The organism is Saccharibacillus alkalitolerans (assembly GCF_011090185.1).
In the GTDB taxonomy this organism is placed as follows: domain Bacteria; phylum Bacillota; class Bacilli; order Paenibacillales; family Paenibacillaceae; genus Saccharibacillus; species Saccharibacillus alkalitolerans.
The window spans coordinates 1-57,671 of the sequence record NZ_JAAFGS010000009.1 but is presented as its reverse complement, the minus strand read 5'-3'; the positions used below and the strand labels follow the sequence as shown (position 1 = coordinate 57,671).

At 58.0% G+C, this 57,671-nt stretch carries 48 protein-coding genes, 1 tRNA gene and 1 other annotated feature (1 of these 50 running past the window's edge); of the genes, 43 read left to right on the top strand and 6 right to left on the bottom strand.

The window, feature by feature from the left end; translation table 11 throughout:
* Positions 1 to 395 carry the 5' end (the start) of a bifunctional helix-turn-helix transcriptional regulator/GNAT family N-acetyltransferase gene (locus tag GYN08_RS19915; protein ID WP_166278175.1) on the bottom strand. Its footprint begins 583 nt before the window's first position, so 395 of the gene's 978 nt are visible here — the first part of the coding sequence; the start codon lies at positions 393 to 395; the stop codon falls past the left edge of the window.
* Positions 396 to 783: 388 nt separating this feature from the next.
* Between GYN08_RS19915 and GYN08_RS19910 the strand changes: the two genes are divergently transcribed.
* The 5 genes from GYN08_RS19910 (at position 784) to GYN08_RS19890 (ending at position 8,092) form a co-directional block, all read left to right on the top strand.
* Positions 784 to 1,749, top strand: coding sequence for an ABC transporter permease (locus tag GYN08_RS19910; RefSeq protein ID WP_166278172.1), 966 nt, complete (start codon positions 784 to 786; stop codon positions 1,747 to 1,749).
* Between the two features lie 24 nt (positions 1,750 to 1,773).
* The gene (locus GYN08_RS19905; protein WP_166278169.1) at positions 1,774 to 2,661 is read left to right on the top strand and encodes a carbohydrate ABC transporter permease; all 888 of its coding nucleotides are present in this window, start codon (positions 1,774 to 1,776) and stop codon (positions 2,659 to 2,661) included.
* Between the two features lie 121 nt (positions 2,662 to 2,782).
* Entirely contained in the window at positions 2,783 to 4,441 is a 1,659-nt protein-coding gene (locus GYN08_RS19900; protein ID WP_166278166.1) for an extracellular solute-binding protein, read from the top strand.
* Positions 4,442 to 4,631: 190 nt separating this feature from the next.
* Positions 4,632 to 6,527, top strand: coding sequence for a cache domain-containing sensor histidine kinase (locus tag GYN08_RS19895; protein ID WP_166278163.1), 1,896 nt, complete (start codon positions 4,632 to 4,634; stop codon positions 6,525 to 6,527).
* Complete coding sequence (locus tag GYN08_RS19890) at positions 6,524 to 8,092, top strand: response regulator (protein ID WP_166278160.1); 1,569 nt, start codon at positions 6,524 to 6,526, stop codon at positions 8,090 to 8,092. The genes GYN08_RS19895 and GYN08_RS19890 overlap by 4 nt, the downstream gene beginning before the upstream one ends.
* A 67-nt stretch (positions 8,093 to 8,159) precedes the next feature.
* On the opposite strand, the gene GYN08_RS19885 is transcribed toward GYN08_RS19890, so the two are convergent.
* On the bottom strand, positions 8,160 to 10,151 hold the full coding sequence (locus tag GYN08_RS19885; protein ID WP_166278157.1) for a methyl-accepting chemotaxis protein: 1,992 nt from the start codon (positions 10,149 to 10,151) through the stop codon (positions 8,160 to 8,162).
* Positions 10,152 to 10,502: 351 nt separating this feature from the next.
* Between GYN08_RS19885 and GYN08_RS23515 the strand changes: the two genes are divergently transcribed.
* Together GYN08_RS23515 and GYN08_RS19870 are read left to right on the top strand one after the other, a co-directional pair.
* The gene (locus GYN08_RS23515) at positions 10,503 to 11,909 is read left to right on the top strand and encodes a RidA family protein (RefSeq protein WP_206023846.1); all 1,407 of its coding nucleotides are present in this window, start codon (positions 10,503 to 10,505) and stop codon (positions 11,907 to 11,909) included.
* 177 nt (positions 11,910 to 12,086) lie between these two features.
* Positions 12,087 to 12,659 carry a copper amine oxidase N-terminal domain-containing protein gene (locus GYN08_RS19870; RefSeq protein WP_166278154.1) on the top strand — a complete coding sequence of 191 codons (573 nt, stop codon included), beginning with the start codon at positions 12,087 to 12,089 and terminating at the stop codon, positions 12,657 to 12,659.
* A 97-nt stretch (positions 12,660 to 12,756) separates the two neighbouring features.
* Here the strand turns inward: GYN08_RS19870 and GYN08_RS19865 are convergent, their stop codons facing one another.
* The 4 genes from GYN08_RS19865 to GYN08_RS19850 all read right to left on the bottom strand — a co-directional run bounded on the left by GYN08_RS19865 (position 12,757) and on the right by GYN08_RS19850 (position 16,920).
* Positions 12,757 to 13,878 (bottom strand): hypothetical protein, encoded by a 1,122-nt coding sequence (locus GYN08_RS19865; protein ID WP_166278151.1) that lies wholly within the window; start codon positions 13,876 to 13,878, stop codon positions 12,757 to 12,759.
* Positions 13,875 to 15,095 (bottom strand): tetratricopeptide repeat protein, encoded by a 1,221-nt coding sequence (locus GYN08_RS19860; RefSeq protein ID WP_166278149.1) that lies wholly within the window; start codon positions 15,093 to 15,095, stop codon positions 13,875 to 13,877. The genes GYN08_RS19865 and GYN08_RS19860 overlap by 4 nt, the downstream gene beginning before the upstream one ends.
* Before the next feature lie 33 nt (positions 15,096 to 15,128).
* Positions 15,129 to 16,520 (bottom strand): ATP-binding protein, encoded by a 1,392-nt coding sequence (locus tag GYN08_RS19855; RefSeq protein ID WP_166278146.1) that lies wholly within the window; start codon positions 16,518 to 16,520, stop codon positions 15,129 to 15,131.
* Positions 16,521 to 16,846: 326 nt separating this feature from the next.
* Positions 16,847 to 16,920: transfer RNA gene (locus GYN08_RS19850), tRNA-Arg, on the bottom strand.
* 227 nt (positions 16,921 to 17,147) lie between these two features.
* Between GYN08_RS19850 and GYN08_RS19845 the strand changes: the two genes are divergently transcribed.
* The 36 genes from GYN08_RS19845 to pheA all read left to right on the top strand — a co-directional run bounded on the left by GYN08_RS19845 (position 17,148) and on the right by pheA (position 57,153).
* Complete coding sequence (locus GYN08_RS19845) at positions 17,148 to 18,065, top strand: hypothetical protein (RefSeq protein WP_166278143.1); 918 nt, start codon at positions 17,148 to 17,150, stop codon at positions 18,063 to 18,065.
* A 175-nt stretch (positions 18,066 to 18,240) separates the two neighbouring features.
* On the top strand, positions 18,241 to 19,545 hold the full coding sequence (tig, locus tag GYN08_RS19840; protein WP_166278140.1) for a trigger factor: 1,305 nt from the start codon (positions 18,241 to 18,243) through the stop codon (positions 19,543 to 19,545).
* Positions 19,546 to 19,792: 247 nt separating this feature from the next.
* Complete coding sequence (gene clpP, locus GYN08_RS19835; protein WP_166278137.1) at positions 19,793 to 20,383, top strand: ATP-dependent Clp endopeptidase proteolytic subunit ClpP; 591 nt, start codon at positions 19,793 to 19,795, stop codon at positions 20,381 to 20,383.
* Between the two features lie 19 nt (positions 20,384 to 20,402).
* Positions 20,403 to 21,659: an ATP-dependent protease ATP-binding subunit ClpX gene (clpX, locus tag GYN08_RS19830; RefSeq protein WP_166278134.1), complete on the top strand. Its 1,257-nt coding sequence runs from the start codon at positions 20,403 to 20,405 to the stop codon at positions 21,657 to 21,659.
* 157 nt (positions 21,660 to 21,816) lie between these two features.
* Positions 21,817 to 22,959 (top strand): flavodoxin-dependent (E)-4-hydroxy-3-methylbut-2-enyl-diphosphate synthase, encoded by a 1,143-nt coding sequence (gene ispG, locus GYN08_RS19825; protein WP_166278131.1) that lies wholly within the window; start codon positions 21,817 to 21,819, stop codon positions 22,957 to 22,959.
* Between the two features lie 174 nt (positions 22,960 to 23,133).
* Positions 23,134 to 25,497, top strand: coding sequence for an endopeptidase La (gene lon, locus GYN08_RS19820; protein WP_166278128.1), 2,364 nt, complete (start codon positions 23,134 to 23,136; stop codon positions 25,495 to 25,497).
* A gap of 79 nt (positions 25,498 to 25,576) precedes the next feature.
* Entirely contained in the window at positions 25,577 to 26,248 is a 672-nt protein-coding gene (gene yihA / locus GYN08_RS19815) for a ribosome biogenesis GTP-binding protein YihA/YsxC (protein ID WP_166278126.1), read from the top strand.
* Between the two features lie 169 nt (positions 26,249 to 26,417).
* A complete protein-coding gene (locus GYN08_RS19810) occupies positions 26,418 to 27,005 on the top strand; it encodes a non-ribosomal peptide synthetase module (protein WP_166278123.1) in 588 nt (195 codons plus the stop codon).
* Positions 27,006 to 27,145: 140 nt separating this feature from the next.
* Positions 27,146 to 28,501, top strand: a complete 1,356-nt coding sequence (gene hemA / locus GYN08_RS19805) for a glutamyl-tRNA reductase (RefSeq protein WP_166278120.1) — start codon at positions 27,146 to 27,148, stop codon at positions 28,499 to 28,501.
* A gap of 13 nt (positions 28,502 to 28,514) precedes the next feature.
* Positions 28,515 to 29,342 carry a cytochrome c biogenesis protein CcsA gene (locus GYN08_RS19800; protein ID WP_166278117.1) on the top strand — a complete coding sequence of 276 codons (828 nt, stop codon included), beginning with the start codon at positions 28,515 to 28,517 and terminating at the stop codon, positions 29,340 to 29,342.
* A 7-nt stretch (positions 29,343 to 29,349) separates the two neighbouring features.
* A complete protein-coding gene (locus GYN08_RS19795) occupies positions 29,350 to 29,997 on the top strand; it encodes a precorrin-2 dehydrogenase/sirohydrochlorin ferrochelatase family protein (protein ID WP_166278114.1) in 648 nt (215 codons plus the stop codon).
* 5 nt (positions 29,998 to 30,002) lie between these two features.
* Complete coding sequence (gene hemC, locus GYN08_RS19790; protein WP_166278111.1) at positions 30,003 to 30,935, top strand: hydroxymethylbilane synthase; 933 nt, start codon at positions 30,003 to 30,005, stop codon at positions 30,933 to 30,935.
* 4 nt (positions 30,936 to 30,939) lie between these two features.
* Complete coding sequence (gene cobA, locus GYN08_RS19785) at positions 30,940 to 32,502, top strand: uroporphyrinogen-III C-methyltransferase (protein WP_166278108.1); 1,563 nt, start codon at positions 30,940 to 30,942, stop codon at positions 32,500 to 32,502.
* Positions 32,503 to 32,695: 193 nt separating this feature from the next.
* Positions 32,696 to 33,703, top strand: a complete 1,008-nt coding sequence (gene hemB / locus GYN08_RS19780; RefSeq protein ID WP_166278105.1) for a porphobilinogen synthase — start codon at positions 32,696 to 32,698, stop codon at positions 33,701 to 33,703.
* A gap of 179 nt (positions 33,704 to 33,882) precedes the next feature.
* Complete coding sequence (hemL, locus tag GYN08_RS19775) at positions 33,883 to 35,184, top strand: glutamate-1-semialdehyde 2,1-aminomutase (RefSeq protein ID WP_166278102.1); 1,302 nt, start codon at positions 33,883 to 33,885, stop codon at positions 35,182 to 35,184.
* Entirely contained in the window at positions 35,184 to 36,071 is an 888-nt protein-coding gene (locus tag GYN08_RS19770; protein ID WP_166278099.1) for an RluA family pseudouridine synthase, read from the top strand. The genes hemL and GYN08_RS19770 overlap by 1 nt, the downstream gene beginning before the upstream one ends.
* Before the next feature lie 481 nt (positions 36,072 to 36,552).
* Positions 36,553 to 39,222 (top strand): valine--tRNA ligase, encoded by a 2,670-nt coding sequence (locus GYN08_RS19765; RefSeq protein ID WP_166278096.1) that lies wholly within the window; start codon positions 36,553 to 36,555, stop codon positions 39,220 to 39,222.
* Positions 39,223 to 39,234: 12 nt separating this feature from the next.
* Positions 39,235 to 40,608 carry a bifunctional folylpolyglutamate synthase/dihydrofolate synthase gene (locus tag GYN08_RS19760; protein ID WP_166278093.1) on the top strand — a complete coding sequence of 458 codons (1,374 nt, stop codon included), beginning with the start codon at positions 39,235 to 39,237 and terminating at the stop codon, positions 40,606 to 40,608.
* Positions 40,609 to 40,616: 8 nt separating this feature from the next.
* Complete coding sequence (gene murC / locus GYN08_RS19755; RefSeq protein WP_166278090.1) at positions 40,617 to 41,996, top strand: UDP-N-acetylmuramate--L-alanine ligase; 1,380 nt, start codon at positions 40,617 to 40,619, stop codon at positions 41,994 to 41,996.
* 352 nt (positions 41,997 to 42,348) lie between these two features.
* Positions 42,349 to 42,969 carry a Maf family protein gene (locus GYN08_RS19750; protein ID WP_166278087.1) on the top strand — a complete coding sequence of 207 codons (621 nt, stop codon included), beginning with the start codon at positions 42,349 to 42,351 and terminating at the stop codon, positions 42,967 to 42,969.
* 102 nt (positions 42,970 to 43,071) lie between these two features.
* A complete protein-coding gene (gene radC / locus GYN08_RS19745) occupies positions 43,072 to 43,764 on the top strand; it encodes a RadC family protein (RefSeq protein WP_166278387.1) in 693 nt (230 codons plus the stop codon).
* Positions 43,765 to 43,880: 116 nt separating this feature from the next.
* Positions 43,881 to 44,912: a rod shape-determining protein gene (locus tag GYN08_RS19740; RefSeq protein WP_166278084.1), complete on the top strand. Its 1,032-nt coding sequence runs from the start codon at positions 43,881 to 43,883 to the stop codon at positions 44,910 to 44,912.
* A 43-nt stretch (positions 44,913 to 44,955) separates the two neighbouring features.
* Positions 44,956 to 45,861, top strand: coding sequence for a rod shape-determining protein MreC (mreC, locus tag GYN08_RS19735; RefSeq protein WP_166278081.1), 906 nt, complete (start codon positions 44,956 to 44,958; stop codon positions 45,859 to 45,861).
* Positions 45,858 to 46,388 (top strand): rod shape-determining protein MreD, encoded by a 531-nt coding sequence (mreD, locus tag GYN08_RS19730; RefSeq protein WP_166278078.1) that lies wholly within the window; start codon positions 45,858 to 45,860, stop codon positions 46,386 to 46,388. Before mreC ends, mreD begins: the two co-directional genes overlap by 4 nt.
* 84 nt (positions 46,389 to 46,472) lie before the next feature.
* Complete coding sequence (minC, locus tag GYN08_RS19725) at positions 46,473 to 47,159, top strand: septum site-determining protein MinC (RefSeq protein WP_166278073.1); 687 nt, start codon at positions 46,473 to 46,475, stop codon at positions 47,157 to 47,159.
* A 3-nt stretch (positions 47,160 to 47,162) separates the two neighbouring features.
* Positions 47,163 to 47,960, top strand: coding sequence for a septum site-determining protein MinD (gene minD, locus GYN08_RS19720; protein ID WP_166278070.1), 798 nt, complete (start codon positions 47,163 to 47,165; stop codon positions 47,958 to 47,960).
* A gap of 168 nt (positions 47,961 to 48,128) precedes the next feature.
* A complete protein-coding gene (locus tag GYN08_RS19715) occupies positions 48,129 to 49,367 on the top strand; it encodes an Rne/Rng family ribonuclease (protein ID WP_166278067.1) in 1,239 nt (412 codons plus the stop codon).
* A 65-nt stretch (positions 49,368 to 49,432) separates the two neighbouring features.
* Positions 49,433 to 49,517 (top strand) — a sequence feature (ribosomal protein L21 leader region).
* A 13-nt stretch (positions 49,518 to 49,530) separates the two neighbouring features.
* Complete coding sequence (gene rplU / locus GYN08_RS19710) at positions 49,531 to 49,842, top strand: 50S ribosomal protein L21 (RefSeq protein WP_166278064.1); 312 nt, start codon at positions 49,531 to 49,533, stop codon at positions 49,840 to 49,842.
* 14 nt (positions 49,843 to 49,856) lie between these two features.
* The gene (locus tag GYN08_RS19705; protein WP_166278061.1) at positions 49,857 to 50,189 is read left to right on the top strand and encodes a ribosomal-processing cysteine protease Prp; all 333 of its coding nucleotides are present in this window, start codon (positions 49,857 to 49,859) and stop codon (positions 50,187 to 50,189) included.
* Between the two features lie 22 nt (positions 50,190 to 50,211).
* On the top strand, positions 50,212 to 50,523 hold the full coding sequence (rpmA, locus tag GYN08_RS19700) for a 50S ribosomal protein L27 (RefSeq protein ID WP_018977229.1): 312 nt from the start codon (positions 50,212 to 50,214) through the stop codon (positions 50,521 to 50,523).
* A 462-nt stretch (positions 50,524 to 50,985) separates the two neighbouring features.
* Positions 50,986 to 51,540, top strand: coding sequence for a Spo0B domain-containing protein (locus GYN08_RS19695; RefSeq protein WP_166278058.1), 555 nt, complete (start codon positions 50,986 to 50,988; stop codon positions 51,538 to 51,540).
* Between the two features lie 108 nt (positions 51,541 to 51,648).
* Positions 51,649 to 52,959 (top strand): GTPase ObgE, encoded by a 1,311-nt coding sequence (obgE, locus tag GYN08_RS19690; protein WP_166278055.1) that lies wholly within the window; start codon positions 51,649 to 51,651, stop codon positions 52,957 to 52,959.
* A gap of 476 nt (positions 52,960 to 53,435) precedes the next feature.
* Entirely contained in the window at positions 53,436 to 53,873 is a 438-nt protein-coding gene (locus GYN08_RS19685) for an ACT domain-containing protein (protein WP_166278052.1), read from the top strand.
* 96 nt (positions 53,874 to 53,969) lie between these two features.
* Positions 53,970 to 55,262 carry a homoserine dehydrogenase gene (locus GYN08_RS19680; RefSeq protein ID WP_166278049.1) on the top strand — a complete coding sequence of 431 codons (1,293 nt, stop codon included), beginning with the start codon at positions 53,970 to 53,972 and terminating at the stop codon, positions 55,260 to 55,262.
* Between the two features lie 32 nt (positions 55,263 to 55,294).
* Positions 55,295 to 56,269: a homoserine kinase gene (gene thrB, locus GYN08_RS19675; protein WP_166278047.1), complete on the top strand. Its 975-nt coding sequence runs from the start codon at positions 55,295 to 55,297 to the stop codon at positions 56,267 to 56,269.
* On the top strand, positions 56,266 to 57,153 hold the full coding sequence (pheA, locus tag GYN08_RS19670) for a prephenate dehydratase (protein ID WP_166278044.1): 888 nt from the start codon (positions 56,266 to 56,268) through the stop codon (positions 57,151 to 57,153). Before thrB ends, pheA begins: the two co-directional genes overlap by 4 nt.
* Positions 57,154 to 57,671 lie beyond the last annotated feature (518 nt).

Below are 57,671 nucleotides of genomic sequence, written 5' to 3'. Positions count from 1 at the left end.
CGGGCCTGGTCCTCGTCGGACAAGACCGCCAAATATTCGGCGATGTCGTCGTCGACTCGGCGGTTAAGCAATTCGGCGATCTTTTCTCCCTGCGGGGTCAGCTTCAGGGCCCGTCTGCGGCCGTCCTTCTCGCTGCGGGGACGTTCGATGACCCCTCCCGATTCCAGGCGGCTCAGCAGCCGGCTGAGGTAACCGGGATCAAGGCCGAGGTGGCGGCTTAGGTGGGTGGCGGTCAGGCAGGGATCCCAAGATATTTCAAGAATGACCCGCGACTCCGTCAACGAGTACGAGCTGTGCAGCAGCCGTTCGCGAAGCACGCCGGCCTGCATGATATCGCTGTGGTTAAAAGCGCGAAGGGTTCTGATTCTTTGTTTCCAGATCAAAGAATCGGGCATCGGTTCACTTCCTTTCCCGGTCTCTGCGAGCCGGTCGTCGGTTGTAGAAATTAAGAGAATGAAGTGGGCTGGCTGCGTCGTGGCGATTCGGATTCCGTCCCGCGATTCTTTTTGATTATACCAAGAAAGAGAGGCCGGCATGAAATTTTCCATGTCGAGGAAATTGTCCCTCTCCGAAAATTTGCGCCCGGGTCGCGATTTTACGGGCAACACTCCGCCCGAAAATTTGCGCCCGGGTCGCGATTTTACGGGCAACACTCCGCCCGAAAAATTGCGACCGCGACACGAAATATGAAACCTTACCGGAATCCGGGAAGAAGGATACAATAAATTTAAGTAATGTAAGCACTTACAATACGGCGGAAGAGGAACTGAAGGGGGCCTGATTATGGAAAGAAAAATAACGGCGGAAGCTTCGGAGCTGCCGTCCGACCGGGACGGCAAAGCCCGGAAATGGTGGAGAAGGCTCCTCCAGCAGCGGCATCTGCAGACGATGGCGCTGCTCGGTATCGCCTGGATGTTCGTCTTCAACTACATTCCGATGTACGGAATCATTATCGCGTTCAAAGAATACAATATCGTCGACAGCATCGCCAATTCGCCGTGGGTAGGGCTGGAACATTTCCGGGCCTTTCTGCAGGACGACGAATTGGGCGACGTGATCCGCAATACGCTCGGCATCAGTCTGATCAAGCTGCTGATCGGGTTCCCGCTGCCGATCGTATTCGCCCTTTTCTTGAACGAGCTGCGCTCGGTGAAATTCAAGAAAACGGTGCAGACCATTTCCTATCTGCCGCACTTTCTGTCGTGGGTCATCCTGGGCGGCATTCTGGCGACCTGGCTGGCGGACGTCGGAATCGTCAACAACATTCTGATGGGACTCGGCCTGATCAGCGAGCCGATCTCCTATCTGGCGGAGCCGAAATATTTCTGGGGCATCGTGATCAGTTCGGACATTTGGAAAGAGCTCGGCTGGTCCGCGATCATTTACCTGGCGGCCATGGCCAGCGTATCGCCGGAACAGTACGAAGCGGCGACGATGGACGGAGCCGGACGGTTTCAAAAAATGTTTTACGTGACGCTGCCGAATATCCGTCCCACGATCGCGATTCTGTTCATTTTGGCGGTCAGCGGCGTACTGAATTCCAATTTCGACCAGATTCTCGTGCTGCGCAACTCGCTGAACGAAAGCGCGAGCAACGTAGTCGACATTTACGTCTATCAGACAGGCATTCAGCAGGGAAGGTTCTCGTATTCGACAGCGGTAGGATTGCTCAAATCCGTTATTGCGCTGATTCTGCTGCTGCTCGCCAACGGCATCACCAAAAAACTGAACAATACGTCGCTTTTCTAAACGGAAGGAAGGAGGAACCTCGGCATGTGGACGTTAAAACGGAAAACGAAAGGCGAAGCGCTGTTCGACTTTTTCAATACGGTCGGCATGGTGCTGATCTGCTTCGCGACGCTTTATCCGATCTGGTACGTGCTCGTCAATTCGTTCAACGACGGGACGGACGCGATGCGCGGAGGCATCTACTGGTGGCCCCGCGCGTTCAGCTTGGACAATTTCGGCGCCGTGTTCCGCAGCGAAGGCATCATGATGGCGATGGGAGTCACGGTCGCCAAAACGCTGATCGGCACGGTCGCCCACGTCTTTTTCACCGCCATGGTCGCTTATGCTTTCTCGCGCAGAGGATTGATCGGAGGCAAACTGTACATTCTGATCGGCACGATCACCCTGTTCTTCGGCGGAGGCTTAATCCCGACCTATCTGCTGATCCGGGACTTGCATCTGCTTGACAATTTCCTGGTCTATATCATCCCGGTGCTGTTCAGCTTTTTCGACCTGATCATCTTCATGACGTTTTTCCGGGACATTCCCGAAGGACTGGAAGAAGCGGCGAGAATCGACGGAGCGAACGACTGGTCCATTTTCCTTAAGATCGTGCTTCCCGTCTCGATGCCGGTGCTCGCCACGATCGCGCTCTTTCACGGCGTGTATCAGTGGAACGATTACTTCACGGGCATGATTTACATCAACAACACCGATCTGCAGCCGATTCAGACCTACCTGTACCGGGTCGTGGCCGAATCGAGCTCCAATCAGATGATGGCGGCCGTTCCCGGAGGCGTCACGCGTTCCGTCACTTCGCAGTCGATCAAGCTGGCGACGATGGTCGTGACGACCGCGCCGATCGTGTTCGTCTATCCGTTCCTGCAAAAATATTTCGTCAAAGGCATGATGATCGGTTCGATCAAAGGCTGAACGCTCCGACCTTCCGGCGCGTCCGGGCAGCGCAGGCTTCACGTTAGGGTTCACATAAAGCAGGGCAATCGGCAAAGGATACATGAACGCTTCATACTCGACACGGAAAAGGGGTAAACACATGAGACAAAAAGGCAAAAAGTTCTCTCTCCTGCTCGCGGCAATGCTGATGATCTTCAGCACGGCCTGCTCCTCGGGCGGACAAAGCAAGGAAGCGGCGGCGGAAAAGGACGAAGCCGCGCAGGCGGCGGTCGACCCGAGCCGGCCGGCCTGGAAAAACGACACTTCGCCGATCACCTTCGACTGGTACATCAACTTCGCCTGGTACACCGGAACGGACTGGGGCAAAGACCTGACCAGCCAATACGTGACCAAAAAGACCGGCGTCAATCTCAACTTCGTCGTGCCGGCCGGCAACGAAGCCGAGAAAATGAATACGATGATCGCGTCCGGCAAGCTTCCCGACTTCGTGACGATCGCCTGGAGCGACGACGCGGTCAAAAAGATGATCGAAGGCAAACTGGTGCTGCCGCTGAACGAATTGGCGGAAAAGTACGATCCGTACTTCGTTTCGAACGTCGCCGATCCGGCCAAGCTGTCGTGGTATACGCAGGAAGACGGCAACGTGTACGGATATCCGAACGCGTCGTCTTCGCCGGCGGATTTCGAAAAATACGGCGAAAACTACGTGTCGAACCAGACGTTCGTCGTGCGCAAAGACATGTACGAAGCGCTCGGCAAGCCGGACATGCGCACGCCGGAAGGTTTCCTGGCCGCGCTGAAAGCGGCGAAAGAGAAATTCCCGCAGGTGGAAGGGCAGCCGTTGATTCCGATCGGCCTGCACGAATTCACGGATAACGGCAACTACTCGCTCGAAAGCTATCTGCAAAATTACCTGGCGATTCCGCAGGAAAAAGACGGCAAGCTGTACGACCGCCAGACCGATCCGGAATACATCAAGTGGCTGAAAACGTTCCGCCAGGCCAATCAGGACGGGCTGCTCGCCAAAGACATCTTTATCGACAAACGGGCGCAGATGGAAGAAAAGATCGCCCAGGGCCGCTACTTCGCCATGATGTATCAGCGCAGCGACTTCAGCAACCCGCAGAACGCGCTGTTCGCCAAAGATCCGAATTCCGTTTATATCGCGGTGGACGGCCCGTCGAACGCCGCAAAGGATCAGCCGACCTTGTCGGGCCCGGTTATCTCCGGCTGGACGCTGACCTTGATCTCGAAAGACGTCAAGGACAAAGCGCGCGCCATCAGCTTCCTGGAATACCTGACGAGCGAGGAAGGCCAGCGCGACTTGTACATGGGCGAAGAAGGCGTCACCTATGACATGAAGGGCGACAAGCCGACCTTCAAACCGGAAGTGCTGGATTTGCTTAACAGCGACCGCGCGGCGTTCGACGCCAAATACGGCGCTTCGCACAAATACTGGATGATGATGGATACCAACGTGACCGACCAGTGGGCGCCGGAGGCGGTCGAGCCGTTCAAGCAAATGGCCGACTGGACGCGCGGCAAGACGGTCAGCGCTTCTCAGTTCGATCAGATCAACCCGACCGGCAACTCCAAGGAAGGCATCGCCAATACGAAGCTCGGCCAGCTGTGGGGCAAGACGCTGCCTAAGCTGCTTCTGGCTTCTTCCGAAGCCGAATTCGATCAGATCTGGAAAGATTACCAGCAGAAACGCCAATCGAGCGGCCTTGCGGAAGTGCAGGCGTACCAGCAGGCCGAATACGAGAAAAATTTGGAAAAGTTGAACGGCTCGAAGTAACGCGAGGACGCGCGAAGGGACGTCATTTTCCCGAACGAAGCGGTCCGAGTCGTTCCGAAAGTCCGGAGCCCCGGAGACGAATGCCGGGGCTTGCGGGCTGTTTTGGGCTTAAAGGGTTGTCATCGTCCCGTCCCGCTTTGTATGATGAGGAGACTTCTTTTTGAAAGCGGATACAAATGGAGGGGCGGAAGTGGGGAGAAGATGGAAAGAGGCGAATGACGCGGCCCGTCGATGGATACAGACCCGCTCGCTGCAAAGCCGGTTGGTGGCGGCTTACGCGCTGCTTATTTTGATTCCGAGCACGCTGCTGTCCGCTTATTTGTACGATGATATCCGGGACAGCTATATCGAAGATACCCGGGTCAAAAGCAATTACTTGCTGCAAAGCGAGAAGCAGGTTATCGCGAATCAGATCGAAACGATGGAACGGGCCGCGCAGCTGCCGCTGTCCGATCAGGACGTGCTGCGCTATTTGACGGAAGAGGGCGACCTGACGACAGCCGAACTGGTCGATTTCAACAATACGGCTTACGCCAACCTGGCGCGAATCCAACTGAACAATCCGGCGCTGCTGCATCTGCGGCTCTATACGGCCAACGAACGCAACTATGAGATTTGGCCGATCATTTTCAGGGAAAGCCGGGTACGGAAGCGGCCCTGGTTCGCGTTGACCAAGGGACTCGGCGAGCGCCAGGCCTGGCATTTTCAGACCGCTCCCGCTCTTCAGGATATCGGGGGCAGCGAAGAAGACCCGCCCAAGCTGTCTCTGCTGCGCGAAATCAACCTGCCGAAAAACGAACATATCGGCGTCGTGCAGGCGGACATGCGGCTCGACCAGTTTTCGCCGCGCACGTTCGGGGAGCTGCAGGAAGACGGTTCGCAGATGATGCTGGTTATTCGGGGGGGAGCCTATACACGGGAAGAAGGAGTGCTGCTGAATCGGGATTCTCCCGCGGTACGGGAAGCCGTATCCCGGCTGGGCGAGATCGGCGATCCCGGCGAAGTGCCGAATATCGCCGACGGCTATTTTCGCTACGAACAGGGAGGCTCGGTCTATCTGATGATGTACACGCCGCTGGAAAGGATGGACGCGTATCTGCTGAACGTCGTTTCGCTGGACAAAGTGCTGAAAGACCTGAGCCGGACGCGCAACATGCTGATTTATGCCAATATCGGCTTCATCCTCGTATTGGCGCTGCTAACCTACGCGATGAATTCTTTTATTCTGAAAAACCTCAAACGGCTGGCGGACGCCATGAAAAAGATCCGGCAGGGCGAGCTGCAGCCTTCTCTGCAAATCAGCGGAGGGGGAGAGATCGGCGACCTGGCGCATCACTTCAACAAGATGACCCAGACCATCAACGAACTGATCGCCGAAGCGGTACGCAAGCAGGCGTTGATGAAAGAAGCGGAGCTGCGCACGCTCTACAATCAGATCGATTCGCATTTTTTGTACAATACGCTGGAAAACATCAAAATGCTGGCCGAAATCGAAGACCAACGGAGAATTTCGGACTCGCTGACGTCGCTCGGCGGCATGATGCGCTATAACTTCAAATGGACCGGCGAATACGTCAAGCTGAAGGACGAGCTGCGCCATATCGAGAACTATATCGAAGTAATGAACATCCGCTTCGACGAACCCATTACGCTGTACTGCGATCTTCCGAAAGCTTTTATGGAGCTGGAAATTTTGAAAATGTCGCTGCAGCCGGTGGTGGAAAATGCGGTCAAGCATGCCTGGCAAAACTTCGGGGAGAACGATCGCCGGGAGTTCCGGATCGAAGTCCGCGAAGCGGAGAAGTCGAAAATTCGGATCGCGATGACGGATAACGGAGCGGGAATGGACGAACGCCGGCTGGCCGAACTGAATGCGGAGATTCGGGAAACCGGAAACGAGGGACCCGGCTCGGCTTATACGGGAGTCAAGCTGGGGGGAATCGGACTGCGCAACGTTCATCAGCGTATCCGGTTGTTTTACGGGGACGAGTACGGTCTGTTCCTGGAAAGCGGGGAAGGCGCGTATACGAGCGTCATATTGACGATTCCCAAAGTGCTGCTTACCGGAGGGGGATGGGAAGAATGAGACAACTGCTGATCGTGGACGACGAAAAAAACATCCGCCAGGGGCTGCAGGTCATGATCGCCCGCGAGTTCGGCGAGGCCTGCAAGATCCGACTGGCCGCCAACGGCCGGGAAGCGTTGGAGCTGCATGAACGGCAGCCTGCGGACGTCATCATTACGGATATCCGGATGCCGGTGATGGACGGCATGGAGCTGCTGGAGCGGCTGCGCGGACAGCGAAGAGCCGCCGAAGGTCCCGTCGTGCTCGTGCTGAGCGGCTACGACGAGTTCGAATATGCCAAGACGGCGATCCGCTTTCAGGTTCGGGATTATCTGCTGAAGCCGATCCGGCGCGAGGATCTGTTCGAGGCGCTGGAGCGCGCTTTGGAAGAGCTTAAGCGCAGAGACAGCGACTCGGAACGGATCGACGCCGTGCAGGATTACAAAGAGAGGCTTCGTCTTGCGCGGCTGGGGCAGCTGCTCGAAGCGGAAGGAGCGGAAGCGGATCGGATTCTCGGAGAATGGTCTTCCGGCGAGTCCGGAGTGTCCCTGCCGTATTCCCTTGCCGTCGTGGCTTACCGCTACGACCATGGAGGAAGCATGAGCCGGGAGGAATTGGCGGCCGTCGTCGAGCGGCTGGGCGGCCCGCCGGATCGAAGCTACGAAGCGGCTTTGTGGGATCGAGAGGGAAAGCTCGTGTTGATCGACCCTGCCGGCGATCGGTTCGCGAATCTGGCGGACCTCGCGGAGAGGCGGGAGCTGGGCGGATTGTTGGTCGGTATCGGCATGCCGGGATACGGACTGGAAGACCTGCCGGAAAGCTACCGCTCCGCCTGCCGGGCGCTTCAATATACCTTTTTGCATCCCGGCATCCATCTCGTGGATGCCCGGGCGATCGAGGGAGGACGGCAGATGTTTCCGCCGCCCGACGAAGAAGTGCGGCTGCTCGGCAATCTGCTCGGCACCGATCGCAAGCGGGAGATGAACGAACTGCTGTACGGCATTTTCCGGATCGACCAATTGGCGAGAATCGACATTTCCTATATCGAGCGGACGGCGCGTCTCGTTAACGAAAAGGTGCTGGACGAAGTGTTTCGGCGCTACGGCGAAGCTTCGGTGGAAGTGCTCAAGCTGTACCGCAAGGTGGGCGACTGGAACCATTTTCGTTATTTTCACGATTATTTCCGCAGTCTGGAGAACCTGCTGTCCAGCCTGAACGATTATATCAAGCAGGTGCGCCTGGCCTACACGGAGAACGAAAATCTGAAAGAAGCGGTGGCGTTTATCGAGACCCATTACGCCCGCCCGCTCAATATGGCGATGGTCAGCAACCATGTTTCGCTCAATTACTCGTATTTCAGCGAAGCGTTCAAAGCTTATACGGGAGAAAGCTTTGTCGTTTATTTGAAAAAGGTGAGGATCGAGCGCGCGAAGGAACTGTTGGCGAAGCACGAGCTCAAGCTGGCGGAAGTCGGCGAAGCGGTAGGCTTCGAAAGCGCAAAGCAGTTCGCCCGGGTATTCAAAGAGCTCGAAGGCATCTCGCCGCACGAGTACCGAAGCAAGATGCACACGCAGGAGTACTGCTGAAGCGTGTCCGGACCGACGAAAAAAAGCCCGCCTCTTTTGAGAGGCGGGCTTTTTTGCGCTCGATCGGTTATACGCTGAACTTGCCGATCACTTCCTGAAGTTCCTGGGCCATCCGGCTGAGCTCCTCGGAGGAGTAGGAGACTTCGGCCATCGACGCGCTCTGCTGCTGCGTGGAAGCGGCGACGCCCTGCGTGCTGCCCGACGCCTGGGCGGCGATGCCGGCCATGCCTTCGACGCCTTCGACCATTTTCGCCGAGCTGACGTTAACCTGCTCCACGATGGCGGCTACGGCCGAGGCTTCGTCGGCGACGCGGCCGATGGACGACAGAATGTCTTCGAAAGCGGCGCCCGTCATCGAAACCATCTGGATGCCTTCCTCCACGACTTCGGTGCCTTCGCGCATCGAGCGTACCGCTCTTTCGGATTCGGTCTGGATCTCGCCGATCAGCGCCGTGATGCTGCCCGCGGCGCCCGCCGACTGCTCCGCCAGCTTGCGCACTTCGTCCGCGACGATCGCGAAGCCGCGTCCGTGCTCGCCTGCGCGCGCCGCTTCGATCGCCGCGTTCAGCGCCAGCAGATTGGTTTGCGAGGCGATTTCCGTAATCAAGCCGACGATGGCGCCGATTTCGCTCGTTTTGCGTCCGAGCGCATTGACGACTTCCGCGGCATCGGTCGTGGAGGCCTGGATCAGCTGCATCTGCCCGACCGTTTTCTGCACGACTTCGTTGCCTTCCTGCGCTTTGCCGTTCGTTGCGCCCGTCAGCTCGGATACGAACTGGATCGAAGCCGCCGCGCCCTCCATGCCGCCGGAAATTTCGCGGACCGATTGGGCGAATTCTTCGGAACTGCGCACCTGGCGCTCGGAACCGTCCGCGATTTCCTGAATGGAAGACGCAATGTGGTCGGAGGTGGAGCGGGTCTGCTCGGCGCTGGCGGACAGCTCTTCGGACGTCGCGGCTACCTGCTCGGCGTGGAAGCCGATTTGTTCGATCAAGCCGCGCAGATTTTGACGCATTTCGTTGACCGAGCTGGCCAGATGTCCCAATTCGTCCCGGGAATCCACCGGCACTTCCTCGCTCAGTTCGCCTCCGGCTATTTTTTGCGTGGCCCGAACGAGCTTCTTCAGCGGATTATTGATGGAACGGACGACCCACCAGGTCAGCAGCATGCCCAGAACGACAGCCGCGACGATGATGATGACGGTGGTTATCAAAATGCCGTGATTCGCCGCCGCGATCTCCGATTTGTTGATGACGCCGACGATTTTCCAGCCGGTCTTTTCGTTGGTCGCATAAACCGCGATTTTGTCTTGGCCGCCGGACGCGAACGAAATTTCTCCCGACGCCTGCCCGTCCAACCGCGAGGCGTAAGATTCCGCGTTTTCCGTTCCGGCCGCGATTTCGGGATGGGTCAGGTAGGCATTCGCCGAATCGAGAATCGTGACATAGCCCTTCTCCCCGACTTTGATCGCGTTGGTCTGCGCCGCCAGATGATCGAGACTGAGAACGACGCTGACTACTCCGGTGCTGTCCTCGCTCGCTTTGGAAGGGACGACGATGACTTTTCCGTCCTGTCCCACGATCGGGCTGTTGACGAGGGCCGTTCCTTTTTGGGAGATGGCGTCTTTATACCATTGGCGTTCGCGCGGATCGAATCCGGCGTCGAACTTCTGCTGCGGCGAATTGAGCAGCTTTCCGTCCGTCGTGGCGAACTGGACATGATCATACTGCGCCTTGACGGCTTTGACCGGATCGAGGATCTGACGCAGCCGCGGACTCGCTTCGCCCTGAACCATGCCGCCTTTCACCGTTTTCGACAAGTAGTCGAGATCGTCGAAGCTGGACTGGATCATATCGGTCAGCTGGCTGTCGACGGACTGGACGCTTTGGCGCGTATTTTTCATGAACTGTTCCGTGATTTCCGTCTTGGATTTCTGATACGAAATCACTCCTAGCGAAATGGTCGGAATCAGCAAAATGATCAAAAAGGCGGCGAAAAGCCGACTGCGGATGCTCGGGTTCCATTTCATTCTCTTGCGTTTGGTTGATTCGGTTTTCATGATGCTCCCCCTCGAATGTAGCATTGAAAGCCGCTTTACGCGTAAGGTAGGCGGCAGGCTTTTCTAATGTCGGTGACCTGTCGGGAATCTGTTAGTTTTGTATTCGCTTTCCATGGAAAATTGGTTCTTACAGCCTGGTTTTTTCGATGATTTTAAAGGTTTTTTTATCTGTTTTGGCAGATGAAAATCATTAAATACCTTTTCGAAACGATTCTAATATCCCTATATCGAATTGACAGCCGAATCCAGTGTGGTATATTGTTCCTTGCTTGCCGGTCTCGATATGCAGGAAAAAAGACCGAAGGGCGGGACGAAAATTTCGTTACGAACACAGATTTGGAGTGGGGAAATGTGAAAGCAGGAAAATCGATGCTGAAAATTTTGGCCGGCGCCGTTGCCGTCCAAATCGGGATATCGTCTTACGGAAGCGCCGCGCTCGCGCAGCCGACTCTCGTATCGCCGAACGGCGTTCGGACGCTGTCGCCGCCGGGGGCGATTCAATCGACCGGAACGTGGAATTTGGGTACGCGCGCGGGAGATTACGTATACGTCGCGGGCATGCGGGGAATCGACCCGGCGACCGACAAGCTGGTGGACGGGGAAGAAGCGCGAATCCGCCAGGCGTTCTTGAACATGCAAACGATCGCGAAATCGGAAGGCGCGAGCCTGCGCGACGCGACGCGTCTCGTCGTGTATACGACGGATATGTACCGCTACCGTCCGATCGTGAACAAAGTGCAGGAAGAGCTCTGGGGAGCCGGACCTTATCCGCCGCGCACGATCATCGAAGTGGACCGCCTGAACCAGGACGATATCGTCGAAGTGGAAGGGACGTTTTACGCGCCTCCGGTTGCCGTCGGCACGGCCGCGGCACCGTCCCCGGAAGCGGAGAACGTATCGCCGAACGGCGTGAAGACGCTGACTCCGGAAGGAGCGATTCGGCCGACGGGAACGTGGAACTTGGCGACCCGGGCGGGAGACCATGTTTACGTGGCGGGCATGCGGGGGATCGACCCGGCGACCGACAAGCTGGTGGACGGGGAAGAAGCTCGAATCCGCCAGGCGTTCTTGAACATGCAAACGATCGCGAAATCGGAAGGCGCGAGCCTGCGCGACGCGACGCGTCTCGTCGTGTATACGACGGACATGTACCGCTACCGTCCGATCGTGAACAAAGTGCAGGAAGAGCTCTGGGGAGCCGGACCTTATCCGCCGCGCACGATCGTCGAAGTGGACCGCTTGAACCAGGACGATATCGTCGAAGTGGAAGGGACGTTTTACGCGCCGGAAGGCGCGGACGGCAAAGCGAAATCGGACTCTGCCGCTAACGTATCGCCGAACGGCGTGAAGACGCTGACTCCGGCGGGAGCGATCCGGCCTACCGGCACATGGAATCTGGCGACTCGGGCGGGAGATTTCATTTACGTGGCGGGCATGCGGGGAATCGACCCGGCGACCGACAAGCTGGTGGACGGGGAAGAAGCGCGAATCCGCCAGGCGTTCTTGAACATGCAAACGATCGCGAAATCGGAAGGCGCGAGCCTGCGCGACGCGACGCGAATCATCGTGTATACGACGGACATGTACCGCTACCGTCCGATCGTGAACAAGGTGCAGGAAGAGCTCTGGGGAGCCGGACCTTATCCGCCGCGCACGATCGTCGAGGTGGACCGCCTGAACCAGGACGATATCGTCGAAGTGGAAGGAACGTTTTACGCGCCGCAAAAAGCTTCCAAGCTTCATTTCCAATCCCGTTGACCGCTTGGCCGAAATTCCGTTTGCTGTCTAAACCGTCTGCCTGATCGGCAGGCGGTTTTTCTATGTCCAGGCTTCGAAAGGGTTCCTCCGAACGGGAGAGATTGAAGCGGCGGACGAAGGGTTAAAAAAGCGGTAGGAGAGACTGGAAAAAGCGCCGGAATAAGGGGAGGACGAACCATGAACACGAGTTTTGGGAAAAAAGCGAAGAAGGCGGCGATGGCGGTGCTGGCCGCGGCACTGATTGCGCCCGCGTCGATTATGCCGCTCGGGGAGAACGCCTCCGCGGCGACGACGTCCGTATACATAAACGGCAGGCTGGCGTCGGGCGACGTGCTGGTCCGGCAAGGAAGGACTTATTTGACGCTTACCGACCTCAAAGGACTCGGCGACTATTCGTTCCGCTACAATAAGACGTGGCGCACGGTGACGATCACCGGCGGAGAAGACGGAGACCGCTACGTGCTGACGCTCGGAAGCCGGGAGGCGCGGCGCAACGGCCAAAGCATCATGTTGGAAGCGGCGCCGCTTTCTTACGAGAACAAGACCATGGTGCCCGTCCGGGCCGCGGCCCAATTGTTCGATGCCGATCTGCAGTGGGATCAAAACGGAGGACGGGTCATGATCACCAAAAAGAGCGGCTCGGGCGATTCGTCGACCGCGCCGTCCTCGCCGTCGCGACCGCCGGTATCGCCTCCCGGACCTTCGGGGCCTTCCGTTCCTAAGCCGCCTACCCCGCCTTCTGTGCGATAATCCGCATAAAAAGACCGCTTCGCTTTGCCGTACGGCAAAGCGAAGCGGTCTTTTGCGCGAAGCGGTCCGGGCGGCGGAAAGACCGGGCGTCCGGAAATCAAAGCGGAACCGAAATGCCGGCCTCGCGAGGTTCCAGCCAGCGCGTTTCCCCGTATCGGAAAAAGCGGGCCGCTTCGGAGCGCAGCCTGCCGGCGCGAATCGCCCGCTCGATCTCTTCGGCGGTATGGAAACCGCGGACCATGCCGTCGTCCGAGACGAGCCATTCGGCGCCGTCCGCGCTCTCGGGCAGTGACGATACGTCCCAGGGGTCGAGGGCGGAAGGCGCATACGGGAACGCGGCGGCCTGTTCCGCCCCTTCGGCATGCAGGGAAGACACGTACGTCAGCAGCGTCCGAAACAAGCGGAAAGCGGCTTCCGCGTTCCAGCCGAAGTAAATGACCGTATCGCCGTAGCCGATCTGGTAACCGACTTTTTCGAGCTTCCGGCGGCCGTCCATTCGCGAATACGGCAGAAAATATTCGGACAATCCGTGCTCGGCGGGGTAGGCGTCGCGAAGATACAGACCGACATCGGTCAAAGCAAGTCCTCGGCGGCCGCGTGCAAACCAGCCGGTATCGTAAAAAGCGAACAGCGTTTCGGACGGAGGAATGCGAAAAAGGTCGCGGCGCGCGTTCGGTTCGCGCTCCCCGGAAGCCAGGCCCCGATCCCGGGGGAACAATCCGCTGCGGCGGCAAAGTTCCCGGATGAAGCGAATGTCCGCCGCGGGAGAGCGCTCTTCCAGAAGGTGCCGCTGCCTTGGGCTGAGCGGTCCTTCCGAAGGGACGGGATTCAAGCCCAACGCTTCTTTGAGGGCGTACAGCGCATCGATCCATTGTTCGCGCTCCGGGCGCAGCCCCGTCACCGAAAGTTCGTGTCCGTGCAGGCACAAAACGTGCGGCTTTTTCCCGATTCGGATAAACGCGTTTCGGCCGAGCAGCTCCCAATCGAAAAACAGCGGAGCGGCGGTCGTTTTCCAGTACATGCCGTTCCGGCAGAAGGCGACGCCTCCGTGCTGTCGTCCCGGTCTCGACGATTCGAAAAAAACAAGCAGTCCGTCGTCCGGGCGGATGCCCAGGCTTCGCCCGATGTAAGCTTTTTTTCGGGGCGAAAGCTTTTCCGCCGGCAGGACGCCGGGCAGGCCCAGGCATACTTCGCGGACGGCCCGTTCGGCGGCGTTCATCGGAGCGCCTCCCTGCGCATCCGCCGCGCTTTCGCGCCGCGCGAAAGCGCGCGCGGAAGCGCAAGCAGCCCGCTGCAGCAGAGGGCCGCCGTCCAAAGAGCGTTCGCGGCCGTCCGGTACAGCAACGGGCCCGCATGCAGCCGGAACGCGCCGTATGCGGAAAGTTTGCGGACCCAATCGTTCACGTCGGCGTTTTCGGGGTGTTCGCTTTGAAGCTTTTTGAAATGCTTCAGCGCCCTGCCGTATTCAAATTCGCCGCAGAGAGCCTGCCCGTACAGCAAGGCAATTTCGAAATCGTCCGTTTCCGCGCGCTTGAAATACCGGTCGTACAGGTGAAGCGGGTATTTTCCCGCTCGCGCATGGAGAAGAATCGCCTTTTTCAGATGTTCCGGCCGGTCGAAAATTTCGGCAGGCCGGCTGGACAGGCAGTCGAACCAGTAAGCGTGCAGCTTCGCGGGCTGATCTTCCCCGATTTCGATCCATCGTTTGACTTCCAGCGCGTTCTCGTCGTAAGGGTCCAGCATCAAGGCCTGCTCGGCATGATCGCGGGCCTTCTTCAGCTCGCCTTCCTTCAGCAAAAAAGCGGCGTAGGAACCGTGGGTATAAGCGAAGCGGGGATCTGCCGCAACGGCCTCGCGATAGTGCTCGTCGGCGGCTTCCGTCTCGAACAGCAGGGCAAGCTGCTCCGCCCGTTTGGTCAGGGATACCACGTTGGCGCCGCCCAGGCGGATAGCCGTCAGCAGTTCCTGCTGCGCCCGTTCCGCCAACGCGAGAAAATCGGGATAGAACTCGATTTTGCGGAAAAGCTGGCGCAGGCGGGGCATGCGAACGAGCTGTTCGTTCAGCAAGTAAGACAGCCGGTAGTGGTACAGCGCGGATTCCGGTTCGATTCGGAGCGCTTGTTCGTAGTGGGCGATCGCGTCGCTCAGCCGTCCGCGGTCTTCGGCCAGGTTGCCGAGGACCTCCGGTCCTTCGGAACGCTCCGGATGCTGCGAGATCAAAGCGCGCACGACTTCGTCGGCCGCGTCCGGACGTCCGCTTCTTCTCAAGCTTTCCGCAAGGACGTATAAGCCGTGAAGGTCGTCAGGCGAAGCTGACAGCAGCTGCCGCGCCTGAACGATTGCGGCTTCGTAGAGGGCATTTTCGAAATGGTCCCACATCATGTTTTCGGTTTCGCTTCGCGCGTCGAATTCCGGCGCCGCATGGAAATTGGGCATAAGGTTCTCCTCTCGGGGATGTCGGCTGCAGAATCAAATCCGTCTTCCGTATTTGGCGAGAAAAGCTTCGACTTCGTTGTAAACGCCCGACTGGTTGGCGTACTTGACGTAATTTTTGACGGTGCGCAGCCATTCCAGCGTCGACGGCCGGGCATCCCGCAGCTCCGCCTCGAAGTCGTCCATCGTAATCGGACGCTCGCGTCCGGTTTCCAGGATGTCCCCGATCGCGCGCTCCGCCGCGCGTTCGCATAAATTTTCGATGTCCGCGCCGGAGAACAGATCCGTCCGGGACGATAAGAGAGCGTAGTCGATCGAATCGACGTAGCGGCCTTCGAGCTTCAAGCGAAACATCTGCTCGCGGGCCTGCTCGTCGGGCGGCGCGACAAAGACCAGGCGATCGAATCGTCCCGGACGCTTGAGCGCGTTGTCGACATCCCACGGCATGTTGGTCGCGCCGAGGATCAGCACCTGATCGGTATTCGTGTCGAGGCCTTCCATTTCGGTCAGGAACGTATCGCTGACGCCGCGCATGCTGGAGGAAGATCGGCTGCGGTTATAGCCCAGCGTATCGACTTCGTCGAAAAACATGATGCTGGGCTTCTGCTGCCGCGCCTTGTCGAACAAATCTTTCAGATTGCGTTCGCTGACGCCGATGTACGGGTCCAAGATGTCGGTAACGCTGACCGGAATGAAGTTTGCGCCGCATTCGCCGGCCGTCGCCCGGGCGATAAACGTCTTGCCGCAGCCCGGAGGGCCGTACAGAAGCACTCCGCCGCCGGATTTTTTGCGGAATTTCGAGAACAGCCCCTGATTCTGGAAGGGACTGATGATTCGGATCCGGATCGTCTTCTTAAGCTCTTCGAGTCCCGCCACGTCTTCGAAGCGGATCACGTTCGCCTGCGGCGAAGCCGCGGCAGGGGTACGGCCGCCGTCGACGACCTGCAGCCCGGCTCGCGCGGCCGAGGAGCGCGAAGACGGGGAGATGACGGATTCTTCGTCCGTGCCTTCGCTCGTCGGATCGTCCGATTCTTCGTCCAATGTAAGTTTCTTGAAGCCGTCTTCCCCGTGGTCGGCATCGTGCTCGCGGATTCGAGGCGTCAGGCCGGGATTCGTCTCTTTCGCGGTTTCTTCGTTTTCCGGCGGCAGCTTCGCCGCGCCGCTCGGCGGCGCCTGACTTGCCTCGGAAGGAAGATCATCCTTAGGGGCGGCCGAACCGCCCTGCAGCGCTCGGCTTGCGCGCGTCAGCGCCTCAAGCAGCGCCATGCGTTCCGATTCGTCGCGGCATACGGCGAGACCTTCTCCGTACGCGCGCAGCGCTTCGGCGTAATGGCCGGCGCGCTCCAATTCCTCGCCCAGCCAATAGCGGGTCTCGGCGTCTTCCGGATGCAGCAGCGCCATTCTCTTTGTCCATTCCAATCGCTTCATTATTAGGGCAATCTCCTTTTCGTCGGCGCGCGGATGTTTCCGCCGCCGTTTCGTACACGATTCCGTCGGCGCGTCGCTCGTCATCGAGCCGAGGGCTGTTCAAATTATAGCAAGCCGGACGGCAGGACGCACAATGGGTCTGCAGTCTGCAAAAGGGAGGGATGGGTCTGCAAAGCGGCCGGAAACGTATGACGGGCGGGCATAAAAGGCGGAGTTAACGGGACGTTCGACGCAGTCATACGGATCGGCGAAGATGCGGGGCGAAGAGAAATTAAAAGGGCGAGAACGAAAAAAAAGCTCTCCCGAAGGGAGAGCTTTGCCTTTTACGTCCCAGGAGGGATTCGAACCCCCGACCGTGCGCTTAGAAGGCGCATGCTCTATCCAACTGAGCTACTGGGACAAAAAGTGAAAACAGAACAGAAATTAATATATCATAAAGAAGAGGTTCTTGCAAGCTTATTGGCAAAAAAAATATCTTTTGCTCCGAGCGGTTCGCTTTTTCGCGCATCCTTACATCTAAATGCAGCGAGTGGGCGGTTTGCTCCGGCTTATGCTATAATTTAGCCTCACGATCATCTTGAGAGCGGAAGCTGGCCTGCGGGAAAGGAGGGTTGACCTATCGACAACATGCGAAAGAAAGGCAAGGCGGACGTCGTGCTGCTGCCCAACACGCTCGATCACTATCAAGAGCGGGTAACCCGGATGCTGGAGACCGAGCGCTACGGAGAAGCCATGGAAACGTTGGAATTTTTGCTGGGCTGCGAAGGACAGGACGAACGCAGACGCCAGGAGTGGAATACGCTGTTGGAGTGGCTGCGAGTCGCTTTTCCGGGCGGTGCCCGGGACGCTTACGGCAACGAGGCGGTGCTGGCGGGCGAAGAACCGGAAGACGAAGCGCAGGCGCTTCGCCGGCGGACGATGGAGAAGCAGCGGGAAGACGCCGGTTACGAACGCGAACTGCTGAGTCGGGCGATCGGAGAGCCGCTGACGGAGCGGGGGCAGATAGCGCTGGAGCAGTTGGCCTACCTGGAAAATCCGGAAACGGACCTTGAGATCATAAGATGGCTGGAATCGGCGGAGCTTCATCCGCTGCTTCAATTCCGCGTGCTGCAGACGCTGCGGCGAAGAGGGGCTTCCGGCACGGTTCGGCTGCCGAGAGGCGGGGCGACGCTGGAATTGGAGATCGAGCGCACTCCGTCGTCGCCGGACGATTTTCCGCCGGCCGCCGCCGACGTGCTGGAAAGGGTGGCCGCGCAGACGGACAACGGCGATCCCTCGACGTTTTATTTTGCGCGCGAGCTGTGGATCCAGTTTCTGATGTCGGCTTACGGAACGTCGGATTACGATTCGCTCGTCCGCGGCGAAGAGAACGAATTGGATGCCTGGGCCGCGGCGCTGCATGCGCATGCGTCCGAGACGCTGGAAGGCGGCGGGCGGGCGGAAGAAATCCGCGAAGCTTACGGCATTACGGGCGAACTGCGCTTCCGCTTCGAGCGGGCGGAACGATCGCTCCGAGCCTTTTCCCGGAGAAGCGGAGGAAGGTAGGCGGACGGGAAACGGTTACTTTTTCAGGCGCGTACCGGCCGACTTGGCGCCCCGTTCCGGTTGACGCTTGAAATCCACGGGGAATTTGGTTATGATGGAATGGTTATTGCGAACGTGAAAGCAGTATGTTAAATTCACTTATCTGATAGCTAATCGTTGGAGGGGAATACTTAATATGAAAGCAAGTTGGGAAAAAACGGAAAAGAACCTTGGCGTTCTTGAAGTCGAAGTTGAAGCGGAACGCGTCGCGTCCGCGCTCGATAAAGCATTCCAAAAAGTCGTAAAGCAGGCCAGCGTTCCGGGCTTCCGCAAAGGCAAAGTGCCGCGGTCGATCTTCGAAGCGCGCTTCGGCGTGGAAAGCCTGTACAACGACGCGATCGACATTCTGCTGCCGGAAGCTTACAGCGAAGCGGTAGAAGAAGCGGGGATCTTCCCGGTCGACCGTCCGGAAATCGACATCGAGCAGTTCGGCAAAGGCCAAGCGCTGAAGTTCAAAGCGAAAGTAACCGTTAAGCCGGAAGTGAAGCTGGGCGAATACAAAGGCGTGGAAGTGCCTGTATCCGAAGTCAGCGTAACGGACGAAGAAATCGCCTCCGAGCTGGAGCGTCTGCAGAGCCGTCACGCCGAGCTGATCGTCGTGGACGAAGAAGCTGCGGCTAACGGCGACGTCGTATCCATCGACTTCGACGGATACGTAGGCGACGAAGCGTTCGAAGGCGGCAAAGCCGAGAACTACTCGCTCGAACTGGGATCGGGTTCGTTCATCCCGGGCTTCGAAGAGCAGGTTGTGGGCATGTCCACGGGCGACTCCAAGGACGTTAACGTAACGTTCCCTGAAGCTTACCATGCTGCCGAACTGGCCGGCAAAGAAGCGGTCTTCAAAGTGAAGCTGCACGAAATCAAACGCAAACAGCTTCCTGAGCTGGACGACGAGTTCGCCAAAGACGTAAGCGAATTCGAGACGCTGGACGAGTACAAGGAAGATCTGAAGAAACAAATCGCGGACCGCAAACAGCGCGAGAGCGACGCGGCGCGCGAAGGCGCGGTTGTCGAAGCGGTATCGGCGAACGCGGAAGTCGAAATTCCGGAAGCTATGGTGGAGAGCGAAGTCGAGAACATGATGCGCGACTTCGACAACCGTCTTCGCCAGCAGGGCATGAACCTGGAAATGTACACGAGCTTCTCCGGCCAAACGGCCGAAGACCTGCGCGGACAGATGAAGTCCGACGCCGAAAAGCGCGTGCGCAACAACCTGGTGCTCGAAGCGATCGCGAAGGAAGAGAGCATCTCCGCTTCCGAAGAGGACGTCGAAAAAGAGCTTCAGTCGATGGCTGACATGTACAAGCGCAGCGTGGATGAGATCCGCAGCATTCTGGGTGCCAACGGTTCGCTGGCAAGCCTGAACGACGAGATCACCCTGCGCAAAACGATCGAGTTCCTGCTTGAAAACAGCAAGGAAGTCGCGGCTTCGGCCGAGTAAGCGGAATAAGTCAATAGCTTGACTTGCATAGGCAAGGCACGTATGATCTTATGCGTGCCTTGTTCTTTTGTTTAGAAACTGTAAAAAGAAGGTTTTTTTATCTCTTTCCGGTTTCAAGGCGATTTCTCGCCTCCGAAAAATGACATCGGCATTTGAAAATGGTAAACTAGAAGCGTAGGATAAAAGCAAGGCCGATTTCGGCCGCTTATCCTCCAGACAATGTCCCTACGAAAGCGAGGTTGATCGCATGAGTTTAGTCCCTACAGTTGTTGAATCGACAAGCCGCGGCGAGCGCTCTTACGACATTTATTCGAGACTGCTCAAGGACCGGATCATTCTGCTTGGCGATGCGATCGACGATCACGTAGCCAACCTGGTTATCGCGCAGCTGCTGTTCCTGGCGGCCGAAGATCCCGAGAAGGATATCTACTTGTACATTAACTCGCCTGGTGGTTCTGTAACTGCGGGCATGGGTATATATGATACAATGCAATACATTAAGCCGGATGTATCCACGATCTGCGTCGGTATGGCGGCAAGCATGGGATCTCTTCTGCTGACGGCCGGAGCGCCGGGCAAGCGCTTCGCGCTTCCGAACAGCGAAGTCATGATTCACCAACCGCTCGGCGGAGTCAGCGGCCAGGCGTCGGATATTTTGATCCATACGGACTGGATCATCAAGACGAAGCAGAAGCTGAATAAGATTTACGTGGATACGACAGGTCAGCCCCTTGAGAAAATCGAGCGGGACACGGACCGCGACTTCTTCATGAGCGCCGAAGAAGCAAAGTCTTACGGACTGATCGATAAGGTTCTCGAGCGACCGATTAATTCTTAAACCTCGAAGGGGTGGTTAGATGTTTAAATTCAATGAAGAAAAAGGTCAGCTGAAGTGCTCCTTCTGCGGCAAAACGCAGGAGCAGGTACGCAAGCTGGTTGCCGGACCCGGCGTATACATCTGTGACGAGTGCATCGAGCTGTGCACGGAGATCGTGGAAGAGGAACTGGGCCACGAAGAAGAAGTGGATTTGAAGGATATTCCGAAGCCTCAGGAAATCCGCGCGATTCTCGACCAGTATGTCATCGGTCAGGATCAGGCGAAAAAGTCGCTGTCCGTTGCGGTGTATAACCACTACAAACGGATCAATGCACAGAGCAAATCGGAAGACGTCGAGCTGCAGAAGAGCAACATTATGCTGATCGGTCCTACCGGTTCGGGTAAAACGCTGCTCGCGCAGACGATGGCCCGCATTCTTAACGTACCGTTCGCGATCGCGGACGCCACTTCCCTGACGGAAGCCGGCTATGTAGGCGAAGACGTCGAAAATATTTTGCTCAAGCTGATTCAAGCAGCCGATTATGATGTGGAAAAAGCCGAACGCGGCATTATCTATATCGACGAAATCGACAAAGTGGCGCGCAAATCGGAGAACCCTTCGATCACGCGCGACGTATCGGGCGAAGGCGTGCAGCAGGCGCTGCTGAAAATCCTCGAAGGCACGGTTGCTTCCGTTCCTCCGCAGGGCGGACGCAAGCACCCGCATCAAGAATTCATTCAGATCGATACGACCAACATCCTGTTCATCTGCGGCGGCGCCTTCGACGGCCTGGAGCAGCTGATCAAACGCCGTATCGGCAAAAAAGTGATCGGCTTCAATGCGGAAGGCGAAGGCCAACGCGAATTGAAAGCCGGCGAGTACCTGATGATGGCTCTGCCGGAAGACCTGCTGAAGTTCGGTCTCATTCCGGAATTCGTAGGCCGTCTGCCGGTCATCTCCACTCTGGCTCCGCTGGACGAAGAGACGCTCGTTCGCATCCTGTCCGAGCCGAAAAACGCCCTGACCAAGCAGTATAAGAAACTGCTCGAGATGGACAACGTCAATCTTGTCTTCGAAGACGAAGCGCTTCGCGCGATCGCCGAAGAAGCGATCAAGCGCAATACCGGCGCCCGCGGTCTGAGAGCGATCATCGAAGGAATGATGCTCGACGTCATGTACGAAGTGCCTTCGCGCGACGACGTGACGGAATGCGTCATCACCGAGAAGGTCGTCAAAGAGAAGGTCGTTCCGGAATTGGAAGCAGGCAAAAACAAAAAACGGGAAGAGAGCGCCTAAGCGCTTCTCTTTCATGAAATAGGTCTCACGCCGAGCCGGTCAACCTACATGGTTTGGCCGGTTTGCTGTGAGTATGGGGAATTCACAGGACTGAAATCCGCACTTCGCGTCCCTGGCGGACGCTATCTTGCTTGTTCCGATTTGGAGGTCGAACGAAATGTATTTAAGACATCAGACACGGCCCGTAAAAGTGGGCAACCTGGTTATTGGCGGCAGCGATGAAGTGATCATTCAAAGCATGTGCACAACCAAGACGGCGGATGTCGAAGCGACGGTAGCCGAGATTCTTCGTCTCGAAGAAGCGGGCTGCCAGGTCGTTCGCGTCACCGTCAACAACGACGAAGCGGCGGATGCGATCAAGGAAATCAAAAAACGCATTCATATTCCTTTGGTTGCCGACATTCATTTCAATTACAAACTGGCGCTGAAGGCGATCGAGAACGGCATCGACAAAGTCCGCATTAATCCGGGCAACATCGGCAAGCGCGAAAAAGTAGAAGCCGTCGTCAAAGCGTGCAAAGAAAAAGGCATTCCGATCCGGATCGGCGTCAATGCCGGCTCGCTGGAGAACCACCTGCTTGAAAAATACGGCTACCCGACGGCCGACGCCATGGTCGAAAGCGCGCTGTTCCATATCGGCATTTTGGAAGAGCTCGATTTTCACGACATCATCGTTTCGCTGAAAGCGTCGGATGTGCCGATGGCGATCGAAGCTTACAGCAAAGCCGCGCAGGTTATTCCTTATCCGCTGCATCTCGGGATCACCGAAGCGGGCACGCTGCATGCCGGCACGATCAAGAGTTCGGCAGGCATCGGAGCGCTGCTGTCGATGGGCATCGGCTCCACCGTGCGCATCTCGCTCAGCGCTGACCCGGTCGAAGAAGTCAAGGTAGCGCGCGAGCTGCTCAAAACGTTCGGTCTGATCACGAACGCGGCGACGCTTGTCTCCTGTCCGACCTGCGGGCGTCTCGATATCGACCTGTTCTCGATCGCGAACGAAGTCGAGGAGTATATCTCCAAGATCAAAGTTCCGATCAAAGTATCGGTGCTGGGATGCGCCGTCAACGGGCCGGGGGAAGCGCGGGAAGCGGATATCGGGATTGCCGGCGCCCGGGGCGAAGGGCTGCTGTTCCGGTACGGAAAGATGATTCGCAAGGTGCCGGAAGCCGACATGGTCGAAGAACTGAAAAAGGAAATCGACGCGATCGTGGTAGCCTACGAGGCGACGGGCAAAATCCCGGGCCGCGAGGAACGCCATCAGCCGAACGCGTCGAAAGTCGAAGCGGAAGCCGCCCAGTAAGGCGCGGCGGAGCGGAAAATACAGGCGGCATGCGGGGAAGCCCGGCAGGCCGCCTTTTTTCGCCGCTGCCCGCTTCCCGTTTTGCGGGGCGCAGCGGCGATATGCTACACTTAACACACGCATAAACGCCGCATGCAGCACATGCGCGATAAGCCTTTTGGGGGTGTGAAAACGATGGGATTGAACAAACAGAAAAACCGCCGTTTTCCGTTGCTGCCTTTGCGGGGACTTCTCGTCTATCCGAGTATGGTGCTTCATCTGGATGTCGGACGGGAACGATCGGTCAAGGCGCTGGAAAAGGCGATGGTCGACGATCATTTGATTCTTCTCTGCTCGCAGTCCGAAGTGAATATCGAGGAACCGACGCAGGATGATATATTCCGAATCGGAACGGTTGCCAAAGTCAGACAAATGCTTAAGCTGCCGAACGGGACGATCCGCGTGTTGGTCGAAGGACTGGAACGGGCCGAAGTATTGGAATATATCGAGGAAACCGGGGATTTTTACGAAGTATACGCCCGCGAACTGCCGGAGCCGGATACGGAAGACCCGGAAGTCGATGCGCTGATGCGCACCGTCCTGACCCAGTTCGAGCATTATATCAATCTGTCCAAAAAGGTAACGCCGGAAACGCTGGCTGCCGTGTCGGATATCGACGAACCCGGACGGCTGGCGGACGTCATCACGAGCCATCTTCCGGTGAAAATCAAGGACAAGCAGGCGATTTTGGAGACTGTGGAACTCCGTTCCCGTCTGGAGAAGCTGCTGGATCTGCTGAACAACGAGCGGGAAGTGCTGGAACTGGAACGGAAAATCGGCCAGCGCGTCAAAAAGCAGATGGAAAAAACGCAGAAGGAGTATTACCTGCGCGAACAAATGAAGGCGATTCAAAAAGAACTCGGCGAGAAAGAAGGCCACGCCGGCGAAGTCGAGGAGCTGCGGGAGCAGCTCGAAAACGGAGAGTTCCCGGAAAAAGTTCACGAGCGGATCAAAAAGGAGATTGACCGGCTGGAGCGGATGCCGACCAGCGCGGCGGAAGGCAGCATCATTCGCGGCTACGTGGACTGGCTGCTGGCGCTGCCTTGGAGCCGGGAGACCGAGGATGTGCTGGATATCGCCCGGGCCGAGAAGGTGCTCGACGAAGACCATTACGGCCTCGAGAAGCCGAAGGAGCGCGTGCTGGAGTACTTGGCGGTGCAGCAGCTCGTCAAAAAACTGAAAGGGCCCATTCTGTGCCTCGTAGGACCTCCCGGCGTCGGCAAAACGTCGTTGGCCCGTTCGATCGCCCGATCGCTGGGCCGCGAATTCGTACGCGTCTCGCTCGGCGGCGTGCGCGACGAAGCGGAAATTCGCGGTCACCGGCGGACTTACGTGGGTGCCATGCCGGGCCGCATTCTGCAGGGGATGCGCACGGCGGGCAGTTCCAATCCGGTATTTCTGCTCGACGAAATCGACAAAATGGCGTCGGATTTCCGCGGGGACCCGTCGGCTGCGCTGCTTGAAGTGCTCGATCCCGAACAAAACAATACGTTCAGCGACCACTTCGTCGAAATTCCTTACGATCTGTCCAAGGTCATGTTCGTGACGACGGCCAATATGCTTCAGGGCATTCCGAGACCGCTGCTCGACCGGATGGAAGTGCTGAACATTCCGGGTTACACGGAACTGGAAAAGCTGGAGATCGCCAAGCGTTATCTGCTGCCGAAGCAGAAGCGCGAGCACGGGCTGAACGAAGATCAGCTGGATCTGCCGGAAGAAGGACTGCTCCAGATCATTCGCGAATACACGCGGGAATCCGGCGTGCGGAATCTGGAACAGCAGGTCGCTTCGATCTGCCGCAAAGCGGCCAAGACCATCGTTTCCGGCAAAAGCGAGCGCATCGAGGTGACGAAAGATTCCTTGAAGGAATATCTCGGCAGCCCGAGATTCCGCTACGGCCTTGCCGAAGCGGAGGATCAGGTGGGAAGCGCGACGGGACTTGCCTGGACGGAAGTGGGAGGCGAGACGCTGACGATCGAAGTCAGCGTGCTGCCGGGCACCGGGAAGCTGACGCTGACCGGCAAGCTGGGCGACGTGATGAAAGAATCCGCTCAAGCGGCGTTCAGCTATACCCGTTCCCGGGCCGAACAGTTGGGGATCGACGGCCAGTTTTACGAGAAAAACGACGTGCATATTCATATTCCGGAAGGGGCCGTGCCGAAAGACGGACCGTCGGCCGGAATCACGCTGGCGACCGCGCTGATCTCGGCGCTTACCGGCCGCGCCGTATCCAAAGACGTGGCGATGACGGGCGAAGTCACGCTGCGCGGACGCGTGCTGCCGATCGGCGGGCTGAAGGAGAAGTCGCTTGCGGCCCATCGTGCGGGGTACAAAAAAGTGCTGCTGCCGGCGGAAAACGAGCGCGACCTGCGGGATATTCCGGACAGCGTGAAGGAAGCGGTGCGATTCGTGCCGGTATCGCATATGGACCAGGTTCTGGAACATGCGCTGGCTGCGGAAGCGGCCGGGCTGCCGGAGATTCACGCGGAGACTCATTAAACCAAGAAGTTACGAGGATAAGCGAAGGCGATCCGCCAACGGATCGTCTTCGCGCGGTCCGAGAGAGGAAATTTCAATCATGAATGTAACAAGTTCCGAATTCAAGATCAGTGCCGTGGGACCGGCGCAGTATCCGCAGGACGGTCTGCCGGAAATCGCGCTGGCGGGTCGCTCCAATGTCGGCAAGTCGTCGCTGATCAATCGCATGCTGCGGCGCAAAAATCTGGCGCGGACCAGTTCCGTTCCGGGCAAAACGCAGCATATGAACTATTATCTGGTCAATCAATCGTTCTTTTTCGTGGACTTTCCGGGCTACGGCTTTGCCAAAGTCTCGAAGCAGCAGCGGGAAGTCTGGGGACAGATGATCGAGCGCTATATGCTGGAGCGGGAGACGCTGAAGCTTGTCCTGATGGTCGTCGATCTGCGCCATCCGCCGAGCAAAGACGATATCATGATGTACGAATGGCTGACCCACTACGATCGTCCGATCTGCGTCGTGACGACCAAAGCCGACAAAGTGCCGAAGACCCGTTGGCCGAAGCACGCCAAGATTATCAAGCAGGATCTGGGCATGCGTCCCGGCGATCCGTTCGTCATGTTCTCTTCGGAAAACGATATGGGCAAAGAGGAACTTTGGACGATCGTCGAAAGCTATCTGGGCGAATTGAAGACGCTGGACGAGCGCGCGGCGGAAGCGGAAACGAACGCCGAAGCCGAGGGTCCGGCCGCGGAAGAAGAAACGGCCGAATAAAGCAGGAATAAGGCGCAACAAGGAATAAAACGCTTTCAAAAACGGTTTCAGCCGCGTGATACGCGCGGATTTGAGCAGTGGACGGCTCCGGCAGCGGAGCCGTCTTTTGGCGTAAAGCGGGTATAATAGGGATAAGCTTACCTATCCTGAGGAATCGAGGAGATCCGCTATGGCGCAGAGATTAGCTACGGAATTCGTCAACGCCCGTTTACTGCTGCCGGAAAGCCAGATGTCGAAATTTATGCAGCATATTCAAGATCCGCGCATCCGTTACCGGGTGCGGGTGCTCGAGAGCGGAAGCCGCGAGATCGTGCTGGAAGACGAAAGCGGAGAAGAAGTGAATCTGCCGTTCGATCGGCGGCGCAACCTGTTCGTGTGCGAGCTTTCTTTTCGTCTTGTCAATCCGCGCCTCACCCATATGATCCGCAGATTGTTCGTCGCGTTCAGAGGGGACGGCATGGTAAGAAGAATATATCCCGGCTTCGTTATGCTCGATTTCTATGCGGAAGGCTCGGTTCGCCGAATCATCGAATTGACGCCCGGAGCCAGCCGGCTGGTGTTCGAACACCGCGATCAGGTACCCGAACTTGAATATCGCTTCGGATCGACCGATATTGAGAGGGAGATCGAAAATATCAGGATGCGGGTCGACCTGCTGCTCGACCGCAGGCATGCGTCTTTGAACCCGGAAGAAATCGAACGCATCGACAAGATGTTACGCAGGGAGTCGAGACGTTTATTTATACTGGAGGCTTGAACAAGTCTTTTAGCTTCGCTAAACATTCATAAACATTTCATTTAATTTGCCGAAATGGCCGAGAACGTTGTGATATACTTTATATAGTTTGTAGGACGTAATTATTCAGCAGCAATCCCAGATCAGGCGGTGAACTTGTTATGCACATCATGGTAGTCGGGTTGAATTACCGGACGGCTCCAGTCGACATCAGAGAACGGTTTGCCATTGCGGAACAGGACCTTCCGGAGGCGCTCTATCGGCTGAAAGAAACGAAAAGCGTTCTCGAAGGCGTAATCGTAGGCACCTGCAACCGGACCGAATTGTACGTCGTGGTGGACCGGCTGCACATGTGCGCTTTTTATATCCGCAATTTCATGGAGCAGTGGTTCGGTATTCCCAAAGCCGATTTTACCCAGCATTTATATATGCACGAAGACGAAGACGCCGTCGAACACTTGATGAAGGTCGTCTGCGGACTGGATTCGATGGTGCTCGGCGAAACTCAAATTCTCGGCCAGGTTAAGCAGGCGTTTCTGACCGCTCAGGCGGAGAAAGCGACCGGGACCTGGTTCAACATGCTTTTCAAGCAGGCGGTAACGCTGGGCAAGCGTGCCCATTCGGAGACTTCGATCGGCGAAAACGCCGTTTCGGTCAGCTATGCGGCGATCGAACTCGGCAAGCGCATTTTCGGTATGTTTACGGACAAAAAGGTGCTGATTCTCGGCGCCGGCAAAATGAGCGAACTGACGGTCAAGCATCTGTATGCCAGCGGCGCGGCCCAGGTAATCGTGGCCAACCGGACGCTCGAGAAAGCGCGCGAGCTGGCCGGCCGATTCAACGGCGTCTCCTGCACGCTGGAAGAAGGCGTGGCGATGCTCGGCGAAGTCGATATCGTCATCAGCTCTACGGGGTCTTCCGACTATGTGCTGACGCGCGAGCAAGTGAAAAACCTGTCGGCGGCGCGCCGTTCGCGTCCGCTGTTCATGATCGACATCGCCGTGCCGCGCAATATCGATCCGACGGTGGCCGAGCTGCCGGGCATCTTCCTGTACGATATCGACGACCTGGAAGGCATCGTGGAGAGCAATATGGAGCTCCGCCGCGCCGAAGCGGTCAAGATCGAGCGGATGATCGCCCAGGAATCGGACAACTTTTACGGCTGGCTGAAAACGCTGGGCGTGCGTCCGGTCATCCGCGCGCTGCAGGACAAAGCGACCGACATTCACCAAGAAACGCTCGACAGTCTTTTCAACAAGCTGCCGGAGCTGGACGAGCGCCAGCGCAAAGTCATCGGCCGGTTGATGAAAAGCGTCGCCAACCAGATGATGCACGATCCGATCAACCGGGTCAAGGAAATGGCGGCGGAGCGGGACGGCGCGGAAGCCGTCGAAATGTTCACGAAAATTTTCGCGCTCGAGTCCAGGTTGGAAGAAACCGAAGCGGCCGAGTCTCGGGAAGCGGTAAAAACGACTGCGGGCAGTCCGGCTTTCAGTCTGCGTCCGGCAGTCCTTTAGGTGGGTGAACGGCATGCTGCTGCTTGCGAGTTTGATTGAACTGATGATCTACATTTATGCCCTGAGCCTTCTGTTCTATTTCTCCGATTGCGTAAGCCGCAGCGTGAGATCCCGGCGGATCGGCGCAGGGCTTCTTGGCGTCACGGCGCTGCTGCAGTTTTCCGTAATAGCGGTGCGCATCGTGCTGGAAGGCCGGGTGCCGATTTTTTCCGTTTACGATTTTCTGTTTCTGTTCATCTTCGTGCTGACGTCGGCCGGGTTCGGATTGGCGCTGACGCAGAAGGCGGAGTTCGTCGTGCTGCTGCTGGGGATCGTCGGCTTCACAGCCAGCGTGCTGAACGAGTTCTGGTTCCCGGTCGGCCAGCATGCGGAGCATATCGGGTACACGCAGAAGCTGCTGCTGATTCTGCACGTCGTGCTGGCGAACTTGAGCCTTGTGGCGCTTACGATTGCGGCCGTGTTCGGCATTTTGTACTTGTTTCTGTATGCGATGCTTAAGCGGAAAAAGTGGAACGACATGATCCGGCGCCTGCCGAGCCTGGAACAGACGGAGCGTTGGGCGCATGTATCCGTGCTGACGGGTACGCCGCTGCTCATCGTGTCGCTGCTGGTCGCTTTTCTGCTGATCGTGGCGCAGCGTCGCTGGGAAATGCTGCTCGATGTCAAAGGGATTACGACGTTTGCGGCGCTGGCGGTATACGGGTTGTATTTTTTATTGAAGCGGACGAGCAAGTATTCGGGCTTTTCGATTGCCAAATGGACGCTGGCCGGCTATGCGCTCGTAATCATCAACCTGCTGAGCAACGCATTTTCCGAGTATCACAAGTGGAACGGGGGCTGAGCGGGTAATGACAGAGTATATGCCGATCATGCTGGACGTTCGGGACATGCGGGTATTGGTCGTCGGCGGGGGCCGGATCGCGGGCCGCAAGGCGAGACAGCTCGCCGAAGCGGGCGCCGACATTACGCTGATCAGTCCCGAAGCCGAGCCCGAAATACGGGAGCTCGAAGCGGCGGGAACGCTGCGATGGTTAAGGCGGGAAGCGTCCGAAGAAGACGTCGACGGCTACCGCATCGTATACGCGGCCAGCGGAGACGAAACGCTGAACGAGAGGATCGCGGAAGCGGCTCGCCGTCAAGGGGCGCTCGTCAATGCGGCCAGCCGCGCGCAGGCGGGGAATTTTATTCATCCGGCCGTGCTGCGCCGGGGAAGGCTGATCGTGACGGCTTCGACGTCGGGCGCCGGACCGTCCGCCGCATCCGCGCTGATTCGGGAACTCGACGAACGTTTCGGCGACGAATACGAAACGTACGCCGAGTTCCTTTATTTTATGCGCAAAAAAGTCAGGGAGACGGTGATCGAGCCGGAAACCCGGCATCGTTTGATGCGAAAATTGGCGGAAACCGATATACTGGACCAGATTAGACAAGATACATTCGTGCCGTGGAGCGAAACGGAAGCCGCCGCATGGATCGAGAGAGAGCGGGAGGAATAACGGGGATGCGTACAATTGTAGTAGGATCGAGACAGAGCGCGCTGGCTCTGACCCAGACGAATCAGGTCATCGCGGCTTTGGAGAAGCTGGCCGGCGAACTGAGCCTGGACGTTTGTTTCGAAGTGAAGAAAATCGTAACCAAAGGCGATCGGATTCTCGACGTGACGCTGTCGAAAGTCGGCGGCAAAGGATTGTTCGTGAAGGAGATCGAGCAGGCGCTTCTCGAAGGCGAGATCGATATGGCGGTGCACAGCATGAAGGATATGCCGTCGGCTCTGCCGGAAGGCCTGGTCAACGGAGCCGTGCCGCTGCGGCAGGATCCGCGCGACTGCCTGATTTCGCGGGAAGGCGTCGATCTGGACGGCCTGCCGCAGGGAGCGAAGGTCGGCACGAGCAGCCTGCGGCGTTCCAGCCAGCTGCTGGCCTACCGGCCGGACCTTAAAGTGGAATGGATTCGCGGCAATATCGATTCGCGGATACGCAAGCTGGAAACCGAGGGTTTCGACGCGATTCTGCTGGCGGCCGCCGGCTTGAAGCGAATGGGTTGGGAAGACCGGATTACGTCCTATCTTCCGGTCGAAGTATGCCTGCCGGCCGTCGGTCAGGGCGCATTGGGGATCGAATGCCGCGAGAACGACGCCGAGCTGCTTGAACTGTTGGGACGCTACCAGGACGAGGAGACGGCGCTGACCGTGGCGGCGGAACGTTCGCTGCTGGCTTCGCTGAACGGCGGCTGTCAAGTGCCGATCGGAGCTTACGCCGTGCTGGGCGACGATAAGAGAACCGTTCGCCTCACGGGACTTGTCGGGAAGCCGGACGGAAGTCTGCTGCTCAAAGAATCGTCAGCCGGAACCGATCCGGAGGCGCTGGGCCGCGAGGTTGCGCGGCTGCTGGCGGATAAGGGCGCGAACGAGATTCTTGAACAGGCGAGGGGCTGAGCGAATGACGAAAGGGAAAGTATATTTGGTCGGAGCGGGCCCCGGCGACGCGAAGCTGATTACGCTGAAAGGGCTCGAATGCATCAAAAAGGCGGACGTGGTCGTGTACGACCGTCTGGCGAGTCCCCGGCTGCTGCGGCAGATGAAGCCCGGCGCCCGCAAAATCTACGTGGGCAAACGGACGGAACGCCATACGATGAAGCAGGAAGACATCAATAAGCTGTTGGTCGAGCTGGCGCTCGAAGGCCATGTGGTCGTCCGGCTTAAGGGCGGAGATCCGACCGTGTTCGGCCGCGTGGGGGAAGAAGCGGAAGAGCTGCGTCAGCACGGCATCGAATACGAGATCGTTCCGGGCATCACGTCTTCCATCGCCGTTCCGGCTTACGCGGGCATTCCCGTAACGCACCGGAATCTGGCTTCGTCGTTCTCCGTCATTACGGGGCACGAGAACCCGGAAAAGCTCGATAAGATGATCAAATGGGACAAGGTCACGCATGCGACCGGGACCCTCGTTTTCATGATGGGCGTGGCGCAGATCGGGCACATCTCGGCACAGCTGCTGAAGCACGGCCGGCCGGCTTCCACGCCGGTCGCGTTGGTTCGCTGGGGCACCCGCGCCGAGCAGGAAACGCTGATCGGCACGCTGGCGGATATCGCGGACAAGGTGGCGGAGCGCGATTTCAAGCCGCCGGCCGTCATCGTGGTCGGCGACGTCGTCGGTCAGCGCGAACGTCTGCACTGGGCCGAACAGATGCCGCTGTTCGGAAAGCGGATCCTCGTTACGAGATCGCGCAGCCAGGCGAGCGAACTGGTGGACCGGATCGAGGAACTCGGCGGCGAGCCGTACGAGTTCCCGGTGATCGAAACGATCATGCCGGAAAGCGAGGAAAAGTTGGCGGCGATCCGCGAAGCGTTTGCGCGCATCGAAAGCTATGAATGGGTGTTTTTCACCAGCGTCAACGGCGTGGAATATTTTTTCCGGCACCTGGATCATTCGGGAAGGGACGTCCGCTGCCTGCATCGGGCCCGCATTGCGGCCGTCGGTCCGGCTACGATCGAAGCGCTGCGCCAGCGCGGGATCCGCAGCGAAGCGCCGCCGGAGAAGTTCGATGCCGAAGGCATGATCGACGCTTACGGGGAACAGCTGCTGCCGGGGCAGCGCGCGCTGCTGCCCAGAGGCGACCTTGCGCGCAGTTGGCTGCCCGGGACGCTGCGCGAGCGCGGTCTGGAAGTCACGGAGCTCGATACGTACGAGACGGTATTGACCGGCGAAGACGACGAAGAGCTGCTCGATCTGCTGCAGGACGGAAAAGTCCATGCCGTCACCTTCACCAGCTCGTCGACCGTGCGCAACCTGCTCGCGGTGCTGAAAAGAATGAAGGTGGAGAACGCGGCAGAGCTTCTGAACCGTTCGGCGATCGCCTGCATCGGTCCGCAGACGGCGAAGACGGCCGAGGAAGCCGGCTTGAACGTCGGCATACTCGCGGAAGAAGCGACGATCGAAGGCCTGGTGGCCGCGCTTTGCGCATGGAAAGCGGAGACGGACGGCGGAGAAACGGGTATTTAAAAGAAGCGGCGTCTTAAGGTCGCCGATCCGAAGCCGCTCTTTCGAGCAGAAGACGAAGGAGCGGAATACATCAAAAATTCAGCATAATCGATGAAGCGCATGCGGCCGGAACCTCTCGCGAAGAGGGGCCGGCCGGATTTTTGCCGGGACGAACGTTCCGGCCCAATCCCTATTCGAAAAGGAGTCCTGTATCATGGCATTTCCGACCGTTAGACACCGCCGTCTGCGCCGCACCGCGGCGCTGCGCAGCATGGTGCGCGAGACCGCGATCAGCGCGGACGACTTTATCATGCCGATCTTCGTCACTTACGGAGAAGGCGTCAAGACCGAAATCAGCTCGATGCCGGGCGTCTATAACCTCTCGATCGACATGTTGAAAGCCGAAGTGGACGAGATTGCCGGCCTGGGCATCAAAGCGGTTCTTCTGTTCGGCATTCCGGAAACGAAAGACAGCGTAGGCACGGGCGCATACGCATCGGACGGCATCGTTCAGCAGGCGACCCGCAAAATCAAGGAATGGTACCCGGACCTTCTGGTCGTGGCCGATACCTGCCTGTGCGAATTCACCGATCACGGCCACTGCGGCATGGTTCACACGTTCGAACGCGACGGCCACGTGCACGGCGACGTGCTGAACGACGAGTCGTTGGAACTGCTTGTGCGCGCTGCCGTGTCCCAAGCCGAAGCCGGCGCGGACATCATCGCGCCGTCGAACATGATGGACGGTTACGTCCAGGCGATCCGGGAAGGGCTCGACGCCGCCGGCTACGAACAAATTCCGATCATGGCCTATTCGGTCAAGTATGCCTCTGCGTTCTACGGTCCGTTCCGCGAAGCCGCCGATTCGGCGCCGCAGTTCGGCGACCGCAAGACGTATCAGATGGACCCGGCCAACGCGCTGGAAGCGATCCGCGAGGCGGAGAGCGACGTGCTTGAAGGCGCGGACATGCTGATGGTCAAGCCGGCTCTGGCCTATATGGATATTATCCGCACGATCAAAAACGAATTCGATCTGCCGCTCGTGGCCTACAACGTCAGCGGCGAATATTCGATGGTCAAAGCGGCTGCAGGCAACGGCTGGATCAGCGAAAAAGGTATCGTGATGGAGATGCTGACGGGCTTGAAGCGCGCGGGAGCGGACATTATCATCACCTACCATGCCAAAGACGCGGCACGCTGGCTGCGCGAAGAACGGAACTGATTCTGGAAGAGGAACTTTCGAAACAAGCGGAATAAGAGACGCGCGGGCGTAACGAAGAGCCTGCGCGCGGCAGATCCCCGGGGGCACCGAAGAGCCGCCCGGGCCAAGCGGCGGGCAGGCGGAAAGCCTTCCTGGCGGCGTTTCCGGCCGCCCGCCGATAAATCCGAAGGAGTGATCCCATGAGCGAATCCGTATCCAAGCGCGTCGATACCCGTTCGAGCGCCGCTTTCGAAGAAGCGAAACAATATATCCCGGGCGGCGTCAACAGCCCCGTACGGGCATTCAAATCGGTCGGCTTGACGCCGGTCTACATCGAGCGGGGCGAAGGCTGCCGCGTGTACGATATCGACGGCAACGTCTTTATCGACTACGTAGGCTCCTGGGGACCGCTGATCATGGGCCACGCGCATCCGGACGTGGTGCGCGCCCTGCAGGAAACGGCGGCCAAAGGCACAAGTTTCGGCGCGCCGACGCTGCTGGAGACCGAGATGGCGAAGCTCGTCGCCGAGCGGGTGCCGTCGGTGGACATCGTGCGCATGGTCAACTCCGGCACGGAGGCGACCTTGAGCGCGATTCGCCTGGCGCGCGGCGTGACCAAACGCGACAAAATCCTGAAATTCGAAGGCTCGTACCACGGCCACAGCGACAGTCTGCTGATCAAGGCGGGATCGGGCGTGGCGACGCTCGGCCTGCCGGACAGCCCGGGCGTGCCGGAAGCGGTGGCGACGAATACGATTACCGTCCCTTATAACGATCTCGACTCGGTGCGGCTGGCATTCGACAAGTTCGGCGAGCAGATCGCCTGCATCATCGTCGAACCCGTCGCAGGCAATATGGGCGTCGTCCCTCCGCAGCCCGGCTTCCTGGAAGGCCTGCGCGAAGTGACGGAGCGCCACGGCAGCATCCTGATCTTCGACGAAGTCATGACGGGCTTCCGCGTCGGCTTGAACAGCGCGCAGGGACGCTTCGGCGTGACTCCGGATCTCACCTGCTTCGGCAAGGTCATCGGAGGCGGCCTTCCGGTCGGCGCTTACGGGGGCAAACGCGAAATTATGGAGCAGGTCGCGCCGAGCGGCCCGATCTACCAGGCCGGCACGCTGAGCGGCAACCCGCTGGCGATGGCGGCCGGCTATACGACGCTGAAGCTGCTGACGCCGGCCGTGTACGACCGGTTGGAAGAAGCGGGCGCCCGTCTGCAGGCGGGCTTCGAGAAGAATGCCAAGGAAGCCGGCATTCCGGTCACGATCAACCGCGTCGGCTCGATGGTCTGCCCGTTCTTCGCGGAAGGGCCGGTAGTCAATTACGACACGGCCAAGAACAGCGATCTGGACCTGTTCCGCCGCTATTTCGCGGCGATGATCGACCGCGGCGTCAGCGTGGCGCCTTCGCAGTTCGAAGGAATGTTCGTCTCCGGCGTACACAGCGACGAAGATATCGACGCCACGATCGAAGCGCACCGCGGCGCGCTGCTGTCGCTCTGATGGCGCGTTCCTGGACGCGCCGCGGCGAGTGGATCGAGACGGCGCTGCCCGCGGAAGCCGCGGCTGCCGGGCCGGAACTTCTGGCCGCCGCGGCGCTCGGCGTGCCGGACAAGCTCGCCCGCCGGCTGCTGCACGCGGGCGAAGTGCAGGTCCGGGGCGGCCGCGCACGGCTGCGGCTGCGCCCGGACGAAGCCCTCGGCTTCGAGCCCCTCTGGACCGAAGAGGGGCTCGAAGCGCTGTACGAGGACGACTTCTGCTTAGTCGTCCATAAACCCGCCGGGATGCCGGTGCATCCCGACGGCGGCGCGCGGCGCCTGACGCTGGCGAACGCCGTCGCCGCGCACTACCAGATGCACGGCGAAGCCTGCGCCGTGCATCACGTGCACCGGCTGGACGAATACACGTCCGGGCCGGTGCTGTACGCCAAAGGCGAGTTCGCGCGGTCGGCGATGGACGCGCGGATGCGCGAGAAGGCGATCGGCCGCGCGTACGTCGCGGTCGTCCAAGGCAAAGTCCCGCCGTCCCTGCGCGTCGTCGACGCGCCGATCGGACGCGACCGCCATCATAAGAGCCGCCGCCGGGTATCCCCCGGCGGCCAGGAGGCGCTGACCCGAGTCGAACTGCTCGAGACGCTTGCGGGAGACCGGGCCAGCCTGGTCCGGCTGACGCTGGAGACCGGCCGCACGCATCAGATCCGCGTGCATATGGCTCATGCGGGACATCCGCTGATCGGCGACGTCCTGTACGGCGGACCGCCCGACGCCTTGAACCGGCAGGCGCTGCACGGCGAAAGGCTCGAATTCGTGCATCCTTTCAGCGGAGAACGGATCGAAGCCGCCGACCCGCTGCCGGACGATATGCGTTCGCTGCTTAACCGTCTGACATGACATGGCAAGTTCCGCGAAGAATCATTGACGAGCGCGGACGCTCAAGGTATGATAAAGGATATTCACGCAACTTTAAAATCAAAGACGTAGAACGGGAAGAGTAGGCGGCAGCCCCTTCAGAGAGCGGAATCCAGAGGCTGGAAGATTCCGTAGGACATGCGCTGGCCGAAGTCGCCCGGGAGTCGTTTTCCTGAATATCGCCCGGCGTTCGCAATCGGATGGCCGTCGAAGCTAGGGAGGACCGGTTTACGGCCGTTACCCGTACGAGTGCCGCAGCAGGGCTGCCGATTTTTTCGGCGAATGCTGATAAGCGTGCTGATTTTCCTCCGGAAGCGTCCTGATCAGGACACCGAATTTCCTGCGGAAAACGGCTGGCTGCGGAACAAAGGTGGTACCGCGAAAGCAAGTCCTTTCGTCCTTTGCGACGAAGGGCTTTTTTTATTGCCTTTTAACTTGAACACATTAACGGGAGGGCTGTCCGATGTCGGATATTCAAAGCAACGAAAATCAAACCTCTCTGCCGACGACTTACGATCCGAAGTCCGCGGAGCAGAAATGGTACACATACTGGATGGAGAACGGATTCTTCAAAGCCGGCCGCGTGCCGGAAGCGAAGCCGTATACCATCGTCATCCCGCCGCCGAACGTCACGGGCGTGCTGCACATCGGCCACGCGCTGGACTTCACGCTGCAGGATATCCTGATCCGCGCCAAGCGCATGCAGGGCTACGACGCGCTGTGGCTGCCGGGAACGGATCACGCGGGCATCGCCACGCAGGCCAAGGTGGAACAGAAGCTGCGCGAAGAAGGCGTGAGCCGCTATGATCTGGGGCGCGAGAAATTCCTGGAGAAAGCGTGGGAATGGAAACATACTTATGCCGCGAACATTCAGTCGCAGTGGGCGAAAATGGGTCTGTCGCTCGATTATTCGCGCGAACGCTTCACGCTGGACGAAGGGCTGTCGGACGCGGTCAAGGAAGTGTTCGTCAAGCTGTACGAGAAAGACCTGATCTACCGCGGTAAGCGTATCATCAACTGGGACCCGGCCGCCCGCACCGCGCTGTCGGATATCGAAGTCGAATACAAGGAAACGCAGGGTCACCTGTATCACCTGAAATATCCGCTGAAGGACGGAAGCGGCTCCATCACGGTCGCGACGACCCGGCCGGAAACGATGCTGGGCGATACGGCCGTAGCCGTTCACCCGGAAGACGAACGCTACGCGGACATGGTCGGCAAGATGCTCGTACTGCCGATCATCGGCCGCGAGATTCCGGTCATCGCCGACGAATACGTCGAAAAAGACTTCGGCAGCGGCGCGGTCAAGATCACGCCGGCGCACGATCCGAACGACTTCGAAGTAGGCCTTCGCCACGATCTGCCGCAGATCAACGTGATGGACGAAGGCGGCACGATGAACGAGGAAGCGGGCATTTATGCCGGTCTCGACCGCGCGGACTGCCGCAAAAAGATCGTCGCCGATCTGAAGGAACAGGGCGTGTTGGTCGGCATCGAAGATCACGTGCACCAGGTCGGCCACAGCGAGCGGACCGGAGCGGTGGTCGAGCCTTACCTGTCCACGCAATGGTTCGTCAAAATGCAGCCGCTGGCCGAACGGGCCATCAACGCGCAAAATTCGGAAAACGGCGTAAACTTCGTGCCGGAGCGTTTCGAAAAAACGTATCTGCACTGGATCGAAAATATCCGCGACTGGTGTATCTCCCGTCAGCTGTGGTGGGGACACCGTATTCCGGCCTGGCACTGCGACGAGACCGGCGAAGTATTCGTCGCGAAAACGGAAGAAGAAGCGCGCAAGCTTGCCGGCCGCGACGACCTGAGACAGGACGAGGACGTGCTCGATACGTGGTTCAGTTCCGCGCTGTGGCCGTTCTCCACGCTGGGTTGGCCGGAGCGGACGGAAGACCTGAAGCGCTATTACCCGACCGACGTGCTCGTGACGGGCTACGACATTATCTACTTCTGGGTTGCCCGGATGATCTTTACCGCGCTCGAATTTACCGATCAGGTTCCGTTCAAGGACGTGCTGATGCACGGCCTCGTCCGCGACAGCGAAGGACGCAAGATGTCCAAGTCGCTCGGCAACGGCGTCGATCCGCTCGAAGTTATCGACCAATACGGCGCGGATGCCATGCGTTTCATGCTGTCCACGGGCATTACGCCGGGACAGGATCTGCGTTTCCGCTTCGAACGCGTCGAGCAGATCCGCAACTTCGCGAACAAGATTTGGAATGCTTCGCGTTTCGCGCTGATGAATCTGGAAGGATTCAAATACGAACAGATCGACATTACCGGCGAACTGACGACGGCGGACCGCTGGATTCTGCACCGCATGAACGAGACGGCGCGCGACATTACGCGCTTGATGGATTCCTACGAATTCGGGGAAACCGGCCGTCTGCTCTACAACTTCATCTGGGACGATCTGTGCGACTGGTACATCGAGTTCGCCAAGCTGTCGCTGTACGGGGAAGACGCCGCGGCGAAAGCCAAAACGCAGTCCGTTCTCGCTTACGTGCTCGACCGCACGATGCGCATGATTCACCCGTTCATGCCGTTCATTTCCGAGGAGATCTGGCAGCATCTGCCGCACGAAGGCGAGACGATCACGCTGGCCCAGTGGCCGACGTACGACGAATCGCTCGAGAACGCGGCAGCCGCGCGCGAAATGGAACTGCTGATGGAGATTATCCGCTCGGTCCGCAACATCCGCGCCGAAGTGAACGTTCCGATGAGCAAAAAGATCGAATTGAACGTCAAAGCGACGTCGCCGGAAACGCTGGAGATTCTGACGGCGAACGAAGGCTACATCCGCCGCTTCTGCAATACGTCCGAATACGTCAGCGGGCTGGATTTGCAGGCGCCGGACAAAGCGATGACTTCGGTGATCACGGGCGCCGAGCTGTATCTGCCGCTTGCGGGCCTGATCGACATCGCCCAGGAAATCGCCCGTCTCGAAAAAGAAGTGAAGACGCTCAACTCCGAAGTGGAACGCGTCGACAAGAAGCTGTCCAATCCGGGCTTCACGTCGAAAGCGCCTGCGCACGTCATCGAAGAAGAGCGCGCCAAGCAGGCGGATTACTCCGACAAGCGAGACAAAGTATTGGCCCGCATCGCCGAGTTGAAAGGGTAAGGTGGGTCAGCGATGGACAACAACGACCGGGGCGTTTCGGCGCCCCTGACTTCTTATGCGGAAGCGGTGGATTGGATCAACGGACTTCTTCCGTTCGGCATCCGTCCCGGATTGGAACGAATCGAACAGCTGATGGAGAAGTTCGGCCATCCGCACCGCCGCCTCAAATTCGTTCACGTCGCGGGCACGAACGGCAAAGGTTCGACCTGCGCGTTTCTGACCAGCGCGCTTATTCATAACGGTTACGACGTAGGGACGTTCACGTCCCCCTACATCACGAAATTCACGAACCGGTTCCAGTACAACGGACAGGACATTCCGGAAGAGACGCTGCTGGAACTGTCCAATCGGCTGCGTCCCGTCGTGGAGGAAATGGCCGAGACCGAACTCGGCTCTCCGACCATGTTCGAAGTATCGACCGCGCTAGCGATTCTGTACTACGCCGACGTGTGTTTCCCCGACGTCGTCGTGTGGGAAACGGGTCTCGGAGGACGCATGGACGTGACGAACATCGTCAATCCGGTGCTTTCGATCATCACGAACGTAGGCCACGACCATATGGACATTCTCGGGGATACGCTGGAGAAGATCGCGGCCGAGAAAGCGGGCATCATCAAGCCGGGCGTTCCGGTCGTGACCGGCGTAAGCCAACCGGAAGCGCTGCAGGTGATCAAAGAGACGGCTCTGGCGCGCAAAAGCACCTGCTATGCGGCGGGCGAACAGTTTGCTTACGAAAAAACGAGCAGCGGCGAAGACGGTCAAAGCCTGCATTTCAAGGGGCCTTTCCGCGAATTCGACCTGTCTCTTTCGCTTCGCGGCGAATACCAGCTGGAGAACGCGGCGGGCGCTTTCATGGCGCTCGAAGTGCTGCGGCAGTACATGGCATTCCAGCTCGACGACGATAAGACGGCTGCCGGCTTCGGCGAAGCTTTTTGGGCGGGCCGGATGGAGCTTGTTCGCGAACAGCCGCGCATTTTGATGGACGGCGCGCACAACCCGGAAGGCGCTGCGGCGCTGGCGCAGAGCCTGCGTACCGGTTGGAAGTACGGCAGATTGGTGCTTATGATGGGCATGCTGTCCACCAAGAGCCACGAGGATTATTTCAAGTCGATTCTGCCGATAGTGGACGAACTTATCGTGACGGAACCGGACTTTCGCAAAAAAATGGACGCTTCGGCGCTTGCCGACATTGCGGAAGGGCTTCGCGGACAATACGCCAAGCCGGAACTTCGCATCGTCGTGCAGCCCGACTGGAAGACGGCTTTGGCCGCGTTTGAAGCTTCGATCGGGCCGGAGGACCTCGGGGTCGTCTCCGGGACGCTGTATCTGATTTCCGACGTGCGTGCGCAGCTGCTGCACCAGGCCGATTCTGAGAAAGGTTGGTGAAACACATTATGAAAAAGACAGAACACATCCATTTCATCGGCATCGGCGGTTACGGCATGAGCGCGATCGCCCGGGTACTGCTGGAAATGGGACATAAAATTACGGGGTCCGACGTGGCCGAACAGGGATTGACGAAAAAGCTTGCCGCGCAGGGCGCGGAGATTCATTACGGACATAAAGCGGAGTACGTGGAGGGAGCCGACGTCGTCGTGTATTCCACGGCGCTGCCGGAAGATAACGTGGAGAGAGTGGAAGCGCAGCGGCTCGGCATTCCGACGCTGCACCGCTCGCAGATGCTGGCGCGTCTGCTGAACGAGCGCAAAGGGATTGCCGTTGCGGGAGCGCACGGGAAAACGACCACTTCGTCGATGACCGCGCTGGCGATGGAAGAATGCGGCGCCGATCCGACCTACATCATCGGCGGCGAAATCGTCGGTCTCGGCACGAACGCCAAAGCCGGCAAAAGCGAATTCGTCGTGGCGGAAGCCGACGAGAGCGACGGCACGTTCCTGCAATACCATCCGTACATCAGCATCGTGACCAATATCGAAGCGGACCATCTGGAGAATTACGACGGCAGCTTCGAGAAGATCAAGGAAGCGTACGTGCAGTTCCTGAACCAGACGCGCGAAGACGGCTATGCGATCGTCTGCGCCGACGACGAGAACCTGCGCGAGCTGATGCCTCGGCTGACCTGCGGGCTCGTTACATACGGGATGGGGGAAGACGCCGATTACCGGATCTCGGACATCGAGCTGGGCGACCGGCGCGCTTCGTTCACCGTGAGCGCGGAAGGCCGGGAGCTGGGGCGAGTGGAGCTGTTCGTGCCGGGCAAGTACAACGTCTACAATGCGACGGCGGCTCTCATCGCCTGCATGAAGGCCGGCATTCCGTTTGCGGAAGCCGCAGCCGGGCTGTCGAAGTTCCACGGCGCGAAGCGCCGCTTCCAGGTGCTGGCCGACGCAGCCGGCGTGCTGGTGGTGGACGATTACGCGCATCATCCGACGGAGATCGAAGCGACGCTGCGCGCGGCGAAATCGACGGGCAAACGGATTATCGCAGTGTTCCAGCCGCAGCGCTATACGCGGACCTTTTTCCTGATGGATGCGTTCAGCCGGGCGTTCGCCGACGCCGACGAAGCGATCATCGTCGACATCTACTCGCCGGCGGGCGAGCAGCCGATCGAAGGCGTGCATTCGTCGTCGCTGACCGATCTGATCAGACAGAACAGCAGCCCGAACGCGCGCTACCTGGCCACGAAGGAAGAAGTGCTGGCAGATCTGACCGGACGTCTCAAGGACGGCGACCTCGTGATCACGATGGGAGCGGGCGATATCTGGAAAGTGTCGCATGCGCTCGCCGAAGATTGGAAGAGCAGGGCGATATAATCGGCCGCCTGCGGGCCTTTGTTCGACCGATCGGTTTGAAGCCGCTTCGAGACCGCTGCTGCGGCCCGGAGCGGCTTTTTCCGTCTTCGTCCCCAGCCGCCAAGCGATTTAAGTTTGTGTTGCCGCCGATTAGCACGTATAATAATGTTTGTTCAAAATGCCTTTTGGCATACAATAGAGATCCGGAGCTGCGCTTCTGTTTGGCCGAAGGCTTGCCGCAGCTGTTTTCCGGTTGTGGAGCGGACCGAGGATCGGTTCGTCGCGCGGACGTCCAAGCCGTCCCGAAGTACCGGTGGAGCGAGAGGCGAATCCGCGGCATCGATCTTACCGGCAAAAAGGAGCTTTCTCCATTTTGAACCATTCATCGAACGACAGAAAAACACGTCAAATCATACTCGCTTCCTCCTCTCCGAGAAGACGCGAACTGCTGGCCTCGCTCGGAGCGGACTTTACCGTAGAGCCGAGCGGCGCTTCCGAAGAGGTGCCGGGCGATTGGACGCCCGAGCGGATCGTCGAGGATCTTGCGCTCCGCAAAGCCGAGTGGGTGATGGAACGCCGTGCCCGCTCCGAAGGAGTGATCGTCGGCAGCGACACGATCGTCGTGCTGGACGGCGCCGTATTGGGCAAGCCCAAGGACGCGGCCGACGCGGTTCGGATGCTGAGTCTGCTGAGCGGGCGCGAACATCGGGTGTACACCGGTGCCGCCTGCATCGACGCGGCAAGCGGAAGAGCCGAAGTGTCGCACCGGTTTACGAACGTGCGAATGAAAGAATTGAGCGAACGGCGAATTGAGGATTATGTGAAAAGCGGAGAGCCGATGGACAAGGCTGGCGCTTATGCGATACAAGGTCTCGGAGCACTGCTCGTCGAGTCGATCGAAGGCGATTATTTTACGGTGGTGGGTCTGCCTCTGGCTTTGCTGGGCGAAATGCTCGAAGGCTTCGGCGTAAACTTGCTCCCGTCCAACCCCTGAGGTTCCGTATTTCGGCTGCCCTGCGGCAGGATTACATAATTGGAGTCCGCTTGAAACACGCATGAGTACCCGTTTGCGGAGACCCGCGAAATGAGGAGAATCATGGAGTCTCATCTTACCCGTCTGCTGCGCGACCTGCCGAGCGAAGAGCGGCCCAGAGAGCGTATGCTGCAGTACGGCGCCGGCGCGCTGAGCCATTCCGAACTGCTCGCCATTCTTCTTCGGACGGGCGTGCGCGGCGAGTCGGCCGTACAGGTTGCCCAGCGCGTGCTGGGCGAGGCCGGCAGTCTTAAGGGACTGGCCGACCTCAGCGTATCGGAGCTGACCAAGATCAAGGGAGTAGGGCCTGCGAAGGCCGTTCAGTTGAAGGCCGGGATCGAACTCGGGCTTCGTTTGTCGCGCAAAAGCTTCGGAGAAAAAGTGGTCGTCCGCAGCCCGAGGGATGCGTACGAAGCGGTTCGGGAGCAGTTGGATCGTTTGCGCAAGGAACATTTCGTCTGCCTGTTTTTGAACACGAAAAATCATATCATCGGTCAAGAAACGCTTTCGGTCGGAAGCCTCAACGCCTCGATCGTGCATCCCCGCGAGGTATTTCGTGCCGCGATCAAATGGAGCAGCGCTTCGATCGTATGCGCCCATAACCATCCGAGCGGCGATCCGGCTCCGAGCCCGGAAGACATCGCATTGACCAAAAGGCTTGCCGAAGCGGGCCGGATCGTCGGCATCGACGTGCTCGACCATATCGTCGTGGGCGACGATACCTACGTCAGCCTCAAAGAGCAGGGCCTGATGTGAATTTTCCGTCCATATTCGGACGGACTTATTGCGCACGGGCGGCAAACGGTACATTCAACGACAATCAATCGGACGCATAATAGCGAATTCAGAATGAGAAAGGGAGTTAAACGAAAATGATGGGCAATAAGGATCTGGGAATCGACTTGGGAACGGCAAACACGCTGGTATACGTACGAGGCAAAGGAATCGTGGTCAGAGAACCGTCCGTCGTGGCGCTCCGCACCGATACGAAGACCATCGAAGCGGTCGGCGAAGACGCGAAAAAAATGATCGGACGCACGCCGGGCAACATCCGCGCCATCCGTCCGATGAAAGACGGCGTCATCGCCGATTTCGACACGACGGCGACGATGATCAAGTACTTCATCAACCAGGCGCAGAAGAAGCGTTCCATGTTCCAACGTCATCCGAACGTGATGGTCTGCGTGCCGTCCGGCATTACGGCCGTCGAACAGCGCGCGGTGGAAGACGCGACGAAGCAGGCGGGAGCGCGCGAAGCGTATACGATCGAAGAGCCGTTCGCGGCGGCGATCGGCGCGGATCTGCCGGTCTGGGAGCCGACGGGCAGCATGGTCGTCGACATCGGCGGAGGCACGACGGAAGTGGCGGTGATTTCCCTCGGCGGTATCGTAACGGCCCGTTCGGTCCGTGTGGCGGGCGACGAAATGGACGAATCCATCATTCAATACGTGAAACGCCAGTATAACCTCATGATCGGCGAACGTACGGCAGAAATGCTGAAGATGGAGATCGGTTCCGCCATTCAGCTCGAAACGCCGGAAACGATCGAAATCCGCGGCCGCGACCTTGTTACGGGACTGCCGAAGACGATCTCCATCACTTCGCACGAAATTACCGAGGCTCTGGCCGATACGGTAAGCGCCATTGTCGAAGCGGTCAAAGTCACGCTCGAAAAATGCCCGCCTGAACTGGCGGCCGACATCATGGACCGCGGGATCGTCCTGACGGGCGGCGGCGCGCTGCTGCGCAACCTGGACAAGCTGCTCGCCGGCGAGACCGGCATGCCGGTCATCGTGGCCGAAAATCCGCTGGACTGCGTCGCGATCGGCACCGGCCGCGCCCTGGACAATATCCATTTGTTCAAAGCGCGCGGCAACGGTTCGGGCCGTTCGAAGCGCGGCTGATCGGCGGCGGTCATGAATATGAACAATTCAGCAAGGTTAGAGGGTGTTCAAACTGTTTAGAGTGCTCGGGAATCGCAAGCTGTTCATTCTGCTGATCGTCCTCGTGCTGTTTATCGCCCTGATGGGCGTGACGCTCGGCGACCGGGTCGGGTTGACCTGGCCCGAGAAGTTCGTGAAGGATACGGTCGGCTTTACGCAGCGCATCGTCAACAAACCGGCGGCCGCGGTATCGGGATTTTTTGGAGATATTTCGGAGCTTAACGGCGTTTATAAGGAAAACGACAGACTCAGGGTCGAAGTCGCTCAGCTTAAGCGCGACTTAATCAATTACAATCAGCTGAAGGCCGACGTGCAGGGATTGCAGGACGGACTGAACTTCACCAAAAATCAGGTGGATAAAGCATCCAAACATTACCGTTTCGCTCAGGTCATTTCCGTGAACGAGGACGTCAATAACCCGACCGTCAACATCGACGTCGGATCGCGGGACGGAGTGGAAGTCGGCATGGCCGTCACCAGCATCGACGGCATGGTCGGCATTATCAGCACGACGACCGATTATACGTCGACGATTCAACTGATCACGTCTTTGAGCCTGACTTCGCCCGACAGCTACGCCATCTCGGCAACGGCGACGGGAAAACCGGGAACGTTCGGTATCGTGGAAAGTTATGACGTCAAAGAGAAACGTCTTCTCATGACGGGAATCAAGAACGACGATCCGAAAAAAATGATCAAGGTGGGAGACACGATCGTGACTTCCGGCAGCGGCGGGGTATTCCCGGCGGGAATCGTATTGGGCAAAGTCATGGATACCAAACCGAGTGACTTCGGCTTGACCACGACCGCCAAAATCCGTCCGACGGCCAACTTCGTCGAATGGAAGGAACTCTTCGTCGTCATTCCGGGTCAGGATCCGAATGCGGCCGCGGGAGAAGGTACGCCATGACGTGGCGCAAACAGATTCTCGTTCTGCTGCTGTTCGTCCTGTTCCTGTTCCAGGGCAGCGTGCTGCCCTGGTTCCTGCCGAATTCTTGGCTTCCTCATTTGATGCCGAACCTGGTGTTCGTATGCATTCTGTTCGTTGCCGTATACCGTCACCGTTATGCGGCGATGGTTCTCGGCGTCGTATTCGGCATGCTGCACGACGTCGTGTATTACGGCGCGATGCTCGGTCCGTATTCGTTCACGATGGGTTTTACCGCCTATCTGCTGGGCCTCGTGTTCCAACTTCCGAAGGCGCCGCTGCCGGTGCTGCTGACCGTCGTCATGCTCGGCAGCTTCATGCTGGACAGCATGCTGTTCGGCATTTATACGGTATTCAATTTCAACGAGCAAACCTATGATTGGGCGCTCATCCAGTACATCATTCCCGATCTGCTGTTCCGGCTGGTATTTGCCTTGATCGTATACGTGCCGATTCGGCGCCAGTTCGACAAGATGCCGCTGCGCCCGAAAAAAGACAGGAAAGAATAGGCGCACCGGCAACTTTTATGCGATCCGTGCAGGAGAAAGGGCCCTTCGTCTCGAAAAGATTCAGTCGAAGGGGGAGCGGGGGAGATGTCCATCAAGCGCAATCTCATTACAATCAAGGGAATTAAGGACGGCCTCGTGTTCCGGCTTGACGAGCGATGCGATCTCGAGGAACTGCTGGCCGAACTTCGGGACATGCTTGAGAACAGCCATCAGGCGATTCTCAGCGGCCCGCTTGTTTCGATCGACGTACGATTCGGAGAACGCGATCTTTCGGACGAGCAAAAACTGCAAATTTTGGACGTGCTGCGAAGCAAGCGCAATCTGCTGGTTCGATCGATCGAAGGTTCCAAATCGGCCGAACTGCGCGAAAACGCGGTGCTGCGCACGCCGGTTACGACAATGAGCGGCATGGTCCGTTCCGGGCAGGTGCTCAGACACGACGGGAACCTGCTGTTTTTGGGGGACGTCAACCCGGGCGGTTCCATCGTATGCACCGGGGATATCTATATTCTGGGAGCGCTGCGCGGAATGGCTCATGCCGGTTCGGAAGGCAGCGAACACGCGATCGTCGGAGCTTCGTATTTGGCGCCGACGCAGCTGCGGATCGCCGAGGTCATCAGCCGACCGCCCGACAACGATGAGGAGAGCAGCGCTCATCCGCACGAAACGCAGATGGAGTTTGCCTACCTGAAAGACGGGCAGATGCAGATCGACAAAATGGCGAATATCGCCCGGCTGCGCCGGGATCTGAATGTGTTCAAAGGAGTGTAGAGGATGGGAGAGGCTATAGTCGTCACTTCGGGAAAAGGCGGCGTCGGCAAAACGACGACCACGGCCAATATCGGAACGGCGCTGGCGCTGCTCGGCAAAAAGGTCTGCCTGGTCGATACGGATATCGGCCTGCGCAACCTGGATGTCGTCATGGGACTGGAGAACCGTATTATTTACGATATTTGCGATGTGGCCGACGGACGCTGCCGCCTTCACCAGGCGCTGGTCAAAGATAAACGCTTCGAAGAGCTGTACATGCTTCCGGCCGCGCAGACCAAAGACAAAAACGCCGTGTCGCCGGATCAGATCCGCGATATCATTCTCGAATTGAAGAGCGAATTTCAATACGTGCTGATCGACTGCCCTGCGGGAATCGAACAGGGATTCAAAAACGCGATCGCCGGCGCGGATCAAGCGATCGTCGTGACGACGCCGGAAAACGCCGCCGTGCGCGACGCCGATCGGGTCATCGGTTTGTTGGAAGGGTCGCATGTCACTTCGCCCAAGCTGGTCGTAAACCGGATTCGGCCGAACATGGTCAAAGCCGGCGAGATGCTCGACGTGGACGAAGTGCTGCAGGTGCTCAACATCGACCTGCTCGGCATCGTGCCGGACGACGAGATGGTCATCAAGGCCGCCAATACAGGCGAGCCGACCGTCATGAATCCGGATTCCCGGGCGTCGATCGCCTACCGGAACATCGCCCGGCGCATTCAGGGAGATACCGTTCCGCTGATGCAGCTGGACGAAAAGAAAGGCCGCTTCAATTTGTTCAAGAAAATTTTCGGAGTGGGCAGGTAACGCCCGACTTTTACGGAGAAGACCCTTGCCTTGCGGCGGAGGGTCTTCTTTGCGAAGCGGCAGGCAAGCGAAACTTTTGCGCGCCGGACCGCGTCTAGTGAGATAAGAGCGTACCGGCCATGCCGCGGCGTGGCGATGAGCGAAAAAATGCAGGGCAAGAGGTGACGAATGAAACAGCTGGTTGTGCATCACGAATCGGAATGGACCCAGACGGCGCTGCTCGAAAACGGGCGGCTGATCGAATTCGCGGCGGAGCGCGTATGCGAACACGGAACGGCCGGAAGTTTTTACAAAGGCCGGATCGTCAATGTACTGCCGGGGATGCAAGCTGCATTTGTGGATATCGGCTTGAAAAAAAACGCTTTTTTATATATAGACGATATGCTTCCCGCCCATCTGGATAAGCAGCCGAAATCGAAACCTTCGATCGAGCAGCTTGCCCGCAGAGGGCAGCAGCTGCTTGTTCAAGTTACGAAAGAACCGCTCGGCGGGAAAGGAGCCCGGGTCACGACGCATTATTCGCTTCCGGGCCGCTACATCGTTTTCATGCCCGAAGCGGATTACGTCGCGGTATCCAAAAAAGTGGAGCCCGAGACGGAACGCGTAAGACTCAAATCGCTCGGCGAACATCTTCGCCGTTCCGGCGAGGGAATGATTCTGCGCACGGTGGCGGGCGGGCAGGACGACGCAACGCTGGGCGAGGATTTGGCCCGGCTCCGCCGGCAGTGGGAATCGATCCGCGAGTCGGCCGAGAAAGCGGAAGCTCCGCGGGAACTGTATCGAGATCTTGATTTGGCAGAACGGATGGTCCGCGATGTGTTCGATCCCGGAACGGACGAGCTGATTATGGACGACGCCTTGCAGCGGGAGAAAGTGTGCGCGTACTTGGAACGGATGATGCCCGGCGTGCAGCCGCGTGTGTCGATGTATCGCGAAGAGGCGCCTTTGTTCGACGCTTATCCGGTGGAGCATCAGCTGCACCGGGACTTCGGACGTAAAATCTGGCTTCCCGGCGGAGGTTATCTCGTGTGGGATCAGACCGAAGCTCTCACCGTGGTGGATGTCAATACGGGTAAATTCACGGGTACCGGGGACAGCCTCGAGAAGACGGTCACGCAGACGAATCTGGAGGCCGCGGAAGAAATTGCGCGGCTGCTTCGGCTGCGGGACGTCGGCGGCATCGTAATCGTAGACTTTATCGATATGCAGGAAGAAGGCAACCGGACGCGCGTGCTCCAATGTTTGGAGGAAAGGCTGGCCAAGGATCGTACGCAATCGCATATCGTCGGCTGGACGAAGCTTGGACTGCTCGAAATGACGCGTAAAAAGGTGCGCGAGAGCGGAGCGGGACTTTTTCACGAAGTTTGCGGAGCATGCGGGGGAACGGGCCGAATTACGCTCCGATGAACCGTTGACTTTTAGAAAAAGAGATGTTAAGATACATTGGTATGTGTGCCGGTGTACTCACCTTGCACATGCTGCAACCGCACAGGCCGGGTCCAAGTGATTCCTGCCAAGCAGGTGATCCACCCGAACCAGGCGAGTCTGAGACATGAGGAGGTGCAAGAAGATGTACGCAATTATCGAGACAGGCGGTAAGCAGTACAAAGTCCAAGAGGGCGACGTACTGTTCATCGAGAAGCTGAATGCCGGCGACGGCGAAAGCGTGACGTTCGACCGTGTCCTGGCCGTTTCCAAAGAGGACGGACTGGCAATCGGTGCCCCGGTAGTATCCGGCGCAACCGTAACGGCGAAAGTCGAAAAACACGGTAAAGGCCAAAAGGTTGTTGTATACAAATACAAACCGAAAAAGAACTACCACAAGAAACAAGGCCATCGCCAACCGTACACTAAGGTAACGATCGAAAAAATCCAGGCATAATTGAGGGTGATAACTTGGTTATCGTCCAAATCGTAAGATCGCCGGACGGAAAGATCACGGGGTTTAAGGTCCAGGGTCATGCGGGTTACGCCAATCGCGGTGAAGACATCGTCTGTTCCGCCATTTCGGCCATTACGGTCGGAACGGTGAACTCGGTCGAGGTACTTACCGGGACGGTGATGAAGACCCGGATGAAGAACGGTTTTCTAAGCGGAACTCTTCCGCCGATCGAATCGGACGAACTCAAAGCCCAAGCCGAGCTGATTCTCGAGTCGATGGTGGTTATGCTGGGAACAATCGAGACTTCGTACCGTGAATATATTCGGGTTGACCAGGTTACAAAATAAGTAAAGAAGGAGGTAGACCACCATGTTGAAATTGGATCTCCAATTATTCGCTTCCAAAAAAGGTGTAGGTTCGACGAAGAACGGACGTGACAGCCACTCGAAACGTCTTGGCGCCAAGCGTGCCGACGGTCAGGCTGTACGCGGCGGCGGAATCATTTTCCGTCAGCGCGGCACGAAGATTCACCCGGGAACGAACGTAGGTATCGGCAAAGACGACACTTTGTTTGCACTGATCGACGGCGTCGTGAAATTCGAACGTCTGGGTCGTGACCGCAAAAAAGTCAGCGTCTACCCGGTGCAAGTTGCTGACGTAGCAGCTTCCGTAGAGGCCTAAGACCTAACGGGTAATCAAGAAGCCTTCGGTATTCGTACCGAAGGTCTTTTTTTGTTGACGGCGCTTAGGAGAAGGCTGAAAACGATCCGTTCATGACCGACGCGGCTTGGAATTTTGCCGGATTCTGGGTATACTCAAATTTAGCGAATCCATGGCGTATCCCTTGTGCCAGAAGGCTTTTTCGGATGAACAAGCAAATTGGGACATGTTAGGAACGACAAATTCGCCATTTGTTATAAGCTGTGCGAGACGAACTTTGATTATGATCAGAAACGGAGAGAGCCGATGAGAAGGTGGATGGACTTATCTTTAATAATGCCGCTGTCTGCCGCAGTTCCTTTGGTTCTGGCCTGGATTTTTCCGCGAACCCTGACGTTCGTTCTGCTAACGGTTTGGCTTGCCGCCGTATTCCTGTTGCTGTCCGGACGGGAAAGACGGCGGAGGCAGCGGGAACTTCAGCAGTTGAGACAATCGATGCAAAGCTTTTTTCTCGATGTTCTCAGTCACCAACGGCATGATTGGATGAACGATCTCCAGCTGATTTTCGGCTATGCCAAAATGGGAAAGACGGATCGGATCGAAGAGATTGTGGAACGGGTCAGCGGCGATGTGCACAAGGAAAGCCGGATCGCAAAGCTGGGGCTGCCCGAGCTGGTCTTCTACTTGATGACGGCCAAAGCGGAAAGCCGGGAGATCGCCCTGCATGTCAAAGCGGACGAAGAACTGCGGTATGCCGGAAGCCTGACCTCCGATGAGGAAGAAAGTCTGATTCGCGCCGTGCGTGTGGGAATGTCGGCCTATCGCTATTCGGGACTTGCGGGAAAAGCTGCGGAACCGGCGCTGCGAATCGTCTTCGGCGAAGAGGACGGGGAAGCGACTTTGTTCATCGAGCCTGAACATGATCCCGAGGCGGCTCCCGTGCTGCACCGGGCAGTCGAAGAAGCGCTTCAATCTTGTGCGCTGCGGGCGGAAGCCGCGGACGGAGGAACGCTGATCCGCTGGAAGCTTCCCGTTTAAGTGCCTATCCCGAAATAAAGAAACAGAGCGCAAAGTCCCCTTCAACCGGTTTCCTTCGCGACGACGGATTGTTTCGGGAAAGGCGCTAAATTTAGAAGAGGTGAACCCATGTTTGTAGATAAAGCGAAAATTTATGTAAAAGGCGGAGACGGAGGCGATGGCCTCGTTTCGTTCCGACGTGAAAAATATGTGCCGAACGGCGGTCCTGCCGGAGGCGACGGCGGTAAAGGCGGAGACGTGATCTTCCGCGTGGACGAAGGTCTGCGCACGCTGATGGATTTCCGATACCAGCGCCACTTCAAGGCGCAGCGCGGCGAAAAAGGACGCAACAAGAGCCAGCACGGCGCGAATGCCGAGAGCATGGTCGTTCGCATTCCGCCGGGTACGCTGATCATCGACGACGATACGCAAGAAGTATTGGCGGACATGACCCGCAACGGTCAGCAGATCGTGATCGCCCGCGGCGGACGCGGGGGACGGGGCAACATCCGTTTTGCGACGCCGAACAACCCGGCTCCCGAGCTGGCGGAACACGGCGAAGAAGGCCAGGAGCGGTATATCGTGCTCGAGTTGAAAGTTATGGCGGATGTCGGACTGGTCGGTTTCCCGAGCGTCGGCAAGTCGACGCTGCTGTCCGTCGTATCGGGCGCGACGCCGAAGATCGGAGCTTACCATTTCACGACCATTACGCCGAACCTGGGCGTAGTCGGCGTCGGGGAAGGCCGCAGCTTCGTCATGGCCGATCTTCCGGGATTGATCGAAGGCGCGCATGAAGGCGTGGGCCTCGGTCACGAATTCCTGCGCCACGTCGAACGCACGCGGGTCATTATCCACGTCGTGGATATGTCCGGCTCCGAAGGACGGGATCCGTTCGAGGACTGGGTGAAGATCAACGAAGAGATCAAGCTGTACAATGCGGAGCTCGAGAAGCGTCCGCAGATTGTCGCCGCGAATAAAATGGACATGCCGGAATCCGAGGAGAATCTGCGCATCTTCAAAGAAAAGGTGGCCGAAGTCAATCCGGACATCGAGATCATGCCGATCTCCTCTTTGACCCGTCAAGGCGTGCAGGAATTGATGTACCGCGCGGCCGACGTGCTGGATTCCATTCCGGAAGCTCCCGCTATCGCGGAAACGGCCGAACAGACCGAACGCAAAGTGTACCGCGCGGAGCAGGTCGAGGACGAAGGCTTTACGATTCGCCGGGAAAACGAAATGTTTGTCGTCGAAAGCGTCAAGATCGAGCGCATGATGAAGCGGATGCAGCTGAATACGCACGACGCGATTCTGAAGCTGGCCCGCACGCTGCGTCATATGGGCGTCGACGAGGAGCTGCGCAAGCGCGGCGCCAAAGACGGCACGATCGTGCGCATCGCCGATTTCGAATTCGAGTTTGTCGAGGGCAGCAGTTATTATTAAGAGGGGGCGGGCGAGCGGTTTGCGCTTGTCGCTCCGGTTGTTTTCCTCTGCGGACTCCGGTAGAGTCCGGCAGTAGAAGGAAAGCCAAAAGTCGCTCCAATCGCAAACCGCTCGCCGGGGAGGTGTAGGGGAAAGCCCCTCGCCTTCTTCCCGGCTCGGAGATTGGGGCGGCTTCTTTTTTGCAAAAGAAGCGGACGGTACAGGGAAGGATCGCAGGCGCCGGCCTAACGAACGGCTGTGCGATGGAAAAGGATCGCAGGCGCCGGTCTAACGAACCGGCTGTGCGATGAAAAGCGGATGCGTGTTTCTACGAGGTAGAAGCATTCATCCGCTTTTTTTTGTATGGAAGAGGAGCAGGAGTTTCTGCAAATTTACGCGGTGTGTAACTTTTTTGCTGTAAAGGGTTGACGCTGAGTCGGTTTCTTCGATATAATGTCCGCTATATGAAAACAGCAGTCTTTAAGGAGAGGACTTTTATGAAAGAGCGTTATTATTTGGCCCGGGAAGACATTTTGCCCGAGGCAATATTGAAAACTTTGCACGTTAAGGAACTGCTGGCGGGAGGCCAAGCCAAGACGGTCAACGAAGCGGTAGCGATCGCGGGCATCAGCCGAAGCGCTTTTTACAAGTATAAGGACGGCATCCATCAGGTCAATCAGTTGGATCGCGAAAGACTGGTAACGCTGTCGCTGCTGCTGGAACACCGGGCGGGCATTTTGTTCAAAGTGTTGGGGTTGATCGCGGAAAGCGGAGGCAACGTGCTGACCATCAACCAAAGCATCCCGCTGCAGGGGACCGCGAATGTGGTATTATCGGTAGAAACGTCGAGATTGACCGAAGAATTAAGCGGATTGACGGCGTCGCTGGAGTCGGTAGCGGGCGTCAGCAGAGTAGTCGTCATCGGACAGGGTTAGGACGGCAGAGCGAATTGTTGAAATCGGAACGGGCAGCGGATGCGGCAATACGATTGCCATAGCAAGGACTGCACAGGGACGGGGAGGAAATTGCACGTGAGTAACAAGCCGGTAAAAGTAGGACTGCTCGGTCTGGGGACGGTAGGCACGGGCGTCGTACGGATCGTGGACATGCACCAGGAAGACTTGAGCGGACAGGTAGGCTCGCCGATCGTGATCGAAAAAATTTCCGTCAAGGACCGGGAGAAATCGCGAAACATTCCGATTGATCCGTCCAGATTGACCGACGACCCTTGGGAGGTCATTCGCGATCCCGAGATCGACGTCATCGTGGAGGTAATGGGAGGGGTCGAGCAGACCCGGACTTACGTTCTCGAAGCGTTGGCACAGGGCAAGCATATCGTCACGGCGAACAAAGACCTGATGGCGCTGTACGGCACGGAAATTCTGGCAAAAGCGCAGGAAATGAAGTGCGACGTTTTTTACGAAGCGAGCGTAGCCGGCGGCATTCCGATTATTCGCACGCTGATCGAAGGGTTCTCTTCCGATCGGATCACGAAGATTATGGGGATCGTTAACGGGACGACCAACTATATGCTGACCAAAATGAGCAAAGAGGGCGTCACGTACGTGGATGTGTTAAAAGAAGCGCAGCAGCTCGGATATGCCGAGTCGGACCCGACTTCGGACGTTGAGGGACTGGATGCGGCGCGCAAAATGACGATTCTCGGCACGCTCGGCTTCCGCACGAACGTCGAATTGGCCGATGTGCAGGTTAAGGGAATTGCCGGAGTCAGCCAAGCCGACATCGCTTACGCCAAAAATCTCGGTTACGAGATCAAGCTGCTCGGCATCGCCGACCGCGACGAAGACGCGATCTCGATCAGCGTGCAGCCGACAATGGTCAAATCTTCGCATCCGATCGCATCGGTAAACGGCGTATTCAATGCGGTGTATGTCTACGGGGAAGCCGTGGGAGAAACGATGTTCTACGGGGCCGGAGCGGGCGAAATGCCGACGGCGACCTCGGTCGTGGCCGACTTGGTGTCGGTTATCAAAAATTTGCGTCTGGGCGTCAACGGCCTGAAGCAAATCGCCCCGCATAAACCGAAAAAGCTTAAAAGCGACGCGGAGATCCAGTTCAAAAATTTCATTCTGCTGCATGTGGACGATAAAGCCGGCGTTCTGGCGCGGATCACGCAGATTTTCACCGAATACGAAGTCAGCCTTGCTTCCGTCGTCCAGCAGCCGAACGAGCTGAACCCGAATGCGGAGATCGTGATCGTCACGCACAAGGCCAGCAAGGAAAGCATCGACAAAGTATTGAATCGGTTCGAGGAGCTGGAAGTCGTTCGTCGGGTCGTCAGCGTATATCGGGTAGAGGGATAAGCGGGATACGAAGCGGAAGGAGCAGGAACATCATGATAAACGAAAACGCCGGATCGGTGCGCGTCCGCGTGCCGGCGAGTACGGCCAATCTGGGACCGGGATTTGATACGCTCGGCATGTCGCTGTCCCTGTACATCTGGGTCGAGATGCGCCGCGCGGAACGGACAACGGTACATTTTGCGGGAGAAGGTTTCGAAGGCATTCCTGCGGACAAGAGGAACTTGATTTACAAAGTAGCCCAACTCGTTTTCGAAGAGGCGGGCGAAAGCGTGCCGGAGTTGGAGATCGGCATGCGTTCCGATATTCCGCTGACTCGCGGCTTGGGAAGCAGCGCCTCGGCGATTATCGCCGGAATGGCCGCCGCCAACGCGCTGATCGGCTCTCCGTTATCCAAAGAGCGGCTGTTTGATCTGGCGACGGGTCTCGAGCGCCACCCCGACAATGTAGGCGCGTCGTTGTTCGGCGGAATCATTGCGGCTGCCTGGGACGGCGAGCGTGCGGATTACGTTCGGATCGAACCGCCGCAAGCTTTGAAGGTGCTGGTGCTTATTCCTGAATTTGAGTTGGCGACGTCCGAAGCTCGGGCGGTCCTGCCGCAGCAGCTGAGCATACAGGACGCGGTGTATAATATCAGCCGCTCTTCGCTGCTGACGGCGGCGCTCTTCTCGGGTCGGTTGGATCTGCTCGCTTCTGCCATGAGGGACAGGCTGCATCAACCTTATCGTGCAGCGCTTGTACCGGGCATGGAAAAGATTCTTGAACAGGCATCGGATCACGGAGCTCTTGGTGCGGCCCTCAGCGGAGCGGGTCCGACGCTGCTCGCATTCGTCGATCGGAACGGAGGAAGGCACGGAGAACTCGAAACTTTTATGCAAAGCGTCATGCGGGAACACGGAATCGAAGCGCGCGCATTGTGGCTTGAGCCGGATTTGGAAGGCGCCGTTTGCGAGACCGGCAGCCGCTCCGATCTCTTTCCGGAATTGATCAAAGGAGAAATTTCGTCATGAAACGTATTGCACTGCTTCCCGCCGGTTCGGTGTCCCATGAAGCGCTTCTCTATTTGCTGGAAGAAGAGCCGGTCGAGTTGATTCACCATAAGCTGATTTCCGATGTTTTCATGGCTGTCGTCAAAGGAGAAGCCGATTATGCGGTCATTCCGATCGAAAATACGATTGAAGGCTCGGTAAGTCTGCATATGGATTGGCTTGTCAATGAAGTGGACGTTCCCATGCGCGCCGAGTGGGTGTATCCTTCGATTCAGAATTTGGTAGGCCGGCGCGAAGAATTCGAGGGCGAAGACGGAACGATCGACTTTGCGAAAATCGTCAAAGTGCTCTCCCACCCGGTCGCCATTGCGCAGTGCCGAACTTTTATTGCCGAGCATTTGCCTCAAGCGGAGCTGGAAAACGCGGGCAGCACCGCCGAAGGCGCGGCTCAAGCCGCAGCTCACCCGGGGAGCGGGTGGGCTGCGTTTTCGACGCGCTTGGGAGCACGGCGTTACGGGCTGGACATCTTGGCCGAACGCGTAACGGATCATGATAACAATTACACCCGCTTTGTGCTGATCGGACCTGACGAGCTTCGTTTGGACAAGAGCGGCGAACACGATAAGACGAGTATGCAGGTGATTCTCCCTGAAGACTACGCCGGCGCATTGCATCAAGTGCTGTCTGCGTTCGCTTGGAGACGGTTGAACTTGTCGCGTATCGAATCCCGTCCGACGAAGAAAAAGCTGGGCAATTACTATTTTTACATCGATGTCCTCGAACGCGCCGACTCCATTCTTCTGCAGGCGGCGGTAGAAGAGATCGCTGCCCTCGGCTGCCAGGTGCGGATTTTGGGTTCTTACCCTTGCTTCGCTTACGGGCAGGAAAAGCCTGAAGCGCAGTAAGGAAGAAGCCGAGTCGAAATAGCCTTGAATAAAGCGGAATGTTTGAAGAAGGGGGAGCGGCTGGTCGCTTTTCTTTCTTCTTTTTGTTATAGAAACGAAGAAGGGGACGGGAAAGGAACTGGATTGGGCTGGAAAAACACGCGCATATGTGCGAATATGTTGCATTGCATAAAAAAACTTGGCATAGGGGTTGAAATACAGACGAATCCGAGGTATACTAAAAGTCCAGTCGAGCTGCGGCGGAACTGGAAAGTTCGTTATTAGAATGCGGGCAGGAATCGAGATCTACGAAAGCTTCGCAAGAAGCCGAAAAAAGATTTCAAAAAAGGCTTGCAAAACGAAAACGAACATGCTAATATATAAGAGTTGCTGCTGCGGGCGAATGAGCGAGCGGCGGAAACGAAAGATACACGGTTTGCTCCTTGAAAACTGAACAGTAAGTGAGTCAGGAACGAAAACCGCTGACCCCTCCGGGCAAAGCGATTTGAGTTCCCGCGACAAGCGACAAGGTCTTTGAA

Excerpts from the sequence above, each read along its gene's own strand:
- GYN08_RS19910 (WP_166278172.1), top strand. The coding sequence starts at position 784 with ATGGAAAGAAAAATAACGGCGGAAGCTTCGGAGCTGCCGTCCGACCGG.
- GYN08_RS19905 (WP_166278169.1), top strand. The coding sequence starts at position 1,774 with ATGTGGACGTTAAAACGGAAAACGAAAGGCGAAGCGCTGTTCGACTTT.
- GYN08_RS19900 (WP_166278166.1), top strand. The coding sequence starts at position 2,783 with ATGAGACAAAAAGGCAAAAAGTTCTCTCTCCTGCTCGCGGCAATGCTG.
- GYN08_RS19890 (WP_166278160.1), top strand. The coding sequence starts at position 6,524 with ATGAGACAACTGCTGATCGTGGACGACGAAAAAAACATCCGCCAGGGG.
- GYN08_RS19885 (WP_166278157.1), bottom strand. The coding sequence starts at position 10,151 with ATGAAAACCGAATCAACCAAACGCAAGAGAATGAAATGGAACCCGAGC.
- GYN08_RS19870 (WP_166278154.1), top strand. The coding sequence starts at position 12,087 with ATGAACACGAGTTTTGGGAAAAAAGCGAAGAAGGCGGCGATGGCGGTG.
- GYN08_RS19865 (WP_166278151.1), bottom strand. The coding sequence starts at position 13,878 with ATGAACGCCGCCGAACGGGCCGTCCGCGAAGTATGCCTGGGCCTGCCC.
- GYN08_RS19860 (WP_166278149.1), bottom strand. The coding sequence starts at position 15,095 with ATGCCCAATTTCCATGCGGCGCCGGAATTCGACGCGCGAAGCGAAACC.
- GYN08_RS19855 (WP_166278146.1), bottom strand. The coding sequence starts at position 16,520 with ATGAAGCGATTGGAATGGACAAAGAGAATGGCGCTGCTGCATCCGGAA.
- GYN08_RS19845 (WP_166278143.1), top strand. The coding sequence starts at position 17,148 with ATGCGAAAGAAAGGCAAGGCGGACGTCGTGCTGCTGCCCAACACGCTC.
- tig (WP_166278140.1), top strand. The coding sequence starts at position 18,241 with ATGAAAGCAAGTTGGGAAAAAACGGAAAAGAACCTTGGCGTTCTTGAA.
- clpP (WP_166278137.1), top strand. The coding sequence starts at position 19,793 with ATGAGTTTAGTCCCTACAGTTGTTGAATCGACAAGCCGCGGCGAGCGC.
- clpX (WP_166278134.1), top strand. The coding sequence starts at position 20,403 with ATGTTTAAATTCAATGAAGAAAAAGGTCAGCTGAAGTGCTCCTTCTGC.
- ispG (WP_166278131.1), top strand. The coding sequence starts at position 21,817 with ATGTATTTAAGACATCAGACACGGCCCGTAAAAGTGGGCAACCTGGTT.
- lon (WP_166278128.1), top strand. The coding sequence starts at position 23,134 with ATGGGATTGAACAAACAGAAAAACCGCCGTTTTCCGTTGCTGCCTTTG.
- yihA (WP_166278126.1), top strand. The coding sequence starts at position 25,577 with ATGAATGTAACAAGTTCCGAATTCAAGATCAGTGCCGTGGGACCGGCG.
- GYN08_RS19810 (WP_166278123.1), top strand. The coding sequence starts at position 26,418 with ATGGCGCAGAGATTAGCTACGGAATTCGTCAACGCCCGTTTACTGCTG.
- hemA (WP_166278120.1), top strand. The coding sequence starts at position 27,146 with ATGCACATCATGGTAGTCGGGTTGAATTACCGGACGGCTCCAGTCGAC.
- GYN08_RS19800 (WP_166278117.1), top strand. The coding sequence starts at position 28,515 with ATGCTGCTGCTTGCGAGTTTGATTGAACTGATGATCTACATTTATGCC.
- GYN08_RS19795 (WP_166278114.1), top strand. The coding sequence starts at position 29,350 with ATGACAGAGTATATGCCGATCATGCTGGACGTTCGGGACATGCGGGTA.
- hemC (WP_166278111.1), top strand. The coding sequence starts at position 30,003 with ATGCGTACAATTGTAGTAGGATCGAGACAGAGCGCGCTGGCTCTGACC.
- cobA (WP_166278108.1), top strand. The coding sequence starts at position 30,940 with ATGACGAAAGGGAAAGTATATTTGGTCGGAGCGGGCCCCGGCGACGCG.
- hemB (WP_166278105.1), top strand. The coding sequence starts at position 32,696 with ATGGCATTTCCGACCGTTAGACACCGCCGTCTGCGCCGCACCGCGGCG.
- hemL (WP_166278102.1), top strand. The coding sequence starts at position 33,883 with ATGAGCGAATCCGTATCCAAGCGCGTCGATACCCGTTCGAGCGCCGCT.
- GYN08_RS19770 (WP_166278099.1), top strand. The coding sequence starts at position 35,184 with ATGGCGCGTTCCTGGACGCGCCGCGGCGAGTGGATCGAGACGGCGCTG.
- GYN08_RS19765 (WP_166278096.1), top strand. The coding sequence starts at position 36,553 with ATGTCGGATATTCAAAGCAACGAAAATCAAACCTCTCTGCCGACGACT.
- GYN08_RS19760 (WP_166278093.1), top strand. The coding sequence starts at position 39,235 with ATGGACAACAACGACCGGGGCGTTTCGGCGCCCCTGACTTCTTATGCG.
- murC (WP_166278090.1), top strand. The coding sequence starts at position 40,617 with ATGAAAAAGACAGAACACATCCATTTCATCGGCATCGGCGGTTACGGC.
- radC (WP_166278387.1), top strand. The coding sequence starts at position 43,072 with ATGGAGTCTCATCTTACCCGTCTGCTGCGCGACCTGCCGAGCGAAGAG.
- GYN08_RS19740 (WP_166278084.1), top strand. The coding sequence starts at position 43,881 with ATGATGGGCAATAAGGATCTGGGAATCGACTTGGGAACGGCAAACACG.
- mreD (WP_166278078.1), top strand. The coding sequence starts at position 45,858 with ATGACGTGGCGCAAACAGATTCTCGTTCTGCTGCTGTTCGTCCTGTTC.
- minC (WP_166278073.1), top strand. The coding sequence starts at position 46,473 with ATGTCCATCAAGCGCAATCTCATTACAATCAAGGGAATTAAGGACGGC.
- minD (WP_166278070.1), top strand. The coding sequence starts at position 47,163 with ATGGGAGAGGCTATAGTCGTCACTTCGGGAAAAGGCGGCGTCGGCAAA.
- GYN08_RS19715 (WP_166278067.1), top strand. The coding sequence starts at position 48,129 with ATGAAACAGCTGGTTGTGCATCACGAATCGGAATGGACCCAGACGGCG.
- rplU (WP_166278064.1), top strand. The coding sequence starts at position 49,531 with ATGTACGCAATTATCGAGACAGGCGGTAAGCAGTACAAAGTCCAAGAG.
- rpmA (WP_018977229.1), top strand. The coding sequence starts at position 50,212 with ATGTTGAAATTGGATCTCCAATTATTCGCTTCCAAAAAAGGTGTAGGT.
- obgE (WP_166278055.1), top strand. The coding sequence starts at position 51,649 with ATGTTTGTAGATAAAGCGAAAATTTATGTAAAAGGCGGAGACGGAGGC.
- GYN08_RS19685 (WP_166278052.1), top strand. The coding sequence starts at position 53,436 with ATGAAAGAGCGTTATTATTTGGCCCGGGAAGACATTTTGCCCGAGGCA.
- thrB (WP_166278047.1), top strand. The coding sequence starts at position 55,295 with ATGATAAACGAAAACGCCGGATCGGTGCGCGTCCGCGTGCCGGCGAGT.
- pheA (WP_166278044.1), top strand. The coding sequence starts at position 56,266 with ATGAAACGTATTGCACTGCTTCCCGCCGGTTCGGTGTCCCATGAAGCG.